This window comes from Rhizobium phaseoli (assembly GCF_010668805.1).
Taxonomy (GTDB): Bacteria; Pseudomonadota; Alphaproteobacteria; order Rhizobiales; family Rhizobiaceae; genus Rhizobium; species Rhizobium phaseoli_A.
On record NZ_WUFT01000028.1, the window covers coordinates 1 to 55,931 of the forward strand.

Annotated in this window: 54 protein-coding genes and 2 pseudogenes; 36 read left to right on the forward strand and 20 right to left on the reverse strand. The window is 60.2% G+C overall.

All coding sequences use genetic code 11. The features are described 5' to 3' along the window. The 7 genes from GR197_RS28785 to GR197_RS28815 all read right to left on the reverse strand — a co-directional run. A partial coding sequence (locus tag GR197_RS28785) for an ACT domain-containing protein (RefSeq protein WP_164015810.1) occupies positions 1–148 on the reverse strand: 148 nt, incomplete at its 3' end. A 97-nt stretch (positions 149–245) separates the two neighbouring features. Further along, positions 246–1,553 (reverse strand): type III glutamate--ammonia ligase, encoded by a 1,308-nt coding sequence (glnT, locus tag GR197_RS28790; RefSeq protein WP_012555031.1) that lies wholly within the window; start codon positions 1,551–1,553, stop codon positions 246–248. A gap of 80 nt (positions 1,554–1,633) precedes the next feature. After that, positions 1,634–2,962 carry an FMN-binding glutamate synthase family protein gene (locus GR197_RS28795; protein WP_164015812.1) on the reverse strand — a complete coding sequence of 443 codons (1,329 nt, stop codon included), beginning with the start codon at positions 2,960–2,962 and terminating at the stop codon, positions 1,634–1,636. A 14-nt stretch (positions 2,963–2,976) separates the two neighbouring features. Further along, the gene (locus GR197_RS28800) at positions 2,977–3,663 is read right to left on the reverse strand and encodes a GXGXG domain-containing protein (protein WP_003594875.1); all 687 of its coding nucleotides are present in this window, start codon (positions 3,661–3,663) and stop codon (positions 2,977–2,979) included. Between the two features lie 55 nt (positions 3,664–3,718). Further along, positions 3,719–4,624, reverse strand: coding sequence for a class II glutamine amidotransferase (locus GR197_RS28805; RefSeq protein ID WP_164015814.1), 906 nt, complete (start codon positions 4,622–4,624; stop codon positions 3,719–3,721). A gap of 89 nt (positions 4,625–4,713) precedes the next feature. Next, positions 4,714–5,397 carry a helix-turn-helix domain-containing protein gene (locus GR197_RS28810; protein ID WP_164015816.1) on the reverse strand — a complete coding sequence of 228 codons (684 nt, stop codon included), beginning with the start codon at positions 5,395–5,397 and terminating at the stop codon, positions 4,714–4,716. Positions 5,398–5,467: 70 nt separating this feature from the next. Then, positions 5,468–6,427, reverse strand: a complete 960-nt coding sequence (locus GR197_RS28815) for a GlxA family transcriptional regulator (RefSeq protein ID WP_164015818.1) — start codon at positions 6,425–6,427, stop codon at positions 5,468–5,470. An 87-nt stretch (positions 6,428–6,514) separates the two neighbouring features. On the opposite strand from GR197_RS28815, the gene GR197_RS28820 reads away from it, so the two are divergent. The 5 genes from GR197_RS28820 (at position 6,515) to GR197_RS28840 (ending at position 13,144) form a co-directional block, all read left to right on the forward strand. Continuing rightward, complete coding sequence (locus GR197_RS28820) at positions 6,515–7,765, forward strand: sarcosine oxidase subunit beta family protein (RefSeq protein WP_164015820.1); 1,251 nt, start codon at positions 6,515–6,517, stop codon at positions 7,763–7,765. A 12-nt stretch (positions 7,766–7,777) separates the two neighbouring features. After that, positions 7,778–8,059 carry a sarcosine oxidase subunit delta gene (locus GR197_RS28825; RefSeq protein ID WP_003594885.1) on the forward strand — a complete coding sequence of 94 codons (282 nt, stop codon included), beginning with the start codon at positions 7,778–7,780 and terminating at the stop codon, positions 8,057–8,059. After that, positions 8,056–11,010: a sarcosine oxidase subunit alpha family protein gene (locus tag GR197_RS28830; protein WP_164015822.1), complete on the forward strand. Its 2,955-nt coding sequence runs from the start codon at positions 8,056–8,058 to the stop codon at positions 11,008–11,010. The genes GR197_RS28825 and GR197_RS28830 overlap by 4 nt, the downstream gene beginning before the upstream one ends. After that, positions 11,003–11,548 carry a sarcosine oxidase subunit gamma family protein gene (locus GR197_RS28835; RefSeq protein WP_164015824.1) on the forward strand — a complete coding sequence of 182 codons (546 nt, stop codon included), beginning with the start codon at positions 11,003–11,005 and terminating at the stop codon, positions 11,546–11,548. The genes GR197_RS28830 and GR197_RS28835 overlap by 8 nt, the downstream gene beginning before the upstream one ends. A gap of 465 nt (positions 11,549–12,013) precedes the next feature. Next, positions 12,014–13,144 carry an RNA ligase gene (locus GR197_RS28840; protein ID WP_164015826.1) on the forward strand — a complete coding sequence of 377 codons (1,131 nt, stop codon included), beginning with the start codon at positions 12,014–12,016 and terminating at the stop codon, positions 13,142–13,144. A gap of 294 nt (positions 13,145–13,438) precedes the next feature. Here GR197_RS28840 and GR197_RS32815 read toward each other — a convergent pair. Continuing rightward, a pseudogene (locus tag GR197_RS32815) lies at positions 13,439–13,833 on the reverse strand (sigma 54-dependent transcriptional regulator); the annotation flags it as partial. A gap of 245 nt (positions 13,834–14,078) precedes the next feature. Then, complete coding sequence (locus tag GR197_RS28850) at positions 14,079–15,020, reverse strand: LysR family transcriptional regulator (RefSeq protein WP_164015888.1); 942 nt, start codon at positions 15,018–15,020, stop codon at positions 14,079–14,081. Between the two features lie 154 nt (positions 15,021–15,174). Between GR197_RS28850 and GR197_RS28855 the strand changes: the two genes are divergently transcribed. From GR197_RS28855 to GR197_RS28875, 5 genes and pseudogenes are all read left to right on the forward strand, one after another. After that, the gene (locus GR197_RS28855; protein ID WP_246724723.1) at positions 15,175–15,774 is read left to right on the forward strand and encodes a nuclear transport factor 2 family protein; all 600 of its coding nucleotides are present in this window, start codon (positions 15,175–15,177) and stop codon (positions 15,772–15,774) included. Positions 15,775–16,040: 266 nt separating this feature from the next. Beyond that, positions 16,041–16,901: an SDR family oxidoreductase gene (locus GR197_RS28860; protein ID WP_164015828.1), complete on the forward strand. Its 861-nt coding sequence runs from the start codon at positions 16,041–16,043 to the stop codon at positions 16,899–16,901. Positions 16,902–17,133: 232 nt separating this feature from the next. After that, positions 17,134–18,119 (forward strand): annotated as a pseudogene (locus GR197_RS28865) (aldo/keto reductase). A gap of 185 nt (positions 18,120–18,304) precedes the next feature. Next, positions 18,305–19,465, forward strand: coding sequence for an NADH-dependent flavin oxidoreductase (locus GR197_RS28870; protein WP_164015830.1), 1,161 nt, complete (start codon positions 18,305–18,307; stop codon positions 19,463–19,465). A gap of 74 nt (positions 19,466–19,539) precedes the next feature. Beyond that, positions 19,540–20,379, forward strand: a complete 840-nt coding sequence (locus tag GR197_RS28875) for an SDR family oxidoreductase (protein WP_204330452.1) — start codon at positions 19,540–19,542, stop codon at positions 20,377–20,379. Positions 20,380–20,709: 330 nt separating this feature from the next. Here the strand turns inward: GR197_RS28875 and GR197_RS28880 are convergent, their stop codons facing one another. Continuing rightward, entirely contained in the window at positions 20,710–20,892 is a 183-nt protein-coding gene (locus tag GR197_RS28880; RefSeq protein WP_164015831.1) for a hypothetical protein, read from the reverse strand. A 328-nt stretch (positions 20,893–21,220) separates the two neighbouring features. Continuing rightward, positions 21,221–21,844, reverse strand: coding sequence for a nucleotidyltransferase family protein (locus GR197_RS28885; protein WP_164015832.1), 624 nt, complete (start codon positions 21,842–21,844; stop codon positions 21,221–21,223). A 544-nt stretch (positions 21,845–22,388) separates the two neighbouring features. On the opposite strand from GR197_RS28885, the gene GR197_RS32555 reads away from it, so the two are divergent. The 7 genes from GR197_RS32555 to GR197_RS28920 all read left to right on the forward strand — a co-directional run bounded on the left by GR197_RS32555 (position 22,389) and on the right by GR197_RS28920 (position 29,552). Then, entirely contained in the window at positions 22,389–22,583 is a 195-nt protein-coding gene (locus GR197_RS32555; RefSeq protein WP_246724724.1) for a cytochrome P460 family protein, read from the forward strand. 20 nt (positions 22,584–22,603) lie between these two features. Further along, positions 22,604–23,278: a DUF4405 domain-containing protein gene (locus GR197_RS28895; RefSeq protein WP_246724725.1), complete on the forward strand. Its 675-nt coding sequence runs from the start codon at positions 22,604–22,606 to the stop codon at positions 23,276–23,278. A 259-nt stretch (positions 23,279–23,537) separates the two neighbouring features. Beyond that, positions 23,538–24,029, forward strand: a complete 492-nt coding sequence (locus GR197_RS28900) for a (2Fe-2S)-binding protein (RefSeq protein ID WP_164015836.1) — start codon at positions 23,538–23,540, stop codon at positions 24,027–24,029. Beyond that, positions 24,026–25,018 (forward strand): FAD binding domain-containing protein, encoded by a 993-nt coding sequence (locus GR197_RS28905; protein ID WP_164015838.1) that lies wholly within the window; start codon positions 24,026–24,028, stop codon positions 25,016–25,018. Before GR197_RS28900 ends, GR197_RS28905 begins: the two co-directional genes overlap by 4 nt. Beyond that, positions 25,015–27,396 (forward strand): xanthine dehydrogenase family protein molybdopterin-binding subunit, encoded by a 2,382-nt coding sequence (locus GR197_RS28910; RefSeq protein ID WP_164015840.1) that lies wholly within the window; start codon positions 25,015–25,017, stop codon positions 27,394–27,396. The genes GR197_RS28905 and GR197_RS28910 overlap by 4 nt, the downstream gene beginning before the upstream one ends. Before the next feature lie 57 nt (positions 27,397–27,453). Then, positions 27,454–28,392, forward strand: a complete 939-nt coding sequence (locus GR197_RS28915; RefSeq protein ID WP_164015841.1) for an XdhC family protein — start codon at positions 27,454–27,456, stop codon at positions 28,390–28,392. 266 nt (positions 28,393–28,658) lie between these two features. Further along, entirely contained in the window at positions 28,659–29,552 is an 894-nt protein-coding gene (locus GR197_RS28920) for a LysR family transcriptional regulator (protein WP_164015843.1), read from the forward strand. Between the two features lie 519 nt (positions 29,553–30,071). Here the strand turns inward: GR197_RS28920 and GR197_RS28925 are convergent. Continuing rightward, a complete protein-coding gene (locus GR197_RS28925) occupies positions 30,072–31,364 on the reverse strand; it encodes a CpaF family protein (protein WP_348643312.1) in 1,293 nt (430 codons plus the stop codon). A gap of 493 nt (positions 31,365–31,857) precedes the next feature. Between GR197_RS28925 and GR197_RS28930 the strand changes: the two genes are divergently transcribed. The 11 genes from GR197_RS28930 to GR197_RS28980 all read left to right on the forward strand — a co-directional run bounded on the left by GR197_RS28930 (position 31,858) and on the right by GR197_RS28980 (position 42,256). Further along, positions 31,858–32,061, forward strand: coding sequence for a hypothetical protein (locus GR197_RS28930; RefSeq protein WP_007628054.1), 204 nt, complete (start codon positions 31,858–31,860; stop codon positions 32,059–32,061). A gap of 13 nt (positions 32,062–32,074) precedes the next feature. Next, positions 32,075–32,638 carry an A24 family peptidase gene (locus GR197_RS28935; RefSeq protein ID WP_164015845.1) on the forward strand — a complete coding sequence of 188 codons (564 nt, stop codon included), beginning with the start codon at positions 32,075–32,077 and terminating at the stop codon, positions 32,636–32,638. Between the two features lie 5 nt (positions 32,639–32,643). After that, complete coding sequence (locus GR197_RS28940; protein ID WP_164015847.1) at positions 32,644–33,441, forward strand: TadE/TadG family type IV pilus assembly protein; 798 nt, start codon at positions 32,644–32,646, stop codon at positions 33,439–33,441. Then, entirely contained in the window at positions 33,438–35,078 is a 1,641-nt protein-coding gene (locus tag GR197_RS28945; protein ID WP_164015848.1) for a pilus assembly protein TadG-related protein, read from the forward strand. The genes GR197_RS28940 and GR197_RS28945 overlap by 4 nt, the downstream gene beginning before the upstream one ends. Next, on the forward strand, positions 35,050–35,730 hold the full coding sequence (locus tag GR197_RS28950; protein ID WP_164015850.1) for a TadE/TadG family type IV pilus assembly protein: 681 nt from the start codon (positions 35,050–35,052) through the stop codon (positions 35,728–35,730). Before GR197_RS28945 ends, GR197_RS28950 begins: the two co-directional genes overlap by 29 nt. 1 nt (position 35,731) lies before the next feature. Beyond that, positions 35,732–36,649 (forward strand): hypothetical protein, encoded by a 918-nt coding sequence (locus GR197_RS28955; protein ID WP_164015852.1) that lies wholly within the window; start codon positions 35,732–35,734, stop codon positions 36,647–36,649. Beyond that, positions 36,646–37,581, forward strand: a complete 936-nt coding sequence (gene cpaB, locus GR197_RS28960; RefSeq protein ID WP_164015854.1) for a Flp pilus assembly protein CpaB — start codon at positions 36,646–36,648, stop codon at positions 37,579–37,581. The genes GR197_RS28955 and cpaB overlap by 4 nt, the downstream gene beginning before the upstream one ends. A gap of 20 nt (positions 37,582–37,601) precedes the next feature. Further along, positions 37,602–39,500 carry an ATPase, T2SS/T4P/T4SS family gene (locus GR197_RS28965; RefSeq protein WP_164015856.1) on the forward strand — a complete coding sequence of 633 codons (1,899 nt, stop codon included), beginning with the start codon at positions 37,602–37,604 and terminating at the stop codon, positions 39,498–39,500. Positions 39,501–39,612: 112 nt separating this feature from the next. Further along, positions 39,613–40,476 carry a type II secretion system F family protein gene (locus GR197_RS28970; RefSeq protein WP_164015858.1) on the forward strand — a complete coding sequence of 288 codons (864 nt, stop codon included), beginning with the start codon at positions 39,613–39,615 and terminating at the stop codon, positions 40,474–40,476. After that, entirely contained in the window at positions 40,476–41,378 is a 903-nt protein-coding gene (locus GR197_RS28975) for a type II secretion system F family protein (protein ID WP_204330453.1), read from the forward strand. Before GR197_RS28970 ends, GR197_RS28975 begins: the two co-directional genes overlap by 1 nt. Positions 41,379–41,380: 2 nt before the next feature. Continuing rightward, entirely contained in the window at positions 41,381–42,256 is an 876-nt protein-coding gene (locus tag GR197_RS28980; RefSeq protein WP_164015860.1) for an FHA domain-containing protein, read from the forward strand. 125 nt (positions 42,257–42,381) lie between these two features. Here GR197_RS28980 and arsK read toward each other — a convergent pair whose 3' ends face one another. From arsK to GR197_RS29015, 7 genes are read right to left on the reverse strand one after another with little or no spacing between them, the layout of a single operon-like run. Next, positions 42,382–43,587, reverse strand: a complete 1,206-nt coding sequence (arsK, locus tag GR197_RS28985; protein WP_164015862.1) for an arsenite efflux MFS transporter ArsK — start codon at positions 43,585–43,587, stop codon at positions 42,382–42,384. After that, a complete protein-coding gene (gene arsH, locus GR197_RS28990; RefSeq protein ID WP_164015896.1) occupies positions 43,584–44,309 on the reverse strand; it encodes an arsenical resistance protein ArsH in 726 nt (241 codons plus the stop codon). Before arsH ends, arsK begins: the two co-directional genes overlap by 4 nt. After that, entirely contained in the window at positions 44,284–44,706 is a 423-nt protein-coding gene (arsC, locus tag GR197_RS28995; protein ID WP_164015864.1) for an arsenate reductase (glutaredoxin), read from the reverse strand. The genes arsH and arsC overlap by 26 nt, the downstream gene beginning before the upstream one ends. Before the next feature lie 2 nt (positions 44,707–44,708). After that, complete coding sequence (gene arsB, locus GR197_RS29000) at positions 44,709–45,749, reverse strand: ACR3 family arsenite efflux transporter (protein ID WP_164015866.1); 1,041 nt, start codon at positions 45,747–45,749, stop codon at positions 44,709–44,711. 3 nt (positions 45,750–45,752) lie between these two features. Continuing rightward, positions 45,753–46,196: an arsenic resistance N-acetyltransferase ArsN2 gene (gene arsN2 / locus GR197_RS29005; protein WP_164015868.1), complete on the reverse strand. Its 444-nt coding sequence runs from the start codon at positions 46,194–46,196 to the stop codon at positions 45,753–45,755. Further along, a complete protein-coding gene (locus GR197_RS29010) occupies positions 46,193–46,723 on the reverse strand; it encodes an arsenate reductase ArsC (RefSeq protein ID WP_164015870.1) in 531 nt (176 codons plus the stop codon). Before GR197_RS29010 ends, arsN2 begins: the two co-directional genes overlap by 4 nt. Further along, positions 46,720–47,076, reverse strand: a complete 357-nt coding sequence (locus GR197_RS29015; protein WP_164015872.1) for an ArsR/SmtB family transcription factor — start codon at positions 47,074–47,076, stop codon at positions 46,720–46,722. Before GR197_RS29015 ends, GR197_RS29010 begins: the two co-directional genes overlap by 4 nt. 41 nt (positions 47,077–47,117) lie before the next feature. Between GR197_RS29015 and GR197_RS29020 the strand changes: the two genes are divergently transcribed. Then, the gene (locus GR197_RS29020; RefSeq protein ID WP_164015874.1) at positions 47,118–47,639 is read left to right on the forward strand and encodes a DUF6428 family protein; all 522 of its coding nucleotides are present in this window, start codon (positions 47,118–47,120) and stop codon (positions 47,637–47,639) included. Between the two features lie 124 nt (positions 47,640–47,763). On the opposite strand, the gene GR197_RS29025 is transcribed toward GR197_RS29020, so the two are convergent. Continuing rightward, positions 47,764–49,653, reverse strand: a complete 1,890-nt coding sequence (locus tag GR197_RS29025) for an adenylate/guanylate cyclase domain-containing protein (RefSeq protein WP_164015876.1) — start codon at positions 49,651–49,653, stop codon at positions 47,764–47,766. Positions 49,654–49,838: 185 nt separating this feature from the next. Between GR197_RS29025 and GR197_RS29030 the strand changes: the two genes are divergently transcribed. The 7 genes from GR197_RS29030 (at position 49,839) to GR197_RS29060 (ending at position 55,864) form a co-directional block, all read left to right on the forward strand. Then, a complete protein-coding gene (locus tag GR197_RS29030) occupies positions 49,839–50,609 on the forward strand; it encodes an SDR family NAD(P)-dependent oxidoreductase (RefSeq protein WP_164015898.1) in 771 nt (256 codons plus the stop codon). A gap of 515 nt (positions 50,610–51,124) precedes the next feature. Further along, positions 51,125–51,313 carry a hypothetical protein gene (locus GR197_RS29035; protein ID WP_164015878.1) on the forward strand — a complete coding sequence of 63 codons (189 nt, stop codon included), beginning with the start codon at positions 51,125–51,127 and terminating at the stop codon, positions 51,311–51,313. 5 nt (positions 51,314–51,318) lie between these two features. Then, positions 51,319–51,885, forward strand: coding sequence for an ABC-three component system protein (locus GR197_RS29040; RefSeq protein WP_164015881.1), 567 nt, complete (start codon positions 51,319–51,321; stop codon positions 51,883–51,885). Next, the gene (locus GR197_RS29045) at positions 51,882–52,403 is read left to right on the forward strand and encodes an ABC-three component system middle component 5 (protein WP_164015883.1); all 522 of its coding nucleotides are present in this window, start codon (positions 51,882–51,884) and stop codon (positions 52,401–52,403) included. The genes GR197_RS29040 and GR197_RS29045 overlap by 4 nt, the downstream gene beginning before the upstream one ends. Then, on the forward strand, positions 52,390–54,312 hold the full coding sequence (locus tag GR197_RS29050) for an ATP-binding protein (RefSeq protein ID WP_164015885.1): 1,923 nt from the start codon (positions 52,390–52,392) through the stop codon (positions 54,310–54,312). Before GR197_RS29045 ends, GR197_RS29050 begins: the two co-directional genes overlap by 14 nt. Before the next feature lie 8 nt (positions 54,313–54,320). Beyond that, entirely contained in the window at positions 54,321–54,692 is a 372-nt protein-coding gene (locus GR197_RS29055; protein WP_246724727.1) for a DCL family protein, read from the forward strand. A 179-nt stretch (positions 54,693–54,871) separates the two neighbouring features. After that, positions 54,872–55,864: an HNH endonuclease gene (locus GR197_RS29060; protein ID WP_164015887.1), complete on the forward strand. Its 993-nt coding sequence runs from the start codon at positions 54,872–54,874 to the stop codon at positions 55,862–55,864. The last annotated feature ends 67 nt before the right edge of the window (positions 55,865–55,931 follow it).

The window sequence follows — 55,931 nt, forward strand, 5'->3', positions numbered from 1 at the left end:
TGACGCGCATGAAGAACTTGCCGGTATCGAGATCGTCGAACTGCGAGCTGTCGATGATGTTGCAGCCCTTGTCGGCCAGATAACTCGAAATCGCCGCCACGATGCCGCGCGTCGACTTGCAGGATACGGTGAGTACGACGTTTTTCATGCTGTCTTTTCCTTCACGAGATCAAGTGCCGAGGATGCGATCACGCCGAGCTTGTCAGCCCGGCGTGTCGGCGGTCTCGAAGACATCCGTCGGCCGCTCAGATGTCGAGCGTGCTGTCGCGTTCCCACTGGGTGAAATGCGAGCAGTAGGCATTCCATTCCCGATGCTTGAGCTTGAGATAGGCGGCGGAAAATTCCGCCCCCATCGCCTGCTTCAGGCCCTCGTCGGCATCATAGGCACGCAGCGCATCGAGGAGGTTGAGCGGCAGGCGCGGGGCGTCCTTCACCAGATGCCCCTCGGCATACATGTCGATATCATAGTGGCGGCCGGGGTCTGCCTGGCTGCGGATGCCGTTAAGGCCGGCGGCAATGATGATCGCCTGCAGCAGATAGGGATTGACCGCTCCATCAGGCAGGCGCAGTTCGAAACGTCCCGGTCCCGGCACGCGCACCATGTGAGTGCGGTTGTTGCCGGTCCAGGTCACGGTGTTCGGCGACCAGGTGGCGCCTGAGGTGGTGCGCGGCGCATTGATGCGCTTGTAGGAATTGACCGTCGGATTGGTGACCGCGGCAAGCGCCGAGGCATGTTTCATGATGCCGCCGAGGAAGGTCTTGCCCTGAGCCGAGAGCCCAAAGGCCATTTCCTTGTCGGCGAAAGCGTTGACCTTGCCATCGATGTCCCAAACCGAGATGTGGGCGTGGCAGCCGTTTCCGGTCAGGCCCATGAAGGGCTTCGGCATGAAGGTGGCGCGAAGGCCATGCTTTTCGGCGACCGACTTGACCATGAACTTGAAGAAGGAGTGCTTGTCTGCGGTCTGAAGCACGTCGTCATATTCCCAGTTCATCTCGAACTGGCCGTTCGCATCCTCGTGGTCGTTCTGATAGGGCTTCCAGCCGAGCTCGAGCATGTAGTCGCAGATCTCGGCGATGACATCATAGCGACGCATCACGGCCTGCTGATCGTAGCAGGGTTTTTCGGCGGTATCGAACTGGTCCGAAATCACCGAACCATCCGCAGAGATCAGAAAGAACTCGGGCTCCACGCCGGTCTTAACCCGCAGCCCTTCTTTCGCAGCCTCAGCAACCAGCTTTTTCAGCAGCACACGTGGCGCCTGTTCGACGGGCTGATCGTCCATGACGCAGTCGGCTGCGACCCATGCGACGTCTTTCTTCCATGGGAGCTGGATGACCGAGGACGCATCGGGAACCGCGAACAGGTCGGGATGGGCCGGCGTCAGATCGAGCCAGGTTGCAAAACCCGCAAAGCCCGCGCCGTCTTTCTGCATATCGGCAATGGCTTGCGCCGGGACCAGCTTGGCGCGTTGGGCGCCGAACAGGTCCGTGTAGCTGATCATGAAATATTTGATGCCTTTTTCGGAGGCGTATTGCGAGAGATCCAGTGTCACTTTTGTCCCCTTGTATTGATCTCAGACACTTGATGATGAAGCCGGCCGCATCCTCCCAAACGCGCCCGGCTGGTGTTTTCTTAAAAACCGGTCTTGCCGGGGATCCAGTTGGTGCCGGCGAGCGGCACTTGCGCCATGGCCGATGCCTCGATCGTCAATGCAACGAGGTCTTCCGGCTCGAGGTTATGGAGGTGGTTCTTGCCGCAGGCACGCGCGATCGTCTGCGCCTCGAGCGTCATGACCTTGAGGTAGTTGGCAAGGCGGCGACCGGCCGCAATCGGGTCGAGGCGCTTTGCGAGCTCCGGATCCTGGGTGGTGATGCCGGCCGGATCCTTGCCTTCATGCCAGTCGTCATAGGCGCCGGCGGTCGTGCCGAGCTTTTGATATTCTTCTTCCCAGTGCGGATCGTTATCGCCGATGGCGACGAGTGCCGCCGTGCCGATCGCGACCGCGTCGGCGCCGAGCGCCAGCGCCTTGGCGACGTCGGCGCCCGAGCGGATGCCGCCCGAAACGATCAGCTGCACCTTCCGATGCATGCCGAGATCCTGCAACGCCTGGACCGCCGGACGAATGCAGGCGAGTGTCGGCATGCCGACATTCTCGATGAAGACATCCTGCGTTGCCGCCGTGCCGCCCTGCATGCCGTCGAGCACGACGACGTCGGCGCCGGCCTTCACGGCAAGAGCGGTGTCGTAATAGGGACGCGCGCCACCGACCTTGACGTAGATCGGCTTTTCCCAATCGGTGATTTCGCGCAGCTCCATGATCTTGATTTCCAGATCATCGGGGCCGGTCCAGTCCGGATGGCGGCAGGCCGAGCGCTGGTCGATGCCCTTTGGCAGGTTGCGCATATTGGCAACGCGGTCGGAGATCTTCTGGCCGAGCAGCATGCCGCCGCCGCCGGGCTTGGCGCCTTGGCCAACCACGACTTCGATGGCATCGGCGCGGCGCAGGTCCTTCGGATTCATGCCGTAGCGGGAGGGCAGGTATTGGTAGACCAGCGTTTGCGAATGGCCGCGTTCCTCATCGGTCATGCCGCCGTCGCCTGTCGTGGTCGAGGTGCCGGCGATGGTCGCACCGCGGCCGAGCGCCTCCTTGGCGTTGCCGGACAGCGCGCCGAAGCTCATGCCGGCAATGGTGATCGGCGTCTTGAGCGTGATCGGCTTCTTGGCGAAACGTGAGCCGAGCACGACTGTCGTGTCGCACTTTTCCCGATAACCTTCGAGCGGGTAGCGCGAGATCGAGGCGCCGAGAAACAGCAGATCGTCGAAATGCGGAACCTTGCGCTTGGTGCCGGCGCCGCGGATGTCATAGATACCAGTCGCCGCCGCGCGGCGGATTTCGGCAAGCGTATAGTCATCGAAGGTCGCGGACTTGCGTGGCGGGGTATAAGGATTGTGATAGCTCATGGGGGTCCCTCGCCTCAGTACGCGTCGGCGTTGTCGATGTTGAAATTGTAGAGCTTGCGAGCCGAGCCGTAGCGCTTGAACTCTTCGGGCCTGACGTCCGTCACGCCTGCTTTGTCGAGCAGCTCGGCAAGCTTTTCCAGATGCTCCGGCCGCATCTCTTTCTCGATGCAGTCGGATCCCAGGCTCTTGACCTCGCCGCGGACAAAAAGCTTGGCTTCGTAGAGCGAATCCCCCAGCGCTTCGCCGGCGTCGCCGAGCACGACGAGATGGCCGGACTGGCCCATGAAGGCCGACATGTGGCCGATGCTGCCATGAACGACGATGTCGATGCCCTTCATCGAAATGCCGCAGCGCGACGCTGCATTGCCCTTGATGACGAGCAGGCCGCCGCGGCCGGTGGCGCCGGCATACTGGCTGGCGTCGCCCTCGATGACGACAGTGCCCGACATCATGTTTTCGGCAACGCCCGGACCGGCCGAACCGTGGACCGTGACCCTGCCGCCGTCATTCATGCCGGCGCAGTAATAACCGACCGATCCTTTGACAGCGACCGTGACGGGGCTGTCGATACCGACGGCAACGGAATGGCTGCCGCGCGGGTTGATGACCTCGAATTCAGTGTCGTTGGCACCTTTGGAAAGGGCGTGCAGCGCGCTGTTCAGTTCGCGAAGAGGGGTGTTGGAAAGATCGAATGTCGGCATTGCATCCTCGTTGGTCCGGGAGACGGTCTGACCCGCTCCTGCATTCAGGCGCCCCTCAGGCGGCCTTGTCGTGATCCCAGAAGTAAACGGTGGCCGGCTCCGGCTCCCAGACACGGGCGTTCTCGATGCCGGGAAGGTTGACCAGCGCGCGGTATTCCGAGCCGAAGGCGACATATTGGTCGGTCTCGGCCATGACGGCGGGCTTGCAGGCGATCGGGTCGCGCACCACCCCGAAGCCGGACTTGGTGCCGACGACGAAGGTGAAGAAACCGTCGAGATCGTCGAGCGCCCCGGTCAGGGCCTCACCGAGATCCTTGCCCTTGGCCATTTCGGCCGTCAGATAGGCGGCGGCGACTTCGGAATCGTTCTGCGTCTCGAAGGTCATGCCTTCGCGAACCAGTTCGCGGCGCAGGTTGTTGTGGTTGGACAGCGAGCCGTTGTGCACCAGGCACTGGTCGGCGCCGGTCGAGAACGGATGAGCGCCGAGCGTGGTGACCGCGGATTCCGTCGCCATGCGGGTATGGCCGATGCCGTGGCTGCCGCTCATGGCGCGGACATCGAACCGCTTCACGACGTCTTTCGGAAGACCGATTTCCTTGTAAATTTCGACGCTTTCGCCCGATCCCATCAGGCGGACCGTCGGACGGATCTCTTCGAGCGCCTTGCGCACGGTTCCAAGCTTGGAGGCATCCAGCTCGATGACCGCATGCGTGCTCTTGATCGACACCTCGGCTCTGATGCCGGCCTTCGCAAGATCACCGGCGAGGCCTTCGAAGTCCACGCTGGGGTTGGCGGACTGGATGGTAATCTTCGCTTTTCCCTCGGTGGAGCCGCCATAGATTGCGATTCCGGCTGAGTCCGGTCCGCGATCCGTCATGGTGATCAGCATATCCGAGAGCAGATTTCCCAGCTGAGGTTCAAGGCTCTTGTCCTTGAGGAACAATCCAACAATGCCGCACATAGCGTGTGCCTCCGTTCATGGTGAGAAAGGACTAGCAGGACTATTTCAGGACTTCAACTAGGAAGAATAAATTTTTCTTTTAAGGCAAGTCAGCTTCTGGAGTTCTGCTGGGGATAGCTGATGATCGAGAGGTATTTGCTCGGCAGTTCCACCAGCTGCTCCGGCCCATGCGGCGCATCGGCATCGAAGAACAGGCTGTCGCCCGGCTGCATCTGGAAAAGCTGATCGCCATGGCGGTAGATAACCTCGCCTTCGAGCATGTAGAGAAATTCCATGCCCTCGTGCTGAAAGGTCGGGAAGGTGTCGGAATCGGCGGTCAGCGTGATGAGATAGGGTTCGACGATGACGCCGCTGGTATTATTGTCGATATGGCCGAGCAGATTATATTGATGGCCGGCGCGCGTGCCGCGCCGTTCGAGTTCGATGCCCTGCCCCGCCTTGACGAAGACGGCATTACGCGGTTCCTCAAAGCGGCGGAAAAAGGCGGTCATCGGCACGCCGAGCGCCCGCGACAGCGATTGCAGCGTCGTCAGCGACGGGGAGATGTTGCCGTTCTCGATCTTCGACAGCATGCCGAGCGAAATGCCGGTCGCGGCCGCCAGATCGGTGACCGTGATGCCGAGTTTCTTGCGGTAGGCGCGCACCTCATGGCCGATCGCCATTTCGAGGTTGTTTTCCTTCGGCTCGCGAACAGCGTGCGGATCCTGGGAAAAGGCAGCGCGTTCGCTATGCGCCTGTTCCAGTTGCTTCGCCGCTTCAAGCTTGGGTTTCATGCTGCCGCCTTCGCGTTGTTCAGAGGCAACCCTATCGCCCTAGTGAAATTTTCTCAACCGTGAAGAAAACCTATTCCCGCCGCGCCTCGCGCGGAGCGATGCCGTAGACGGCGCGGAACATCCGGGAAAAGTGGCTGAGACTGGAAAAGCCGGTGGCAACGGCGATCTCCGAGACGGAAAGCGGGCTCTGCTTCAGCAGGCGATGGGCATGCTGCAGCCTGATCCTGTGGTACTGATCGAGGAAGCTGGTCTTAAGATGGGCGGAAAAGAGCCGGTCGAGATGGCGGACGGTGACGCCGGCGATGCGCGCCATGGCGGCGCGGTCGAGCGGCATTTCGATCGTCTCCTCCATCCGTTCGAGAACGCTGAGCAGCCCTGGATGGTGGACGCCATAGCGCTCGGCGAGCGAGGCGCGCTGGGGGGCGGCGGGCGCGTTGACCTCTGTGTGAAGATACCAGTCGCTGACGCGGCGGGCAAAATCCGGTCCCATGCGCTCGGCGATCAGCACATGCATCATGTCGAGCGGCGCGATGCCGCCGCCGCAGGTGATCCGGTTACCGTCGATCATGAAGCGCGCCTGGCGTGGCGACAGATCGGGAAAAGCCTCGAGAAGGGCGGCCGCATGTTCCCAGTGGATGGTAAAATCGCGGCCGGCCAGCAGTCCGGCCGCGGCCATCAGATAGGGGCCGCCCGAAATGCCGCCGATCCTCACACCCTCGCGCGCCAGCTGCCGCAGACAGGCAAGCACGCCGGGATAACGCCAGTCGCGCGGCAAGCCGCCGGCGCAGACGAAGGCCGTGCCGAGGCCGGAACCCCTGGCCGGAAGCGGTTCGGCGGGCACGCTTACGCCCGAAGAGGAGCGCGCCGGCTCCCCGTCCGGCGAAAAGATCGACAGGTGATAGATTTCGCGCCCGGCCAGGAGGTTTGCCGCCCTGAGCGGTTCGCTCGCCGAGGCATAGGACATCAGCGCAAATCCCGGGATCAGGATGAAGCCGATTTCCTGAACATTTCGGTTATCGGATGAGGACATGTCTCTTTTCTAACCATTCATGTCCTAATTGCGCAAGTCGTGCGTCACCTTTCTGGCATCATGCGGTCGTTCCATTCGGATTGACCCATGCGCTATTCCGCTCTTTCGATCTTCTTAAACGGCCTTCGCGGCAATAAAAGCTGGGCGCCCGCCTGGCGCGATCCGGCGCCGAAGCCGCATTACGACGTCATCATCGTCGGCGGCGGCGGTCACGGCCTTGCCACCGCCTATTATCTCGCCAAGGAATTCGGCATCACCAATGTCGCCGTCCTTGAAAAGGGCTATCTCGGCTCCGGTAACATCGGCAGGAACACGACGATCATTCGCTCGAACTACCTGCTGCCCGGCAACAATCCCTTCTACGAACTGTCGATGAAGCTTTGGGAAGGCTTGGAGCAGGACTTCAACTTCAACGCCATGGTCTCGCAGCGCGGCGTCCTCAACCTCTTCCATTCCGATGCGCAGCGCGACGCCTATACGCGCCGCGGCAACGCCATGCGGCTGCACGGCGTCGACGCCGAGCTTCTCGACCGGCAGGCGGTGCGCAAAAAACTGCCCTTCCTCGATTTCGACAATGCCCGTTTCCCGGTGATGGGTGCTTTGTACCAACCGCGCGGCGGCACGGTGCGCCACGATGCGGTCGCCTGGGGTTATGCGCGCGGCGCCGACAGCCGTGGCGTCGACATCATCACCCAGTGCGAAGTAACCGGCATCCGCAGCGAAAACGGTAAGGTGACCGGCGTCGAGACCAGCCGGGGTTTCATCGGCTGCGGCAAGCTGGCGCTGGCAGCGGCCGGCAATTCCACTGTCGTTGCCGACATGGCCGGCCTTCGCCTGCCGATCGAAAGCCATGTGCTGCAGGCCTTCGTCTCCGAAGGGCTGAAACCCTTCATCGACAACGTCGTCACCTTCGGCGCCGGCCATTTCTACGTCTCCCAGTCGGACAAGGGCGGCCTCGTCTTCGGCGGTGATATCGACGGTTATAATTCCTATGCCCAACGCGGCAATCTGGCCTCGGTCGAACATGTCGCCGAAGCCGGGCTGGCGATGATCCCGTCCCTGTCGCGGGTGCGTTACCTGCGCTCCTGGGGTGGGGTGATGGACATGAGCATGGACGGCTCGCCGATCATCGACCGCACCCATATAGACAATCTCTATCTCAATGCCGGCTGGTGTTACGGCGGCTTCAAGGCGACGCCCGCCTCCGGCTTCTGCTACGCCCATCTGATCGCCCGCAACTCGCCGCATCAGACGGCCAGCGCCTTCCGGCTCGACCGGTTCGCCCGCGGCTATCCGATCGACGAAAAGGGCGTCGGCGCCCAGCCCAATCTGCACTGAGGACATCTAACGATGGCAAGCCTGATTTCATGTCCCCATTGCGGCGCCCGGCCCAAGGAGGAATTTTCGATCCGCGGCGATGCGGGCTTGGCTCGACCGGCGCCGGATGCCGGTGCGGAGGCCTGGTTCGACTATGTCTATCTGCGCGACAATCCGCGTGGCAGCCACAGCGAATACTGGCACCATTCCTCCGGCTGCCGCCGCTGGTTGATCGTCGAACGTGATACCGTCACCCATGTGGTTCATGGCGTCAGGGATGCCGCGCTTTCGAAGCTTGGCGGGGATCTGGCATGACGAGCTTCCGTCTTACCTCCGGCGGCCGCATCGACCGCGCCACGACACTCGGCTTCACTTTCGACGGCAAACCGCTCGCAGGCCATCCGGGCGATACGCTCGCCTCGGCGCTGCTTGCCAACGGCGTCCAGCTCGTCGGCCGCAGTTTTAAATATCATCGCCCGCGCGGCATTCTGACGGCCGGGGCTGCCGAACCGAACGCGTTGGTGACGACTGGCAGCGGCGGGCGCACCGAACCGAATACGCGCGCGACGATGATCGAGCTTTACGAGGGGCTGGCGGCCAAGAGCCAGAACCGCTGGCCCTCGCTCGGTTTCGATGTCGGCGCCGTCAACGGGCTGCTCTCGCCTTTCCTCAGCGCCGGCTTCTACTACAAGACCTTCATGTGGCCGGCAGCACTCTGGGAAAAGCTTTACGAGCCGGTGATCCGCAAGGCGGCGGGCCTCGGCAGAGCCTCCTACGAGGCCGACCCCGATGCCTACGAGAAATGCTGGGCGCATTGCGATCTGCTGGTGATCGGCGCCGGTCCCGCCGGTCTTGCCGCAGCACTCACCGCCGGCCGCGCCGGCGCCCGCGTCATCCTCGCCGACGAAGGCCCCGAACTCGGCGGCAGCCTGCTTTCCCGCAGCAATGTTGAGGGCAAGCCGGCCGACGCGCTTCTCGGCGAGCTGCTGGCCGAACTCGAGGGGCTGGCGAACGTACGCCGCCTGCCGCGCATGACCGTGTTCGGCTGGTACGACGACAATGTCTTCGGCGCCGTCGAACGCGTGCAGAAGCATGTGGCGCTGCCCGATCCGGAACGCCCGGTCGAACGCTTGTGGCGCATCGTCGCCCGTCAGGCGATTCTGGCGACAGGCGCCGAGGAGCGGCCCCTGGTCTTCGGCGGCAACGATATTCCCGGCGTGATGATGGCAGGCGCCATGCGCAGCTATCTCAATCGGCAGGCAGTGGCGCCGGGCAAAAGCACGGTGATCTTCACCACCAACGATGCCGCTTACCGCACCGCCGCCGATCTCGAGGCGGCCGGCCTCGTCGTCGCGGCGATCGTCGACAGCCGCGCCGATGCCGGCAAAGGCTGGCAAGGCGGCGCCGAAGTGCTGAAGAGCGCCCGGGTGATCGATGCGTTCGGCGGCCAACGCCTCAACGGCGTCAGCGTCGAAACCGCAAACGGCACCCGCCGCATCGACGCCGATGCGCTTGCCATGTCGGGCGGCTGGAGCCCGATCATCCACCTTGCCTGCCATCGTGCTGGGAAGCCGCAATGGTCGGACGAAGCTTCGGCGTTTCTGGCGCCGGTCGCGCAGGATGGCCTTGCCGTTGCCGGCTCGGCTGCCGGCCTTTCTGAAACCGCTGCCTGCCTCGGCGATGGCGCCGCAAAGGCGGCGGCCGCCCTGAAGGCGATCGGCTTTGCAGCGGCGGAACCGGCTTTTGCTGCTGCGCCGGAAGCGGTTCGAGGCTCAAAGCCGCTCTGGTCGGTCAAGGGCTCGAAGGGCAAGGCTTTCGTCGACTATCAGAACGATGTGCATCTCAAGGACCTCGGCCTCGCCGTCCGCGAAGGCTATGGCCATGTCGAACTCGCCAAGCGGTATACGACATCAGGCATGGCGACCGACCAGGGCAAGCTGTCCAACATCAACGCCATCGGCATCCTGGCCGAGGCGCGCGGCGTGTCGCCGGCCGAGGTGGGAACGACGACCTTCCGGCCCTTCTATACGCCGGTCTCTTTCGGCGCCTTGACCGGAACATCGCGCGGCAAACATTTCCAGCCGGGCCGCAAATCGCCGCTGCACGGCTGGGCTAAGAAGAACGGCGCCGTCTTCGTCGAAACCGGCCTCTGGTACCGGTCCTCCTGGTTCCCGCGCGCAGGTGAGGCGACATGGCGCGACAGCGTCGATCGCGAAGTGCTGAACATCCGCAAAAATGCGGGCCTCTGCGACGTCTCGACCCTTGGCAAGATCGAAATCTTCGGCCGCGATGCCGCGGCCTTCCTCGACCGCATCTATTGCAACGGCTTCTCCAAGCTTGCCGTCGGCAAGGCGCGTTACGGCATCATGCTGCGCGAGGACGGCTTGATCTATGACGACGGCACCACCAGCCGCTTCAGCGACGAGCATTTCTTCATGACGACGACGACGGCGCTCGCCGCCGGCGTGCTCACCCATCTCGAATTCTGCGCCCAGACGCTCTGGCCGGAACTCGACGTCTGCTTCGCCTCCTCCACCGATCAATGGGCGCAGATGGCCGTTGCCGGACCGAAGTCGCGCGCCATCCTCTCCGAGATCGTCGACGAGGATTTGTCCGATGCGGCCTTCCCGTTCATGAGCGCCCGAAAGATCTCACTGTTCGGCGGCCGCCTCGAAGGCCGGCTCTTCCGGATCTCCTTCTCGGGCGAACTCGCCTACGAACTTGCCGTGCCGGCCGGCTATGGTGAGAGCGTTGCCGACGCCGTCATGGCATCCGGCGAGAAACACGGCATCTGCGCCTATGGCGCCGAAGCGCTCGGTGTTCTGCGCATCGAGAAAGGCCATGTCACCCATGCCGAAATCAACGGCACGGTCACACCAGGCGATCTCGGCTTCGGCCGTATGGTGTCATCGACCAAGCCGGATTTCATCGGCAAGGCGATGCTCGCCCGCGAAGGCCTGCAGGATCCCGAACGCCCGCGCCTCGTTGGCGTCAAGCCGCTCAATCCGGCAAGCGGCTTCCGCACCGGCTCGCATATCCTTGCCGAGGGTGATGCAGCGACGCTCGAAAACGACCAGGGCTATGTCACATCAAGCGCCTTTTCGCCGACGCTCGGCCATACGATCGGCCTGGCGCTGGTCAGGCGTGGGCCGGAACGTATCGGTGAAAAGGTGACAGTCTGGAACGGCCTGCGCAACGAATTCGCCGATGCGGTGCTCTGCCATCCCGTCTTTGTCGATCCCGAAAACGAGAAGCTCCATGCTTGATCTTCCTCAGCACAGACCGGTTCTCGCCGGGGCAGCATATGCCGGTATCTCAGAGGCAGGCATCCGGCTGGAAGCCTTGCCCGAGGGCCATCTGCTGCACGTACTCGGCACGATCGAGCCTGCGGCACTTGCCGCCGAACTGGTCAAAGCCGGCTTTGCAAACAGTTCGATCCGCAAGGCCGGCTTCCGCCAATGGTTCGTCGCCGGCGACGAGCCGCTTACTTCAGCAGGTCTCAATACTCTTATGGCCGCGCTTGCCGGAAAAGCCTTCGTCATGGACCAGAGCCACGGACGCGTCCGCATCGGCGTTTCCGGCCGGTCTTCGCGGCTGCTGCTGTCAAAAGGCACCGCCGTCGATCTCGATCCTGCGGTCTTCCCGGAAGGCAGTTCGGCGATGACGATGGTCGGTCACCTCTCCGTGCAGATCGTCCGCACCGGCGACGACAGCTTCGAACTCACGGTCCTGCGCAGCTTCGCCGAAAGCCTCTGGGACGAACTCAAGCATATGGCGGCGAGCGCCGAGAGGGACGGCGCGTAAGGGCCGTGCCGGCACAAAGATCGACGATTGAGCGAAATAGCTGGAAGGTTCAACTTTCCGGCGCGGTGGCACGCAACCGTTGACCGTCGAGCCAACACGAGAATTCGCTACAGCGGAGAGGATGGCGGCGAAATTTTTAGGGACTGACGATGGAGCAGATGGTAAGCGGTGCCCCAATCACACCTTGTGGCAGCCTAGATAATGCCGCGAGATAAATTCTTTGAGCATGATTGATCGAGCCGTTATCTCGAATCGGATTCACGCTTCGACGCGAGGATCGCGAACGCCAGTAGCGAAATCATTGGCAAAGGCTGTGTTGGGTCCGAACCCAATAGGCGTTGCATCCATCAGAGCGGACAATCAAATCTATTAGCAAATCGCGTTTGACGGCGTGGAACGGCTGAACAATTGATAAATTCAGCCAAAATTAATTCTGAAGGCGATAAAAGTGGGTGCCGTGAAAAGATGAACGACCCGATACACCCTGCACGCCAAATCCCGTTTCCCGACCTTATCGCTGGCTTGAAGCGAGCCCAAGGGCTCGGCCATGTCCATCGCCGTCAGAATTCAACCGGTACTTTACAGCTCTACATCTATACCCCCCGGTGCGTATATGAGGATGGTTGGGATCAGTTTTCGCTGATCGCTCGCGGTCTCATTGTGGACGAGGGCGCTGGTCGGGTCGTTGCCACGCCGTTTCCGAAGTTTTTCAATGCCGGCGAGCGGCATGGCGAAGTACCCGATCTGCCGTTTGAGGCGTTCGAAAAGCTCGATGGTAGTCTGATAATCGTGTTCAATGATGTTGGCCGTTGGCACGCAGCCACCAAAGGCGCGTTCGACTCCGAACAGGCCCTATGGGCTCAAGCACGCTTGGATGCCCATGATCTCTCCGGTCTGTCGCCGGATACGACATATCTGTTCGAGGCGGTATATCCGGAAAACAGAATTGTCGTGCGATATGCGAAGCCTGCCATGGTGATGTTGGCGGCCTACCACGCTTCAGGTCTTGAAGTAACCTACGACGAGGTTCGAACGACCAGCCAAGCGTTGGGATGGCGTGCGGCCGAACGCCATGAGTTCGGGAATATGGCGGACATGATGCTCCATACTGCAACGCTCCCACGCGACAACGAGGGATTTGTCGTTAGATTCACAAATGGCTTGCGCCTCAAACTCAAAGGCTCCGAGTACCGTCGTATCCATGCGTTGATCTCACGCTGCACGCCGTTGGCAATGTGGGAAGCAATGGCCGCTGGGGACGACATGGCCGCGATTCGTCGTGATTTGCCGGAAGAGTTTTGGAGCGATTTTGACAACATCGTACTCCTCCTGACGAAGGAATACGTGGCGATGGAAAGGAAGGTCGCTGAACTGGCAGCATCTGTCGCCCATCTTTCCGATAAAGAGTTGGGATTGTCGCTCAATTCACTGCCTGCTGACGTGGGTCCTTACGTTTTTGGCTTGCGAAAAGCAGGTGCAATCCTAGGCAAGTCCCGAGACGCGTTGATTCGTTCCATCAGACCCACTGGCAACGTGTTGCCAGGTTACCAGCCGTCATATGCCATGGGGCGTGTGATTGATGAGGCAACATCGTAGATTTGCAGCGTACAGTAGCTCTGGCGTGAATGCAGGATTGGAGAAGGCCTCGGCTGAGAGGTTCCTTCGGCTGTGACATTGAAGCAATAATGCGTTAAATAGCGGCATCAAGTGGAACGTGTGCTTTGCTCCAGAAGGCGTTCGATAGGTGAACCTCACGCCTAGACTTCCTGGTCGTGAAAACCTCCAATGTACTCTCCATGGAGAAACTCCCGTTGCTCGTCCATGGAAAGCCGATCATAGATTAGCCCAGACAGGGCAACGTGGGAGTGGAACACCGGTTACCACAAGCCTTTATCCGGTTTTCCTAATGTCCTCGAATCTGAGGCTGAAGCGTGCGAGATATTTACTCAGGCGATCGGCATCGTTGCTACTCTTTTTCTCCAGTCGCGACTTCGCAAACAGGGCTCTGCCCGCAGCACTTGCGGTGGCATGTTGACGGCAGGTGTGAAGAACGGTGGCAAGCTGGGCTGTGTCGAAGCGATCGAGGCGAGCGGCCGCCTCCGCACCCAGCACTTCTTCAATGATCAGATCCACCCTGCCGTCGTCACTCGAGCTGCGCCAAAACGCATTCAGCCGCCGGACTTCATCGTCAACGACGTCGTCGTGATGCGCCCATACGGCGCAAGGGTCGCCATGCGGGTAACCGAAGCTGACAGGTCGCGAAAGTTGGCACTCCAGACGGATTGGTATCGGGCCAGCGTTGTTGTCATGCGTTTGATCATTGCGGTCTGGAGGAAGGCAGTCAACCGCTAAGCCGAAACAACGTTACAACACCCAAATAACGTGTCGCCTGTTCACGGAATGACGTGCAGAGAGTTCGATGCCCTTCAAGGCGGCCAAGCTGAACATTCCGAAAGCGCGATCGCGCCGACCAAGCCAGCTGCGATCGGCATTGTCTTGATCGTGAAGTCTATGCCAGTATATCAACGGTTCATGCGAGGGCGAATGCGGTATCCCACGGCGTAGGATCTGGGAAAAGCTCGACGAGAAACGCAACGAACGCCTTTACGTTCGGATTGCCACGCCGACTTTCCGGCCACAGCGCCGTTATGTGGTGCCTGTCCATCCAGTAGGTCTTCAGCACTGGGACGAGTTCGCCGCGGGCGACGTACGGACCGGCAATGTACGTCGCCGAAATGCCGATCCCGCCGCCGTTCACGAGGATCGCCACGACCGCATCGCTGTTGTCTACGACGATGTTGGCGTTAGGCAAGATCTCCTGGATCCGCTCACCGGTCCGGAAGGGCCATCGCATTGACTGTCCCGAACTCTGATAACGGAAGTTGACGCAGTCGTGCCCATCGAGGTCCTCGGGGCGCGTCGGAATGCCACGCCGCTCGAGGTAGGCTGGCGACGCGAACGCGCAGACCCTGTTCGGCGCAAGTATCCTGGCGATAAGGCGTGAATCGACCGGCTGGCCCACGCGAATTGCCACGTCGATCCCTTCCTCGACAAGGTCTGTGAAGGTATCGCCTAAGCGCAGGTCGATAGAGACCTTGGGGTAATGCTCCCGGAACGCCGGGAGATGCGGACTGATGAGATGCACTCCAACCGGAAGAGGCGCGGTGATCTTCATCAATCCGGCAGGTTCGGCCCGTGTCGCGGCTGCGGCCTGTTCGATTTCCTCGGCCTGCTGCAACAGGCGTAACGCCCGTTCATGAAGTGCAAGCCCTTCAGAAGTCAGGGTCAAAGAGCGCGTAGTGCGGCTGAAGAGCCGGACTCCTAGCCGTTCCTCCAGGCGCTGCACGCTCTTGCTGATCGCCGAGGGAGAACTCGATAGGGAGCGAGCGGCAGCGGTGTAACTGCCAAGCGATGCGGCACGAGCAAACGCTATGATACCTGTCAGTCGGTCTATTCCGATTTGTTCCGCCATGGCACTATTAAAGCGAACATCGCCCAGATTATCAATCGATGAGTTTGGATCTATTCGTCCTACCACTGCATCACCGGATGCCGGAATGTGGTCCATTACACTTCAAGTGTCTTGGCGCCATCGATCTGACGATCGCAACGATATGGAGACATCGATGTCCAACTTTAAAAATCTCGGCTTTGGCCTTGTTCTGGCAGTTGCCACGGCCGGAGCAGTATCGACTGCTGCCATGATGGCTGCGCCAGCCGCGGTAGCCCAGGAAAACAAAGCCGACGTATCCGACAACGTCGGGACCGTCGCCGACTTCCTCAACAACACCGGTGCCGACAAGGTCGAGGCAGCTGCCAAGCGTCTGGTCGCTCCCGATGCTACGTACATTTCGTTGAACTTCGACAACCCGGAACTCAAGCAGATCATACCGTGGGTCGGAACCCAGAAGGGGCCAGAAGCCTACAGCAACGCGATTATGCGGGTTCAGCAATTTGGAACACTGGAGGACTTCAAGGTTCTCGACATATTTGGAGAAGGTGAGAATGTTGCCGTCTTCGGCCAGTTCACCTATCGCGCCAAAGCAACCGGGATTGTCGTTACGTCACCCCTAGCTATTCGCGCCAAGGTCCGCGACGGCAAGATCGTGTTTTTCCAGTTCATGGAAGATAGCTACGGGACGGCCTCCGCGTTCCGGGTGAGCGGCAAGTGGACAGTGAAGACCGATCCTGCCGGTTCGACTTTCGAAGTTGGCAAGGACAACTAAGCCAATAGGGGCTTCGAATTCGGACAGTCGATGCGCTCTCAAAGCTGTACCGCCGCGAAGATCGAGGGGCGGAAAAGACGTTCGGGCAAGAATCGCCGCTAGTCAGAAACCGGCCTTCTAACCTCATGCAAAGCCATTGCGCTTATTCCAGTCCAAGCCCCTCGTTCCCTTGCCTAGAGCGCTCGAAGCGGCGACCGCATCGCAGCGTTCTGCGATGTCAATCGCCAGATTCAAAAAACCTAAACACCCAGGAAAGTGAAAGCACCATGACCGATCAGAACCACGATCAACCTCAGGCATCCATGTCGCGTCGCGGCCTCCTGAGCGCCGTAGCGATCGCTCCGCTGGCGGCGGGCGTAGTTGTGGAAACGGCCTCTGCGCAGACCGCTCGCGGCGGCACCGGAAAAGCGGCCATCGTGACAGGATCGTCCCGTGGAATCGGCGCCGCTGTGGCCAAGCGTCTTGGGCGCGAGGGATACACGGTGACCGTGAACTTCGTTGTGAACCGCGATCTCGCCGATGCGGTCGTGCGCGACATCGAGAGTGCAGGCGGAAAAGCAATCGCGGTCCAGGCAGACATAAGCGACCCCGACGCGGTGCGCCGACTTTTTGACGAAAACGATAAGGCTTTCGGTGGCGTCGACGTTGTTGTCGCAAATGCGGGGATCATTCGTCAGACACCCATGAGCGACATGACGGATGAAAACTTCAATCGATTGGTTGACGTCAACATGAAAGGCGGCTTTTACACAATGCGCGAAGCTGCACGGCGCGTTCGTAACAACGGTCGCATCATCACGTTGTCTTCCACCGTCGCGCACGCGAGACTACCCGCCTCCGGGCCCTATGGAGCCACCAAGGCCGCGCAGGAGATCTATGCCAATGTCCTGGCCAAGGAACTGGCAGGGCGCATGATTTCCGTCAACGCGATAGCGCCGGGTCCGGTCAATACCACGCTGTTCACGGACTTGAATAACGCGCAGGCGATTGCCGGTTTTGTCCAACGCACGCCGCATCATCGACTCGGTGAACCGGAGGACATTGCGAATGTCGTCGCTGCCTTGTGCTCGTCAGACGGCATGTGGGTGAACGGCCAGACGATTCTCGCGAATGGTGGTCTGATCTGAATCTCACGGCTCAGGCAGAACCCGCGCATAGGCGGCTGCCTGATGCCATAGGACGGCCGGGCAAACCTTCTTTGCCAAGGAGTACTGCTTGTTTCAGAAATGGCATCGATAGCCCTATGCAGTTTTTGCGGTCTAATCCCCCCCGTTTCTAAGCATACATAGCGGGCATAGATCGCAGCCTTGGTTGCAGCGTTGCGGTCTCAAATCCTACGAGCAAAACAAGGAGCTCTCTATGAAGTATCGGAAACTCGGCAATTCGGGAGCGTCAGTATCCAACCTTATTCTGGGCACGATGGGGTTTGGGACTGAGACGCCCGAGAAGGAAGCCTTTGCGATCCTGGATGCCTACCTCGAAACATGATCGACACCGCCGACGTTTATGGCGGAGGGGCGTCGGAAGATTTGTTGGGCCGGTGGCGTACAGGCCGGAAGGACAAGACCGATCGGTTGTTGGTCGCTACCAAGGCCCGCTTCGGTACCGGACCGGACGTCAACGACGCGGGCACCTCGCGTCCTCACCTGCACCGTGCACTCAATACGTCGCTGCGACGTTTGGGTGTCGAGGCGATCGACCTCTACCAGATGCATGGATGGGATCCATTGACCCCGGTGGAGGAAACGCTTTCCTTCCTGGATGCAGCGGCACGCGCCGGCAAGATCCACTACGTCGGTCTCTCCAATTTCACGGGGTGGCAGCTGCAACTGGTGCTGTCTACCGCTCGGGCAATGGGCCTGCAAGTACCGATCACGCTGCAACAGCAGTACAACCTTGTCTATCGAGAGATCGAATACGAGGTGGTTCCGGCAGCACTCCACAATGGCATTGGTATACTCCCGTGGTCACCGTTGGCTGCAGGGTTCCTGAGCGGAAAATACCACCGCGAGGCTGAGCCTGCCGGGGAAACGCGCCTCGCCAAGGGCGGCTCGATGATCGCGCATATGGGCAAAGAACTCTATGCCGCCGATCGCAACTGGAACACCATCGAGACCGTTCGCCAGATCGCCGGCGATATCGGCTCAACTCCGAGCCAGGTCTCGCTTAGCTGGGTCACAAACCGGCCCGGCGTATCGTCCAGCATAATCGGTGCCCGGACAATGGAACAGCTGCAGGACAACCTCGGTGCGGCTGACCTTGACCTTGACGAGGCGGCGACGGCTAAACTCAATGCAGTGAGTGCGCCGCAGCCGAATGACTATCCCTATGGCCGCTCGTCTTAAGTCACCCGCCCATGTGGCAAGCCTGCCGTAGCTGATCCTGCGGCAGGATTTTTTTCTGGCTGCCCACGGTCGTATTCAGAAGCCCAGTTTCTAACTTCATGCAGATTAGATGGAATAATCAACACCCGTCTTCGTTGGTAAATGTCTGTTCAGAAACAGCCACACCGCAAGAAAGACTCCGTATCATGAACGCTCCACTCTTCGAAACGTTTACCTTTACGAATGGATTGACCCTCGGCAACCATGTCGTCATGGCGCCGATGACCACCTGGTCAGGAAACGACGATGGTACCGTTTCCGACGAGGAAATGGGCTACTATCGGCGTAGGGCACAAGGTGTTGGCCTGGTGCTGACAGGTTGCACGCACGTTACAGCGAATGGTATTGGTTTCACCGGCGAGTTCGCGTCCTATGACGACAAATTCACACCAAGTTTGCGCCGGCTGGCAGAAGCCGCCAAAAGCGGCGGAGCGCCAGCGGTGCTTCAGATTTTCCACGCCGGCAACAAGGCCGAGGCAAGTCTGGTACCTGCCGAGGATATTGTGAGCGCCAGCTCTGTCCCGGTTGCTGCAGGTCCTTTCAACGCCGCTGGAGTGATACCGCGCCCCTTGAGCCATGATGAAATCCTCGACGTGATTTCTGCCTTCGGCGCCGCCACGCGCCGCGCCATCGAAGCCGGCTTCGACGGTATTGAACTCCACGGCGCACACGGTTTCCTGCTTCAGAACTTCTTCTCGCCGCTTTCCAATCAGCGTGACGACGAGTGGGGTGGGTCGCCCGAAAACCGCATGCGCTTTCCGATCGCCGTTGTCATCGAGGTCAAGCGGGTCATTAGCGAATTTGCGAAGCGGCCCTTCCTTTTGGGATATCGAATTTCGCCCGAGGAACCCGAAGAGGGCGGTCTTCGTATCAATGACGCCTACGGTTTGATCGACCGTCTTATCGAAACCGGCGTGGATTACGTCCACGCGTCCCTGAGCAACGTGCTTGAAGCAAAGCCCGTAGACGGCGGCGACGATCGCACGATCGCGGAGCTTATCGCCACCCGCGTGGCAGGACGGGTCCCGGTCATCGCGGCCGGCCAGGTCAGGACACCTGACCAGGCAAAGAGCGCGCTTGACCTCGGTCTTTCGCTCGTGGCGGTCGGCCAGGGACTGGTCATCAATCCAAACTGGGTGGAGCTGTCGAAGAATGGTAGCGAAGATCAGATCGAGGTGGAGGTCAGAACTTCGAAAGTTCCTGAGATCGAGATTCCTGGCAAGCTGTGGGGCGTCATTCAGGCCGCCACAGGCTGGTTCAACGTCAGGGACGACCGCACGGAAGTATCAAAAAAAGCAACGGCCTAGTACCTCCTCCCAAACCCCGGCGGTGTTGGCGAACCAGTCAACCCGAACGGGATCTGATACCAAGGAAAAGATCTATGAGTAAAGTTTGGATGATCACCGGCGCCGGCCGCGGCATGGGCCTGGACTTCGCCAAAGCGGTTCTGGCGTCCGGCGACAAGCTGGTTGCCACCGGCCGCAAGCCAGAGCGCGTCGCCGAGGCAATCGGACCGTCGGAAAATCTGCTGGTGACCACGCTTGATGTGACGAAGCCGGTCGACGCGGTGTCGGCCGTCAACGCAGCGACCGAGCGTTTCGGGCGCCTCGATGTGCTGGTCAACAATGCCGCAAGCTTCTACGCCGGCTATTTCGAGGATCTGACACCGGAGCAGATGGATCTGCAACTGGCGAGTGGTCTCATCGGCCCCATGAATGTCACGCGCGCCGTGCTGCCAGTTATGCGGCGCCAGGGGGCCGGCAAGATCGTATCCATCTCATCAACGGCAAGCCTGGTCGGCTTTGAATTCTGCAGCGCCTACGCCGCCGCAAAGTTTGCGCTGGATGGCTGGATCGAGTCACTGCAGCCGGAAGTGGCGCCACTTGGTGTCGAGACCATGATCGTCAATCCCGGCTTCTTCCGCACGGAGCTTTTGAGCGAGGATTCAACCCAATATGCTGCGTCCGCCGTCAGCGACTACGCCGAACGGCGAGCCCAGAACATGGCTGGCTGGAAGTCCGCCAACGGCCAGCAGCCGGGTGATCCGGCCAAGCTCGCACAGGCCCTGATCACGCTGGTCAACCTGCCCGAGTTGCCCCGCCGCTTCATCGCCGGCGCCGACGCTGTCGGCATGGTCGAACAGAAGCTTGCCCTGGTGCAGCAGCAGATCGATGCCCACAAGGAACTGTCCAGCTCTCTTGCCTTCGACACACAGGCTTGAAAGCACTGTGAGCGGGTGCCACAAGCGACCCGCTCATGCTTCTGAATTCTACCATCGCCAAAGTCGACGAGCAGAGCTGGTCTTGAACAGCCGTCCACCGCGAGAGCATGTCACCAAGAGGACGATTAGGAGCACGACCGCGTAACCGATCTGGGTCATTGTTACCAGCAAGCCGACTTTTCGAGTCGATACCTGAAGCGCAGTGGCGATTTCGTTCCGGAGCGGCTGTGCCCAGTAGAGGTTTCCAACGGCGATCCCGCCTGCGATCACAAACTACACAGCGAGCCTGCTCGATACCATTGCCCTGCCGGTGCCTCGCATTTACGTTGCTTAGGTGCACTGCGTGACTTTCACTGAACCCATTTCACCAGCCATCGCGGACCAGCCTGCCTGCACCGTCCCATGCAGATCCAGACTTGCGAGCGCCATGCCGCGAAGAACGACGGCAACGAGCAGCACGCCGGAACCCAGGCTGAGCGCATCGACATGATAGTCTTTTGGATCGTATGACATCTTCATAAGTTCCTGATTGCGTCCTTGAGGACAGCTTTGGATCAATTCATACGAGCGTTATTGGCCAAATCCAGATTGTTGATAACCCACGCAATTCCGCATGAGTTTAGAAACCAGGTTTATGAATGAGCGGCAAGGCGACGTGCCTCGGCCTGTCGGCTACGTGAAGCATGCATTGGTATAGCCGTCACGATGATGTCTTAAAGTGCGCGGGAAACCGGATGCAAACATCTCTGTGATCTGGGCGGCGAATGCATCCGCGCGGGCAACGGAGAAACTAACCGACGGCGGACCAGGTGGAACCTGCCAAACGGTCTATTGACGCGGCTCAGCCACGCAACACGCCTCCATTTTCAATAATGGCCGTCGGCGTATCGACATCAAGCAAAGCGGCCGGACCGATATCGATCGTGATGACCGGGAGTTTGCTATCGGCAATCAACTCTCGTGCCCCGACATCGCCTGACAGTCTGATCAAGCGGTCGTAGAGCACTTGGGGGAACAAGACGGGATGTCCAGGCTTGTCGCAAAAGCTGGCCCGCACAATCGATTCCCCACCGGATTTCTGGAAGGCCTGTATCAAACTGTCGATATGCCCGGTCACGATGCCGGGCATATCTGCCAACATGACAAGCACACCATCGCACTCAGCAAGTTGAGGATGCGAGACCCCGCAAGCCACCGAACTCGCCATGCCGATCAGGTAAGACGGATTGAACAAGGTGGCGATATCGAGGCCCGTCAAGGCCTCTTCGATATCTCCTTGCCGATGGCCCGTCACGGCAACGACCGGCGTAGCATTGGAGGCTAGCAATACAATTGCGGAACGCCGCACCAGCGGCACGCCATCGAACTCAGCCAGCAGCTTGTGCTGGCCGTTTTCTCCCATGCGCTTTGCCTGTCCAGCCGCCAGCAAGATGGCTCCGACCGAAACGCCTTTGCGTTGTTCCATGCTTCCTCGACTACTCTCTTCGGTTCTACCATCGGATGGGTCCGTAGAACTGGGGGCCCCGCGCAATTTCGTTTGAAGCGGAAACGGACAAGCCAGTCGCTGGACCAACCGATTTAGAAGGCTGCTTTCTAACCCCATGCAAACGAAGGTGTCTAATGCGCCGGGGCGCGACAGGGTAATCTTACGATTGAATGTCTGTGTCCATTTACTCCCCAAACTCAACGTGAGGACCCTGAATGCCTTCATCGAGACAACGATCGGTCCGCGCAGGCATCGCTGGCATCATCTGCTTATTTGCCGCAATCGCCAGTACAGGCATGATGGGCGGCCAAGCGCTAGCGCAGGCAACCGGCAATCGTGCGACCTTCCCCAAAAATTTCAAAGAATACGTGGTGTACGGCACCTATGACCGCGGATCTTCTAAAGAAGAGGCCTTTGCTACTCGCGAAACCATAGCGATCGCTAAGTCCGGCCAGCCTTTGCCACCAGGCACCCAGTTGGTGCTCGGAATATGGACCGATTACAAGCTTGTGGTTATTTCGTCATGGAAAAAGGAGTCGATTGGGGCCTTGCCTCCTCCGAGGACGAGCGGACCGGCGACTGGCATTTCCAGCAGTTCGATACCAACGGACAGGTCAAGCGGGAAGCAATCGCCGATCGCTGTCAGTCGTGCCATGGCGGGCAGGTCGATAATGATTTCATGTTCACGACCGAAAAAATGCGGGCTTACCTTCCTTGACGCCGCTTTTTCTCTTTCGATTGATCCTGGACCTGCTCGCGGTCAGCCTGTTGCTGGCCGCTTTCGCATACAATTGGTTCGGCAACGCAGCCCACGAGATTATCGGCACCGCGATGTTCGTTCTGCTGATCAGCCACAACGTCTTTAACCGGCGCTGGTACGGCGTCGTGACGAAAGGCTGGCGGGAGCCGCGCAGCATTTTCAGCAAGACGATCACACTCTGTCTTTTGGTTATGATGGTGGGGCTGATCATCACCAGCGTCATCATTTCGCAGACCGTCTTCGACTTCCTGTCACTTCGCAGCAGCTTCATCGCGCGACAGATCCACGCGCTTATCGCCTATCTCGTACTCTTGATTGCAGCCCTTCATGTGGGGCTGCAATGGTCGATGATCATGCGGGCTGTGAGACAGGCCCTGCAAGTAGAGAAGAATACCCGAATTCAGACCGTTGCTATGCGCGGCATGGCATTTCTGATTGCGATCTACGGCATTCATAGCCTTTTCGTTATCGATATCGGACCCAAGCTTCGGATGGAGACGGCCTTCAGTTTCCGGGACTTCGAGGCCGCGCGAGCCGAATTTATTCTGCGGCATGCGGCGATCATCTCACTGTGCGCTATAATCTCGCATTACAGCCTCAAGCTGCTCGGCCTTTACAGGAGAGATCGCGGCGCTCCAGGGATCACGCGGTGAATTGTCAGGCATAGGTGATATCGCATTCTGAATCCTCGCCATGAACAGTCAGGTTGGAACCATGGCAAACGCCACGCCGATTTTGGCCAATGCGCGGCCGATAATGACCCCTTCTGTCTGCCGACCTCATCCTGATCCCGGCGACATCCCTCCGATTTAGCAATCCCCTTTCTAACCTCATGCAGTCAGGAACGACTAATCGCTCGTCATCAATGGCACTAGGTTCGATCGTCGATACCTGGGTTCGAGAGGAGACGAGATGTCAACTGCCCGACAATTATCGCTTGAGGTGAATGGCAAAAGCCATGACCTCCAACTCGACATACGAACGACGTTGCTTGACGCGCTTCGCGAGCATGCCGATCTGCCCGGAACGAAGAAGGGCTGCGATCACGGACAATGCGGCGCCTGTACCGTTCACGTCGATGGCCAGCGTGTCCTGAGCTGTCTCACCTTGGCGGCCCAGGCCGAAGGCCGTCCGGTCACGACGATCGAAGGCCTGCAGTCCTCCGACGGTGTGATGCATGCGGTTCAAACCGCCTTTATCGAACATGATGCCTTCCAATGTGGATACTGCACGCCTGGCCAGATCATGTCGGCCGTCGCTTGTATTCGCGAAGGCCATGCCGGCACGGATGAGGATATCCGTGAGTACATGAGCGGCAACATCTGTCGGTGCGGCGCCTACCCGCATATCGTGGCCGCGGTGCGCGATGCTGCAAGCCGCCTTAAGAAGGAGGCAGCACGATGAGAACCTTTGATTATCTCCGGGCTGAAGACACGTCCACAGCCATCGCCGAGGCCGCCAAGCCCGAAACAAGCTTCCTTGCGGGTGGCACCACGTTGCTCGATCTCATGAAACTGGATGTCGAGCGCCCGGCGCACCTGGTCGATATCACCCGACTGTCCGGTCTCGACGCGATCGAGGTATCGGCAGATGTCATCCGGATCGGCGCGCTTGCAAAGATGAGCAAGGTTGCCGATCACGCCGACATCAAGGATGCCGCGCCAGCGCTGTCCGAAAGTCTCTGGCGAGCCGCCTCGGCGCAGCTGCGCAACATGGCGTCCATCGGCGGCAACCTGATGCAGCGAACCCGTTGCACCTATTTCCGCGACCCGGGAGCCTATCCGAACTGCAACAAGCGCAATCCAGGTTCCGGCTGCGCAGCGCTGGAGGGTGTCAACCGCAACCATGCTGTGCTCGGCACCAGCGACGCCTGCATCGCCATCTATCCCGGCGATTTTGCGGTCTCGCTTGTGGCTTTCGACGCCACCGTGCTCGTTCGAGGATCGATTGAGCGCCGCATTCCCGTCGATGACTTTTACCTGCTACCGGGCCAGACCCCACATATCGAGCACCACCTTGCACCCGGTGAGATGATCGTCGGCATCGAGATCCCGCGTGTCGCCGCGTTGAAGCGCTCGCATTACCTCAAGGTCCGTGATCGCGCATCCTACGAGTTCGCCGCCGCCAGCGCCGCCGTCGGCATTGAACTCGAAGACGACGGCAAGACGATCCGCGATGTGCGCATTGCCGTCGGTGGCGTGGCAACCAAACCTTGGCGTCTGCGCACTGTAGAAGACACGCTGAAGGGCAAGCCTCTCGACGAGGCGACGCTTCGGACTGCTGCTGCAGCCGCCATCGATGGCGCAAAGTCGAGCGGACACAATGCGTTTAAGATCGAGCTGACACCGAAGGTCGTGGCCCGCGCCCTGATGACGGTAGGAGATATCGCATGACAGACAAGAACGATTTCGCACTCGACCGCCGCACCGTCATGAAACTCGGCGCCGGCGTCGCTGTTGTCGCCGGCGCTGGTGTTAACCTCGCGCCAGGCGCTTTTGCCGCCGAACCGGCCGCTGCAAAGATGCCAGCTCTTGGTTCCCGTCTTTCCCGCGCGGAAGGTCCATTGAAGGTCTCCGGCCAAGCCCGTTATGCCATTGAGCAGAAGCTTGAAAACATGGCCTATGGCGTGACCGTCCAGTCGACCCGTCCGGCAGGGCGCATCGTCAATATCGACACCTCGGCCGCCAAAGCTGTGCCTGACGTCATCGACGTCTACACCCACGAGAATACTTTGAAGATCAACAAGCCGACCGTCTACAGCAAGGGCGGCGGCGCCACGGAGGAATTTACGCCGATCCAGGACGGTGTCGTCCGGTTCAACGGCATGCATATCGCCCTCGTGGTTGCAGAAACCTTTGAAGCCGCGACGGAAGCGGCAGGCCTTCTCACGGTCGAGTACGAGGACGGCGATGCCATTCTCGACATCAACGATCCCAAGGCAAAGGCGCAGCTCATCGAACCGATGGGAGCGGCATGGGGCGATGCGGCGGCGGGGTTGGCCAGCGGCGATGTCAAGGTCGATGTCACCTATACGACCGCGCGGGAATACAACGTGCCGATGGAGCCGCATGCGACCATCGCCTCCTGGGATAATGGCAAGATCACCGTTTGGGAGCCCAGCCAGTGGGTTGGTGGCGCCAGAAGCGTCGTGGCGGAATTCCTGGGCATCGATATAGAAAACGTGCGGGTGATCTCGCCTTATGTCGGTGGTGGCTTCGGGTCTAAGATCGGCGCCCATCCCCATGTCGGACTGGCCTGCGCTGCTTCGCGCAAGCTTAACCGGCCCGTCAAAGTTTCGCTCACCCGCCCCCAGACATTTACGGGCCTCGGCGGCCGTCCGGCAACCCGGCAGACGCTTTCCATCGGCGCCTCGAAGGAGGGAAAGATCACATCGATCGTCCACGAGAGCTGGAATGAGACGGCGATCGACGAAGTCCATGTCGAGGCCTGCAACAACGTGACCAAGATCATGTATGCGACGCCGAACTTCTCGACGCGTCTGAATGTCGTGCCTGTCAATACCGTCCAGCCCGGCTGGAAGCGCGGTCCGGGCGAGAACCCTAGTGCATATGCGCTGGAAAGCGCGATCGATGAGCTGGCCTATGCGCTCAACATGGACCCGGTCACTCTGCGCCTTGCCAATTGGGCAGAGATCGACCCCAGCAACAGCATGCCTTGGACCACGCGGCAGTTGCAGGAAGCCTATGCCGCCGGCGCTGAAGGCATTGGCTGGTGGAAGCGCAACCCGGTTCCACGCTCGATGCGCGAAGGTCGCGAGCTCATTGGCTATGGAATGGCCGCTGGTTCCTATCCGATGATCCGCACTGCCAGCGAAGCCAAGCTTGTCTTCCATGCCAGCGGGCAAATCGAGGTCCTCAGCGCAGCCACCGACATGGGAACGGGTACCTATACCATCCTCGCCCAGACCGCCGCGGATGCCTTGGGCGTTCCCGTCGAGACTATCGTTGTGCGGCTGGGCGATACCAATCTCCCGAGATCGGCGCTCGCCGGAGGCTCCCAGCAGGCCAATAATCTTTCGGGTGCCGTGGACAAGGCTGCCAGGAACGCGCGCGATGCGTTGCTGAACCTTGCCGCATCCGATCCGAAGTCGCCGTTGCAGTCCTTGAAACTGGCCGAACTGACCTTCGAGGACGGCGCAATACGCCCGAGCCGTCGACCGGCGGGTGGCATCAGCATCGCGGAGTTGCTGAAGGCCGTGGGCAAGGACAAATTGGAGATAGAGGGAAATACCTTTGCTCCAGGCGCCACCGAGGACACGAAAAATGCCGCCGACCGCAGTTTTGCCCAACTGAAAGGCGCCGTCGAAGGGGGCGTTTCGGCCCATAGCTGGTGTGCCCATTTCGTCGAAGTTCGCGTCGACGAGGATTTTGGCACGATCCGTATCAAGCGCATGGTTTCGGCCTTCGACAGCGGCAGGATCTTCAATCCGAAGCTCGCCGAAAGCCAGTGGATCAGCGGCATAGTCATGGGGATTGGGCAGACGCTGCTGGAAGAAGGATATGTCGACCAGCGGGATGGACGGACAGTCAACGCAAACTTTGCCGACTATGCCGTGCCGGTCAATGCAGACGTCCCCGATATCCAGGTGATCTCCGTTGGTATTCCCGACATGCAGGCAACGGCGCTTGGCGGCAAGGGGGTTGGCGAAATCGGCGTTGTTGGAGTTGCCCCTGCCATCGGCAATGCCGTCTACCATGCGACGGGCAAGCGAATCCGCAGCCTGCCGATCACCCTCGAAAAGCTGGCTTGAAAAGACGACCGCTGTGGCAAAGCCTTGCCGTAGCGGTCTCATTCGTTAGGACCCTTCATGCTGACCTCGTTTTCCCTGCTCCACTCGCCCGCCTTACCCTTCTGCGCCTTCATGACCGATGACCCTGAGGCGATCGTCAACTATGCGGCCGATGGCGCCGGGACGAAATACGGAAGCGCATTGGTGACGCTTGTCGAGATCCGCGGCGGTGCTGCCCGCGCACTCGGCGCTCAGATGGCCGTTCGTGGCGATGGTGGTTATTGCGGCTATGTTTCCGGCGGCTGTACGGAAGCTGCGGTAGCTGCAGAGGCGATTGCAGCGATTAATAAAGGTATCGACAGATACCTCCGCCTCGGCGAAGGCTCACAGTTCTTCGACATCATACTCCCATGCGGCGGGGGCATCACACTGGCGGTTCATGTCGTCAAGGACGTGAAGCCGCTCCGTCAAATTCTGTCGGCGCTCCAAAGGCGCAAGAGGATCGCGCTGCGTTATGACCCTGGCACCCAAACGATAAGTGCCGTCAAGTCGCAGGAGAAAGTAGCGGGCGTTTGGAGTGGTCCATCGTTCTTGCGTTCCTATAGACCAAACCTCCGGCTGGTCCTCTGCGGACGCGGGATCGAACTCGCGACAACATCCAGGGTTGCTCTTGCCTCGGAATTCGAAGTCCTGTCCTTCGATCAGACATCCCGAGATTTCGACACCGGCGCCATCGACCAGGATACAGCTGTCGCTTTGCTATATCATGATCTCGACCAGGAACTGCCTTGGCTGAAGGCAGGCCTGCGCGCAAAGCCATTTTACATCGGTGCACTCGGCAGCCAACGAACCCATGAGCGCCGTTGCGCGGCGCTGTTGGCAATTGGCTTTACGCGCGCTCAGACAGACCGGATCAAGGCGCCGATTGGGATGTTCGGACCAACGCGCGATGCGAATGCTCTTGCACTTTCGGTGGTGGCAGACGTCGCTCAGGCATACTCTGTCCATCAGCCCTAACAATCCGCGGAATTTAGGATCGAGCCGCCCGACGCAGATCGTCAGATGGCATTTACTCTTGTCACCGATACTTTCGACCATCACAGCCCGAAATAGTGCACCCATGCGTTTCTGGCTTCGCGAAGGCTGGCGCATGGCTAGGCCGAGCCGACCGCCTTCGGCGACCAGTCGCTCACGACAATTCAATGTGTTGTGAGGCGAATACGACGGAGACGAACAGTCGCCATACGGTATAATCAGCCTGAAGCTAGAAACAGGATCGATGAATGAGAAACGGCGACTTTAGCGAACTTGCAGCCTTTATTGCCGTCGCCGAAGCCGGGACTTTCACGCGCGCGGCCGCCAAGCTCGGACTGTCTCAGTCCGCTGTCAGTTATTCGGTCAGGATGCTCGAACAGAAACTCGGAGTGCGGCTGATCTCTCGCACCACTCGAAGCCTGTCGCTGACGGATGCCGGTCAGCGGATGCTACGAAACCTTCGGCCCTCGTTCGAAAACATTGAGAATGAGATCGCGGCAATTACCGCACTTCGTGACAAACCCTCTGGCACGATCCGCATCACGACGTTTCGGTATGCTGCCACCAGCGTGCTCTGGCCGGTTGTGACGAAATTCCTGGCGGAATATCCAGACATCGAAATGGAGATAATTCTCGACGAGGGACTGACGGATATTGTCGCGGACCGCTTCGATGCCGGGATTCGCGTTGGAGAACAGGTTCAAAAAGATATGATTGCGGTCAGGATTGGGCCCGACCTTCGTATGGCAGTTGTGGGCTCACCAACCTATTTCAAGAACAGGAAAATCCCGCAAACACCTCGGGACCTCGGCGAGCATTTGGGCGTTAGCTATCGACAGACGACAGGCGGCGGGTTGTATGCCTGGGAATTCGAGCGCGACGGCGAGGAACTGCAAGTCCGAATGAACGGTCCGCTGATTATGAACGATGGTCTCATGCTGGAATCAGCTGCGTTGGATGGGCTGGCGCTTGCCTATACGTTCGAAAGCCAGGTTGCCCCATACGTCGCGGACGGCCGATTGATCAGGGTGCTTGATGACTGGTGCCAGCCTTTTTCGGGCTATCACCTGTATTATCCGAGTAGACGCCAACACACAGCTGCGTTTGCTCTGCTCGTCGAAGCGCTTCGTTTCAAAGGTTGACGTTAGCTCATCGCTCACAGCGTGGATGTCAACGCATCAACCGCATCGAAATCAAAGATGCACCAGCCCTTACTGAGGGTCGGTGGTTGGGTTCCCTTCAAGGCGAGGAATTGCACAGCCGCTGAGTCATCGTTACCTTCGGGGAGCAGTCACCGGGTCGAAAAAGGACACGTTCGGCATGCCGGTAGCGGGTCATGGCTTCTTCCTGTCCTGCACCTCGCGCACTTCGCTCCTAGTGGCGAAGAATCGGAGGCCTTAACATGACGCTTCATCACACGAACGGGCAGCGACGATCATGTACGAGCGATGCATTGCCTGCTTGGATGCCCGTGCCTGGAAAGTGGAAGCATTGGTCGCAGCTGGAGGTATCGTATGGTGATCCTCAGCAAAAGGAGAGAGACTGTTTGTCGCCGATCCCTCTGGCAAACCCGTAACATCTACGCAGTTATGCTCAGCTCGTTTGCTGGCAGCATTATGAGTGCGTCGCGTTGAAGCGAGCGTTCTCGTCTTCGAGACGCTTCAGCTTCTTACCAAGCTTGAAGAGGCCTTCATCCACTCCGAGGGATCTGCGCCTTGCAGCTCTTCCACCGCATCGGAAGCGAAACTCGGCACGACGCCGGTCCAGAGCAGGGCGCCGTCGGAGTTGGAATGGCCGTCGCCCTCAAGCTTATAGATGCTCTCGACGATATATTGGCCGTCCTCGTTGAGGCCCTTGATCTCGGAAATCTCGATCACCCGGCGTCGTCCGGTGCGCTTGAAGCGGGCGATCTGGACGACGACGTCGACCGCCGAGGCGATCTGAGCGCGCAGCGGCCGGAGCGGCATATCGATATCCGACATCAGAGCCAGCGTTTCCAGCCGGTGCAGGGCGTCGTAGGGCGTGTTGGCATGCACGGTCGATAGGCTGCCGCTATGGCCGGAGGTCATCGCCTGGATCATATCGAGCGCCTCGCCGCCGCGGCACTCGCCGACGATGATGCGGTCGGGCCGCATGCGCAGCGACGAGCGGAACAGCTCACGGATGCTGGCGCCGCCGCGGCCGAAACGGTCGGGCTTCGTCACTTCGAGATAGACGACGTGCTCCTTGCGGATCTGCAGTTCCGAGGTGTCCTCGATGACGATGATGCGTTCGTGGTCGGCAAAGGCTTCCGACAGTGCGTTCAGCATCGTCGTCTTGCCAGTGCCGGTGCCGCCGGAGATGATGACGTTCTTTTGCAGCCCCACGGCCGACTGCAGCAGCGACAGCGACGCCTCGGTCAGGCTGCCCTGGGTGACGAGGTCGCGGATGCTGCGATGTTCCTTCAAAAAGCGGCGAATGGAGATGCAGAGGCCGGTGCGGGCGGCGGGCGGCTGGATCATCTGGACGCGCGAACCGTCCGGCAAACGCGCCTCGACGCTCGGCTCTTCCGGCGTCAGCCGTTTGCCGGAGAATTGCGCGATGCTGCGCGCAGCCGATTCCAGGTCCTCGCGGCTGGCAAAACGTGTATCGGCGCGTTCGAGCTTGCCGCGTCTTTCGACGAAGATGTCGGATGTGCCGTTGATCAGGATTTCGGAAACACTCGGATCGTCGAGCAGGAAGCGGATCGGGCCCAAGAGCTTGTCCAGTGCCCGGGTCAGGACCTGGAAGGTCGCCTGTTCGGCGGCGTCGTCGGAAACGGCCTTCATCAGAGCGGCATCCCCACTAGAACCGTGCTCATGCCGAACAATGTCGCCATCATCTGAACCGCGGTCGGAAAGAACATCATCAGTGGAATGAGGACCAATGCAAGTATCAAGATGCTGCTCATCGTTTCCATCGTTTTCTCTCCGGATCGACTAGCGGATCATACCCGCCATTGCAGGAAAGCTTAATCCAGATCGTCAAGCAACGCCATGGCCGCGTCGCGCTGAGACAGCTCGCAGGACCCCCTGCAGGCGCATTGTTCTATCGCTTTGAAAGAATTGACCAATTATGGAGCAGTAGACAAAGGTGCATAACGTCGCCACAGACTTCGAATCTGCCTGAAAAACTGCAGCGTGTTCAATCGGTTAGTTGCGAAATCCTGGCGTCAACTCAATTTTCCAACGCCATGCCTCCAAGGCAATTGGAACCCTTCGTTTCGTTTGCTTGACGGAGGGCTGGCCTTGGGCGCACTCTTGGGTCTTAATGGTGTTGCTCAACAAGCGTTGGCCGCCGGGGAAGAAAAGCCGAAGCAGAACATATCATTGGAACGAGCAACGTGCTGGTTCGGATCGATACCGTATGCTTGGTAATCTTCTCTCAGGTCTTCGATCCGAAACAAACCTAGGAACGAGGAATACGCAGATGTTTGGAAAACTCAAGACTCTCGCAATTGCACTTCACCAGGACGAGCGCGGCGACATGGCCCAGATCGTCCTCGCCGTCGCCCTGATCGTCATTCCGCTGATGCTGATCCTTCTCGCATTCGGCAAACAGATCGGCGAATGGTTCAACGAAAAGAACACGGCGCTCTCGGATGCCGAGAGAATTCCCGAGCCGGGTCAATAAGCGGGCCGGGATCATGGATACGACCTATGATCTGACCCTGATGCCTGCGGCGGCGGCTCTTGCCGTCGCCTGCGCCACGACCGCGGCGGTGCTCGATCATCGCCAGGGTCACATCCCGAACGCCGTGACCTATCCCTGCCTGCTTGCCGGCTTCATGCTGGCGGCAGTCAGCGGCGGTCTGGCCGGGATCGGCCTTGCCTTTGCCGGCCTCATTGCCGCCGGCATGATCTTCATCATCGCCTTCGCAGCCGGAAGCTGCGGCGGCGGCGATGTCAAGCTGATGGCGGCGCTCGGCGCCATTCTCGGCCTCTGGCCCGCCATCGACGTGACGCTTGCATCGCTGATGGTCGGCGGTGTGATCGCCGTCTTCTCGATGGCGCGGCGTGTTCAGTGGACCGTGCTGGCCAGGAACGTCGGACTGTTCGCCCTGCTCCTGCCTGCCGGTTTCCGCGATGCCGCATCGGTGCTGAAGCCGCGCGAGACACATCATACCGTCCGCTTCGGCGTTGCTGCCGCTCTCGGACTTCTCTGGTGCCTTTTCATGCCTGATTTCACCCCTCTTTCACTCGTGAGGTAACGGCAATGCGCGCTGAACTCGAACGCCCCATCTTCGACGGTGCCTTCTGGAGTTCGATCCTGCACTCACGGACCTTCTGGATCCCTGAGGATCACGGCGCGCTCTTCGGCACCTTTGCGGTCGCCATGATTTTGTTTGCCTCGATGCTGCTGCTGCCGCGGCTTTCCGCTCGCCGGCGCCGGATATCGGAGCTGCATGGCGATATTTCCGGCAGCACGACGATGATGGATTTCGTGCTCGTCACCCCGGTCTTCGTCTTCTTCATGTTCGTGGTGTTCCAGTTCGCGATCCTGGCGAAAAACCACCTCTTCACCCATTATGCCGCCTATGCGGCGGCCCGCAGTGCCCGCGTCTATTTCTGCCCGGCCCTGCCGATCACCCTCCGGAGCTTCATCGACGCTAAGACCTGCGATGACGACGCCGCCCCCGGGAAGGCCGATCTTGCCGCCCGCCTGGCGCTGATCCCGGCCGCCCCCTACGACCAGCTGAAATGTGTCGGCGCCTGCCAGCCCCCGGAAGAGGCGCTGAAAAGCCTTGCCGATGCCTCCGGCCTTTCGAAGAACTGGCGGGCGATGCGCAACCAGGCTCGCTACATGTTCGACCCGCAGAACGTCACGGTGACCGTCGACCGCGCGCCGATGGCGCTCTATGCCGCCATCAACCGCTCGCCACATGTGCCGGTGACCGCCAAGGTCGAGGCGCGCTTCCTGCTGCTCGAATATGCCGGCTGGGTCTTTGCCCGCGGCCAGAGGAAAGACGGCCGCTACTACACGATCTCGACGGCGGAGGTGAACCTGCTATGACACCGACCCTGATCAAACGCCTGCACCGCGACGAACGCGGCTTCCTGTCGCCGATCATCCTCTACATGACGATCGCGCTCGCCCTGATGATCGTCTGGATCCTGAATACGGGACAGATGATCTACGACAAGCAACGCACGCAGGACACGGCTGACGCTGCCGCTATGGTCCATGCCGACTGGGAAGCACGCTATCTCAACATCATGGCGATGAACAATGTCGCCTCCTCGCAGGCAACCGTGGTCATGGCGACCTCGGTCGCCTTCCAGCTCACCTCGGCGGAACTGGCGCTGCGCTCGACGGCCATCCTGGCGAAACTCGCCGAATATTCCTTCACGGACGGCTTCGGACCGGCGTCGCTTCTGCCGCCGCTTCCGCCGATGCCCTATTGCCCCGGCTGGGAAAAGGTCCCGATCGTCGGCGGCATCATCTACGGCGCTTGCCTGGCTTTCCAGGGATTCCGGGCGACGGAAGCCAGTCTTGCGATTGCATACACGGTAAAAGCGCAGATCGATTATGATCCCTGGGGCCTGATCGTGAAGTCCAGCGACATCATCGACGCGATGAACGACCTCAACGACTATCTCGTCGAGAGCTTTCCGCAGCGGGTCGGCAATGAGGCCCTGCATCTGGTGCGCCTGAACAAGTCGGATCACGTCGTCTTCCATCCGCCGTGCCAATCCTGCGACCAGGCCGGAGAAGGTGCGGGCGGCAACCTGCCGGTCGATCGCGATGGCATCAATCCCGCCTCGGCCTATGCTGAAATGTGCCTTGCGATGAGCAGGGGTACGGAGGGACAGGACCCGTTTCTGATGCGTGGCGAATATGCCAATCGCGGCTTCCCCAACGGCAAGGGTCCGCTGACTGCGGGCGGAGTCGACGGCAGCCATATTCGCGACTTTGTCAACCACAAGAGTGGCATCGACAATGCGCTGGTGAACTTCTACATCTTTTACGAAGCCTTCGGTCCGGCCTATCTGAGCAAGGTGCCGTTCAAAGCGATTGTCGAACAATATGCCGGCGATCTGAGCTGGCTGGAAGAAGCAGCGCTCGATGTCAGTTTCTGGCTCGCCGACAAGGTCTTCGGTGTCGGCTTCGGCATCACCAACCCGTTCCAACTGCCGATCGATGTTCCGCCGCGTTATTCGGACTCACAGACGAAGGACGAGAACGATTTCACCCGCAAGTTCGATACGATCTGGGATGGGGTCTGCAGCCCGGCGGGCGCTGCGATTTCGATGGCAGGCGCACTGCCCGTCGTCTCCTTCCCCAAGCCCTACTGGCTGAAGGGACGCACACCTTTCAACTTCACACCGTTTGGCGGCGAGCAGCTCGACGACTACCAGACGCTGACGATCGTTTCACGCGCCCCGCGGGCCCGGCTGCAGATCCGCATCTTCAAGGACAAGACCCCATCCGCCTATGCTTTGGCGCAGAGCTGGGTCCACAACTATACGGCCTTCGATCTTTACACCCAGGATTGGCTGGCCTCGCTTGCGCCCGCCACGCTTGCCGACGATACCGGCGAGGTTTCGAACACCATCAAGCAGAGCCCGGCCGCCGATAGTTTCACCGGCCTGACCCGCGTCTTCGACAAGGGAGGAGCCAATGCCTGGGCTGCCGTCAACACCCACTGAACATGCCGGCGGTGCGCCGGCTGGCGGCCTGCTGATGCGGCTGCACCGCGACAGGCGCGGCCTGGCCTCGATCGAATTCGTGCTCGCAGCACCGGTCATCCTGCTGATCGTGATTTTCATGATCCATGCCAACCGGATTGCCACCAAGAAGGTGGACACCATGCTTGCCATGCGCAACGCCGCCTTCGCCGAGGCGAATGGGCTGGACTGCACGTCGGATTTCTCGAACGTCTTCCCGCTCCCCTCCCTGCCGGCGCTGCCCGGACGCGACGCCATGAGCTGCTCGCGCACGCCCTCGCATGAAGGCGACGGCGACCCTCAGCGAACTTTTATCTGGGATGACGTCCAGAACACCCTGAAGAGCGACGGTCGCGACTTCGGCGACATGGTCGGCGACCTCGCCAATGAAAAGCCGCAGCTCGTCACCGCGACGGCCGACCGCGTCTACAAGTTCAGGGATTCCGATGACCTCGATACGATCAGGAGCATCCGCTGGAAGGATGCGTTCACCGTCGACGATGCAACACTGTTTGCTTCGCACAACAACGACACGACCAGCCGTGGCTACGACCCGACGCTGCGCCGGGAAATCCGCGATGTGGCCGACGATTCCGGCGATCTGTTCGACGGCGTCTTTCCGGGAGCGAAATAAGATGACACAGGGCGCGCGCATCTCCTTTCATTTCCTGGGCATAGCATTAGTCATCGGGCTCGCAGTCGTCGTCCTGGCCACACCAGGCCGCGCCGAGGTCTACAAGGATTTCCGGGCGACGCTGAATTCGATGCTGGCCGGCATTCTCGGCGCGCCGGAACGTTCGCCGCGCGATCTCGTCATCAACGGCCAGCCGCTCGCGTTCACCCCCTACCAGAGCGATCATAGCATTTCCGATATCACCGAGGAATGGCTGCGGGTGCTGGCCGCCGATACCCGGCCTGCCCTGCCGAAAAGCAATGACAGCCAGGAACTGACAGCCGTCATCGCCGCCAACATGCTGATCGTCCCGAAGGTAAGCCGCATCCGCGAGGATCTTGCCGTGGTGGTTCGTTTCTTCGACGGCGATGGCGAGGCGGCGCTCGATTATCTCAAGAAGCAGGATCCGGCAAATCCCTCGGCGAAAGCGCCGATCCCCGGCGTCTCGATCATGATCCGCCGGCCCGCCGATGCCCCAACCACAGAGGTGCTGATGAGCCGCTTCGAGGACGTGGCGTCGTCGCTGCCGGCCTTTGCGGCGCCCGCCGATGTCAGCAAGCTGCCGCAGTCGCTGCGTCCGCCGGCCGGTGTCGAGGTGCTGAGCGATATCGGCGACCGCGACAAGGGCCACACCTCGCGCACGGTCGTATCGAAAGGCCGGCTATCGGCCGCACGCTGGTCCGATACGCGCGCCGATCTGCTGGCCCGTGACGGCTTCACCATCGAAGCGCCGCCGGCTGAGCGCGGCGGGGTCATTGCCTTTTATGGCCGGCGCGGCAGCGTCGAGGCCAATGTTCTCTATACCAGCAGCAGAACCGACGGCCGGACCGTCGAGGTCATTCAAATCAGGCAACCCTTCGTAGAGGGAATAACACCATGAACTGGAAGCTCATCGCGGCTGTCATCGTCGGGCTCATCACCGGCGTTCTGCTCTACTTCTGGACCGAGAGCGTCAAGAACGAGCAGGTGGCCTATGCCTTCATGCGGCTCCAGCCCGACAGAAAGGTGACGCGCGGTCAGGCGATCACGCCCGATATGCTCGCCGAACCGGTCATGCTGCCGGAAAGCTTCGGGGCGCTTGCCAAGCTCGCGGTTCCCGCTGCCAGCGCCTACCAGGAATGGCTGAAGGACCGGACGGCCGCCGCCGATATTCCGGCCGGCTCGGTGCTGCTCTTCCAGTATTTCGACGACAATGACGGCGGCCGGCTGACGACGATGATCGCGCCCGGCAAACGGGCGCTCACCCTTCCCGTCAATGCCGCCGCAGCCGTCGGCCACTTTGTCGAGCCGGGCAGTTATGTCGATATCCTCGGCACGGTCGATGAGCCGGTCGAGCCGGTGGCACCCGCCGCAGCCCAGCCGGGAGCCCCCGGCCAGGCACCCGCCGTTCCCGGACAAGCGCCTGTTGCAACCGGACAGCCGCAGGCTCCGGCTCAGCCGCCATCGCCGGTCGAGCAGATGCTGAAGAACTATCTCACCCAATATCCAGGCGCCGACGAGAATGATGTCAATGCCTACCGCAAACAGGCGCAAGACTATAAACTCGGCATCAGCTCGCGCACCCGCGTCGTCACCCGCACTTTCCTGCAGAACGTCAAAGTTCTGGCCGTCGGCGCGGCGACGACGGCGGAGGGTGCCATCACCAAGGCCAACAGCACCTACAATAACGTGACCGTCGAAGTGACGCCGGCGGAAGCCGAGATGCTGATTTTTGCCATGGGCCAGTCGAACGGCAGCCTGAACCTGGTGCTGCGCAATCCGGCCGACAATAGTGTCGAGGAACTGCCGAGCATCAACTGGACGCGCATGTGAGCGTTGCGGGGGAATAAGCCATGCTGTTGAAGATATCCTATGAGGACGGCAGCGGGCGGGAGGTTATCCCGCTTTCTTCGAATGAGACCTATTTCGTCGGCGAAAGCAGCACGCTGACGCTGCCGGCCGGTGCCGGGGTCGTGCGGCTGCGCGGCAGCCATGTTTCCTCGCCGCAATTCGTGCTGCGCAAATCCGGCCAGGGCTGGTCGGTGCAGCATCACGGCCGCAATCCGACGCGGGTCGACGATCAGCCGCTGCGGGCCGGCACGCCGGTGGCGGTCTCGGCCGGCATGTCGATCTGGGTGCCGAACGTCACGATCGAACTGGTTGAGCCGGCCGCGGCCGCCGAAGTGGTGACGCAGTTTCCGGACCAGGAGCGGGTGCTGGCGTTGCAGATGGAGGTCCATGAGCGACTGCTAAAAGACACGCAATATGACCGGCTGGTGAAATCCTCCGATTTCGGCCGCGAGGACACGCGAAACCGCATCCGCGAACGGCTCGATATGTTCATCAAGGAGGCGCTCGACGGCGCACCGCAGGATCTGGTTGTCCTGGTCATCAAGAACGCCGTCTATCGCTGGCTGGCAAAACGTATTGCCCGCACCGGGCGGCGCGATGCTTCGTCGAATGCCGCCAGCCTGTCGCGCGAGGAGCAGGACAATCGCCGCCTGTTCGACGTCGGCAAGGCGCTGATCTCGGCGCTGCAGCTCAAGCTGAATTTCGAATCCACCCGATCGGACTTCGCCCAGCTCGACACCCGCTTCAGCGCCGCCTTCCAGTCCCGCCAGGCCCTCTTCAATGCCGGCGACCGCTACGAGATCGCCCATATGCACCTGCGCTCCAATATCGAGGAGCTGATGTACCGCTGGGGCACGATCTCGGAGCTGATGGATCTCGACGTCATCTCGGAAATCATGGTGACGCGTTATGACGAGATCTATGTCGAAAAATTCGGCCTGCTGGAACGTTATCCCTTTGCCTTTGCCAATGAGCGGCAGCTGATGAAGGTGATCGAGCGCATCGCCGTCGATTCCAACCGCTCGATCAACGAGAGCGAGGCGATGGCCGACTTCCGCATGCCGGATGGATCGCGCGTCAACGCCGTCATTCCGCCTTTGGCGGTCAAGGGCGCCTGCCTGACCATCCGCAAATTCGGCGGCAAGTCGCGGCTCGACATCTCCAAGCTGGTGACGGCAGGCGCGCTCAGCGAGCCGATGCGCGCCTTCCTCGAGGCGGCCGTCCGCTCGCGCAAGAATATCGTCGTCTCCGGCGGCACCGGCTCCGGCAAGACGACGCTCTTAAACAGCCTGTCGCAGTTCATCCCGATCGGCGAGCGCGTCGTCGCCGTCGAGGACACGTCGGAACTGCAGCTCGACGGCATCCATGTCGTCTACCTGCAATCGCGGCCGAAGACGGCGGAGTCCGAAACCAGCGTCACCATCCGCGATCTGGTGCGCAACGCGCTGCGCATGCGCCCCGACCGCATCATCGTCGGCGAGTGCCGCGGCGCCGAGGCGATCGACATGTTGCAAGCGATGAACACCGGCCATGCCGGCTCGATGACGACGGCGCATGCCAATACGCCGCAGGACATGATGACCCGCCTGGAGGTGATGGTGCTGCAGGGCCAGAGCTCGCTGCCGGTGATGGCGATCCGCCAGCAGATCGTCGCCGCCGTCGAGCTCGTCGTCCAGCTCAACCGCCTGGCGAATGGCCGACGCGCGGTGACCGAAATATCCGAGGTGATCGGCATCGATCCGGATACCGGTCTCGTCATCGTCGAGCCGATCTTCCATCTGGTCGGCCGCGCCGGTGGCCAGGCAGTGCATGCCTTCACCGGCTACCTGCCGAGCTTCGTCGCCGAACTCGTCGAGTTCGGCGACGACGGTGAAATCGAAAAACTCGATATGTTCGTTTAGAGCGGTTCAGGTTTTTGCGGAAGCGCAGAACCGCTCTAAGCTTTTGTTTTTACGCAATTCCGGACGGAAAACCGCTTCGCACTTTTCCTGGAATTGCTCTGAGGAAAAAGCCATGGATATCAGCATTCTGCAGATTTTTACGGTCGCCCTCGGCGCGGTGACGGCGGGGCTGCTCGTCTGGGGCGCGCCGGTGCGCTGGCCGGCGCCGCTGCTGCGCGCCACCGAACGCGATATTGCGCTCGCCAGCGAGGCGGCACAGGTTTTCGGGCGCGATGCCGTTCCGCCCTATACGATGATCCTTGCCTACGGCATCACGGCGATCGTCGTCTTCTTGGTGATCTCGCTGATCTTCGGGCCGATCTTCGGCATCGTCGTTGCCATCCCGGTCGCCTTCTTCCTGCCCAAGGCGACCATCCGCCATTTCCTGCATCGGCGCTGGCTGCAGATCGAGTCGCAGCTTCCCTATGCCGTCGACCAGATCGTCTCGGCGGTGCGCACCGGCAAGCCGCTCGCCGTCGCCGTCAATGCGGTGGCCGATACCGGCCAGATGCCGGCCTCGCGCGAGTTCGAGCGCATCGCCCGCGAACAGAAGCTCGGCATCGGCCTGGTCGAGGCGCTCGACCGCCACGCCCGCACCGTGCCGAGCCTGCACTTCAAGATGGTCGATGCGGCGCTTGGTCTGTTTGCCCGCCAGGGCGGCGATATTTCCGAGCCGCTGACGGAAATGTCGAAATCCTTCAAGGAAATCTGGAAGCTCGATCAGAAGATCACCACCTCGTCGTCGCAGGCGCGCATGAACTTCCGCGTCGTCAACGGCGGCGCGCTGTTCATGATCCTGATGATCTTCTTCGGTCAGCCTGAATTGATCGACAAGGTGTTCGGCAACGCCATCGGCATCGTCATCGCCATCGTCGGCGCCATTCTCTATGCCACCGGCTTCTTCTGGATGCGCTCGATGATGAAGGTGTCGGTCTGATGTCTCAAATCCCCCTCGCCCCGATTGCGGTGGTTTTTGCCGGCATCACCGCGGCCCTCTTCGTCTGGTGGATCGGCGATCTGCTCGGCAGCATCCAGGTGGTGCGCCGGTCCCGCGGCGGCGATGGCCCGCCGCCGAATATCGTCGACAGCATCGGCATGCGCACGCCGGTGGAATTCGTGCTGCTGCACTTCGAGCCGTGGCTCGAAGATTACGGCGTCCAGCTCGAGCAGAAGCTGATCTATGGCGGCCGGCCGTTCGGCGGCGTCACGGGCCGCGAATATATCGCGCTTCTCGTTGTCCTCAGCCTCTTCGGCTTCATCCTGCTCGGCGTGCTGTTCGGCATTGCCAGCGGCAGCATCATCGGCGGCCTGGTGGCCGGTCTGATCCTCGGGCTGATCCCTGCCATCTATTTCTGGGTGGTCGCCGACGACAAGATGCAGGACCGCAAGGAGCGCATTTCGCGCGAATTTCCCTATTTCCTCGATCTCGTCGTCATGACCCAGCAGGCGCAGGCGACCCTTCCGGAAAGCCTGAGGCTTTATGCCGAGGCTGCACCCGGGACGGTGATGAGCGAAGAGATCGATCAGACGCTGAAGGATGTGGCGCTCGGCACCGGCATGGTAGAGGCGCTGCAGCGTTTGGAGCGGCGCATGACCGCCGAGGAGGTCATCCGCGTCATCCGTGCGGTGATCCAGGGCGAGGTCGAGGGCAGCAACCGCGTCGAGCTGTTGCGCGAACATGCGCGCGACCTGCGCTTCCGCCGCTGGGAGAAGGCCGACAGGGCCAGTGAAAAGCTGAAAGCCAAGATCGTCATGCCGGCGATGATGATCGTCGTGTCGATCCTGCTTCTGGTGCTGGCGCCGGCAATTGTCGAGATGATGTCGAGTGGGATGTTCTGATCATGGCCTTTTCCTTCTTTCGCGGAAACAAACCCAGCCTTCTGCAGACCGGTCCCGGCGGCCAGAGCCGCAGCCATGTGCTCGACCGGCCGGAGATGTCGATCGGCCGGGCGTCGAATGCCGATATCGTCGTCGACGATCCGTTTCTGGCGCCGATCCATGCGCGCATCGAAAAACAGAGCGACGGCGGCTTCATCATCCGCCGCATGGGGCTGAACCCGATCATGCTGCGCGGCGAAGCGCTGCTGCAGACGGCGTCGCTGAAGACAGGCGACAGCTTCCGCCTCGGCAAGGATGTCGAGTTCCAGTTTCTGGAAAAGGCGCCGGCCAAGGAGGCGCCGAAGAAGGAGGCATCCAAGACTGGTGACGACAAGCCGAAGAAGCCGCTGCTCAAGCAGCCGGCCTTCCTCGCCGGCATGGGCCTCGTCTATCTCGCCATCGTCGGCATCATCGGCTATGTCATCCTGTCCGATAGCGGCAGCACCGAGGGTGGACCGACGGCTGAGCGCATCAATGCCGAAGCTGCCCGCATCCCGACCTGCATCAAGAACGCCCGGCGCATGCGCCAGGTCTCCGAACCAAGCTTCAACGGCGCCGTCGGCGGCCGCGTCGGCCGCGATGGCGACGCAACCTATGCCGCGCTTTCGCTTAGCGCCGAACCGTCGGACGACGCGGCGCTGGCAAAGGCCGCCGAGCCGATCGTCGAGGCCTATAAACGCACCGCAATTGCCGCACTTGCCTCGGAAACCCGCGGCAACAAAACGCTGGCGCTGAGCCTCTACCAGCAGACCTACGATCTGGTGCCCGACATCAACTGCTCGGCGGCACGTTTCGCGCTGCAGCGGCGAGCGGCGGTGAAGCCGCCTGCCAAGCGGTGACCGCCGGCCAGCCTGCGTGGTGACATGCAAGCCATGGCGCAGGAGCGTGCCGACCTTGGCGCCGTGTTCGAGCAAGCCCGGATTTAGTTGCCGATGAGGGACAATCCGAGCGGGGCTGCGGGATTTCATTTTGCGATGACGGCAGTGCGGCCTGGCCGTTGCATGGCCAGGATCAAACCGAACATTACGATCGCGAGGCAGCTCAGCGTTGCGCAGATAGCCAGCGATGCCGGAATGCCGATCTGAGCCATCGCCAGCGCCAGGACGAACGGCGCAAGCGCGGACAGGATCAAGCGGGCCGCCATCATCTGCCCCTGCCGCTTGCCATAACCGTCACTGCCGAACAGATGCAATGGCAGCGTCCCGGTGACAATGCTCAGCAAGCCATTGCCCATGCCAAAGATCATTGCGAATATCATGGCGCCCGGCACGCAAGGCGCCAGAAGCAACAGGATCAGCAGGCCGCCGGGCATTAGAAGAGCCGCGATCAAGGCCAGATGCAGGGGCGCCAGGTTCTTGCCGAACATCATGTTGATAAGACGGCTGGCGACCTGAGACGGCCCGAACAGCGTCCCGACCAGGGCAGCCGTGGTGCCGAGGCCGAGGCCAGACAGCAGCGGCACCATATGCACCAGCACCGCCGAGCCGGAGAGCGACATCAGCGAGAACCCGGTTACCATCAGCAGGAACCCCAGGCGACGACGCTCAGGTGGCAGGAAACCCTCCACGCGCGGCGTGGCGGTTTTTGCTGTTTTCCGTTGTATTACGGCGCCGTGAGACAGCCATGCGTGGATCGGCAGGCAGATGAATAGGTTGAGGGCGGCAAATACCACATACACGTACTGCCACGACATCTGCGCATGCAGCGCTGTGGTGATCGGCCAGAACATCGTCGAGGCGAAGCCCGCGATCAGCGTGAGGTAGGTGATGCTGCGCGAGGCCACCTCCGGGCGGAGTTGAACGAGGAACGCGAACGCCGCGCCGTATTGCACCAAATTGGCCGCGACCTCGATCGCGATCAGGGCGGCGACATAGGACGTCCGGCCCGGCGCGTAGGCGCAGGCGAGCAAGGCTGCGGCGGCGACGGCCGAGCCTATGGTCATCACCCGCCCGGCGCCGATGCGATCAAAAAGGCCGCCAAGCCACGGCGCCGTCAGTCCGCCGATCAGCAGCGCGACCGAGAGGGCGCCGAAGATCCATTCGCTCGACCAGGCGAAATGGGCTGCCATATCAGGCGCCAGAATGCTGAAGCTGTAGTAGAGCGTGCCGTAGCCGATATTCTGAGTGATGCCGAGGGCAATGATGGCTGCTACCGGGACGCGTCCACTCATATGGATTCCAGTCTCGTGCGCTGCTCCAGCTTTTCCGCTTCTTCCTTCCTCTCGCTGTAGCGATCCGTGAGATAGCCAGAGGCGTCGCGGGTCAGCAGGGTGAATTTCACCAGCTCCTCGCAGACGTCGACGACGCGATCGTGATAGGACGAGGGCTTCATGCGGCCGTCCGCATCGAACTCCTGAAAGGCTTTCGCCACCGAGGACTGGTTGGGGATGGTGATCATGCGCATCCAACGGCCGAGGACACGAAGCTGGTTGATCGCATTGAACGACTGCGAGCCGCCCGACACCTGCATCACCGCCAGCGTCTTGCCCTGGGTCGGCCGCACCGATCCGACCGAAAGCGGGATCCAGTCGATCTGCGCCTTCATGATGCCCGTCATGGCACCGTGCCGCTCCGGACTGACCCAGACCTGGCCTTCGGACCAGGCAGAGAGATCACGCAGTTCCTGCACCTTGGGATGGTTGACCGGTTCCGCGTCTGGAAGCGGCAGGCCAGCGGGATCGAAAATCTTCACTTCGCAGCCGAAGTGCTCCAGCAGCCGGGCGGCTTCATGAGCCAGCAGGCGGCTGTATGATACAGCCCGCAACGAGCCGTAGAGGATCAGGATGCGTGGCTTGTGAGTAGAAAACGCCGGACGCAACGCGTCCAGATCCGGGTGACGCAGATGATCGAGGGATGCGGCAGGCAAGTCAGACAACGCGCTTGCCCTCCGCATCGAGAACTTGCTCGCCATCTTCCTTGGCGAACGCCCCCTTATGCGTGTCCGGCAGAATGTCGAGCACCAGTTCGGAAGGACGCGACAGCCGCGTGCCGATCGGCGTGATCACGAACGGCCGGTTGATCAGGATTGGGTTTTCAAGCATGGCGTCAAGCAGCTGATCGTCGCTCAGCGCCGGATCATCGAGGCCAAGTTCCGCATAAGGCGTGCCCTTTTCGCGGATCGCCTCACGAACGGTGAGGCCGGCCTCCGCGATCATTCTGACAAGCTGGTCGCGGCTGGGCGGTGTCTTCACGTACTCGATGACCGTGGGCTGAATGCCGGCATTGCGGATCATCTCCAGCGTGTTGCGCGACGTGCCGCAGTCGGGGTTGTGATAAATTGTGACGTCCAATGTTAGATCCTCTTGATGGTGGTGGCGCTGGTCTGGACGGCGGCGCCGCGCTCATACCAGCCCTTGCTGCGGTTGACGATCCAGACGACCGACAGCATCACCGGCACCTCGATGAGGACGCCGACAACGGTGGCCAGCGCCGCCCCGGAGTTGAAGCCGAACAGGCTGATGGCCGCAGCCACCGCCAGTTCGAAAAAGTTGGAGGCGCCGATCAGCGCCGAAGGCCCGGCAACACAGTGCTCCTCGCCGCTCATGCGGTTGAGCAGGTAGGCGAGGCCTGAATTGAAGTAGACCTGGATCAGGATCGGCACGGCCAGCAGCGCAATGACCGCCGGCTGGGCGATGATCTGTTCGCCCTGAAAGCCGAACAGCAGAACCAGGGTGGCCAGGAGTGCCAACAGGGACACCGGCTGCAGCTTGGCGCCGAGCCGGTTGACGTCAGTCACACGGCGCAGGATCTGCGCGACGATCACCGGCAGGACGATGTAGAGCACCACCGACAGGATCAGCGTGTCCCACGGCACCGTAATGGCCGAAAGGCCGAGCAACAGGCCAACGATCGGTGCGAAGGCAACGACCATGATAGTGTCGTTCAGCGCCACCTGGGAGAGCGTGAAGTGCGGCTCGCCTTTGGTCAGGTTCGACCACACGAAGACCATCGCCGTGCATGGCGCAGCCGCAAGGATGATCAGGCCGGCAATGTAGCTATCGATCTGGTCAGCCGGCAGGTACGGCCGAAACAGATAACCGACGAACAGCCAGCCGAGCAGCGCCATCGAGAACGGCTTGACGGCCCAGTTGATGAAGAGCGTGACACCGATCCCGCGCCAATGGCGCCCGACCTGGCTCAGTGACGCAAAGTCGATTTTCAGAAGCATCGGAATGATCATCAACCAGATCAGCATTGCGACCGGCAGATTGACCTTGGCGACTTCGGCTCCGCCGATCGTCTGGAAGACGTCGGGCATGACATGACCGAGAGCCACCCCGACAACGATGCAGAGGAAGACCCAGACTGTGAGGTAACGTTCAAAAGTGGACATGGATCAACCTTGGACTCTCTTGGCCAGCAGCGCCGCCGAGGCCGGGCACAGGCTTGCAGCCTGGCGGGTTTGCAGGATTGCGGCAGGAGCCGTCGCACGATCCACCTTGGCGAAACCGAGGCGTTCGAAAAAGGAAGTTGCAGAATCCGTCAGCAAATAAACGGTCTGGGCACCGCGACACGTAGCCTCGGCCAGCAACTGCCCGGTGATGGCTGCGCCGTAACCTTGCCCACGATGCTGCGGCAGGACCACCAACGAACGCAGGAGTGCGCAGTCCCGGTAATGTTCCAGGCCGCCATAGCCGACGGTCGCGTTCCGATCCGTAAACCGGAAGAAGCTGCGGCCGTCTTCGCTAAGATCGTCGGTTGGAAGTCGGGCAGCCTGCAAGGCCGCTCGCAGGTCCTCATCAGCGCTGCTGATCGGTTGCTGGTCCAGCTCCCCGCTCATGCGACGTCGCCCCGGCTATTGGTCGTACCCTCCATCGTGCCGATGGCGCGCAGCTGCGTTTCAAGCGCCAGCTTGTCAATTGATGTGAGCGGAAGGCTCACGAATGCGATGATGCGGTTCTTGAGGAAACGCGCGGCTTGTGAGAAAGCCTGGCCCTTCTCGATCAGCGTGCCTTCGACAGCCGCCGGATCCTCGACACCCCAGTGCGCCGTCATCGGATGGCCGATCCACACAGGGCAGGCCTCGCCCGCGGCGTTGTCGCAGACCGTGAAGATAAAATCCATTTGCGGCGCGCCGGCTTCGGCAAACTCGTCCCAGCTCTTCGAGCTGAACCCGGTGCTTTCGTAGCCAAGGGCACGCAGGGTATCCAGCGCTAGCGGGTGGACTTCACCCTTGGGCCTGGCTCCCGCCGAGTAGGCCTTGAAGCGATCCTTGCCTTCGCGGTTGAGGATGGATTCGGCCAGGATCGAGCGGGCGGAATTGCCCGTGCAGAGGAAGAGCACGTTATAAACGCGATCGGCGGTCATTGCAGGTTTTCCTTCGGGGCAGGAGCGCAGCAAGCGGCGACTTCGGCGGCCGGCGCGCAGATCTCGGGATGGCCGCCGCAGCAGTCTTCCATCAGGAAGCGGATGAGCGCGCCGAGGCCTTCGTAGTTGGCGGTGTAGATGATCGAGCGGGATTCCCGCTGTTGGTTGATAAGTCCGGCTCGCTCCAGTTCCTTCAGATGGAACGAGACGTTGGAGGCGGAAACCTCCGCCTTCTCGGCGACGGCGCCGGCAGCCATGCCATTCGGCCCGGCAACGACCAGCATGCGCACGATGTGCAGCCGGGTTTCCTGTGACAGTGCCGCAAACGACATGAGGGCTTGACGTTCTTCCATATTTCTACAATCCTTGAAGTGTTGAAACAGGAGTAGCCGAAATGAACGTGATCGACAAGCCCCTTCTCGAAACCGATATCAGCTTGGGTCGCCTCCTAGAGACGATCGACGGAGTCCGTGAACTGCCGCTGATCTTCTCCTACGACGGTCGACCGGTGAAACCCGGTTACCATGTCACTGAGGTCAAGGCCGGGCAGTTCGCCGCGCTTGACTGCGGTGCCAACCCCGAAGCCTGGTCGGAAATCTTCGTGCAGCTTTGGGATATCGACGAGGAAAATCGTACGCACATGGCGGCCGGCAAGTTCGCGGCGATCATTCGCAAGGTGTCGGAGCATGTGCAGCTCGACGGTTCTGCTAAGCTGACTTTTGAAGTCAGCGACGGCATCCGGCCGATGCAGCTCTATTGCGCCTCGATGCCGACCGTAAAGGACGGTGCTCTGCATGTCGAGCTGGCGCCGCGTCCGGCGAGCTGCAAGCCGCGCGACCGATGGCTGAAAGAAGAAAACCGCAAGTCATCTGCCTGCTGTGGTCCTTCAACGGCACAAAGCGCCTGTTGCGGCTGAACGCGCCGTTGTTGGGAATTCCGGCGATTGAGCCGGCAAGTTCACGGGGGAGAAATGCAGTCGCTACGGACTCAACATAGGGCTTCTCGCGGGCACCGGGGCGGCGCGCGTTGCAGGGAATGTTTTATGGCTGCGCGAGAGGCGTCGCCTGCCCCGCCTCGCATTCCGGCAGGCGCACGGGTTTGACAAGATTCGCCAGTGCCTCGGGCTTTGCGCATGCCGGGAAGCCGGCGAGCGGCATTGTTTCTATGAAGCGGTTGCGCTCGATTGGGCTGAGGCCGGGTTCATTGATCATGCTCTCGACGGTCACCTCCGGGTGCTGCTTGAGGGCTTCCACGGCTGAAGCATTCGCCTCATCGGTTCGGCCGAGTGCCGCAAGCGCGCTGCTGCGGACCACCCAGGTCCATCTTTGGTAATTGTTGGGGGCCATCCGCTCCAGCATCGTCACCGCATCCTGATAGCGCCCCGCCATGAAATAGGCGGGTGCGAAGAAGTTGGACGCCCACATCGGATAGTTCGGGTCGAGCCGCATGACCTTGTCGACCATCTGGGCGCCGCGTTCAGGCTCACCGAAGCGGGCGGCATAGCCGCTGTAAAACGTCAGTATTTCGGACGAGGCGCGGCCCATATCGCCCTTATTGGCAAGGCTCATGCCGAACACCGCATGGGCTTCGGCGTCGCTCGGATCAAGCCGCACCGCGCGTTCGGCGACATCGGCGGCCAGCTTGCGGTTGCCTTCGGGATCGACGCCGAACACGCCCATCAGATCATGAGCGTGGTAAAGTTCGACCCAGGCCCGCGCCAGCCCCGGGTCCAGTGCGACGGCGCGGTTGAGAAAGGTGATGGCCTCCTCGTCATCGGCTTTGGTGAGCTTTTCGATCTTCTCGGAGCCGAGCAGATAATAATCATAGGCATTCAGGTTTTCAGGCCGCTTGCGTTTGGCCGCGGCCCGCCCGGCCTGTTGAATCAGTCCCACGCCGCCGCCGAGGCGGTTGGCGACCTGCTCGGCGATTTCGGTCTGAACGGCGAACACGTCCTCGGCCGGCCGGTCCCAATTCTCCGACCAGAGATGGTGGCCGGTTTTTGCATCGATCAACTGGGCTGTGATCCGCACCCGGCCGCTCTGCCGCTGGATCGAGCCTTCCAGGACAAAGCCGACATGCAGCGCAGTTGCGACCTGGCGGGCATCCACCGGCGTGCCTTTAAAAACTTCCGTCGAATTGCGCGCCACCACCTCGAATTCGGGAAACCGCGCGAGGTCGGTGATGATGTCCTGGGTCAGGCCATCGGCCAGACGCCCGCTCGCCTCGTCGCCGCCGAAATTGTCGAAGGGCAGCACCGCCACCGACGGCTTGCCGATCAGCGGTTCTGGCTGGAGAAACCACCAGGTCGCGCCGCCTGCCAGGGCCAGCGCGACGATCACTGCTGCAGGCGTTTTGGCCCAGCGCGGGATCATTGCCAGAAGCGGGCGGCGCGGCCGTTTGCCGTCGAGCCTCAGCCGATACATCCGCACCGGGCGGCTGATATTCTTGACTTGCTGCTCGCCGGCGAAATCGAGCTGCCAGTCGAGTTTGCCCTGGAGATGGTCGTAGGCGGTGCCCGACACCACCACGCCGCCCGGCTCGGCCAAATGCTCCAGCCGCGCGGCGACATTCACCCCATCCCCATAGACATCGCCATCCACCAGGGCGACATCGCCGAGATTGATCCCGACGCGGAAGATGATTCTCTCAGCCTCCGGCAGGCCGGCATTGCGCGCCGCCACGGCATTTTGAAACGCCGCGGCGCAGGCAACCGCATCCACCACGCTGTCGAAAGCGACGAGCGCGCCGTCGCCCATCAGCTTGATAGTCGTGCCATGGCGCAGGGAGATGGCGGGATTGATCAGCTCGGCGCGGATGGCCTTCAGCCGCTTGATGGTGCCGGCCTCATCGGCCTCCATCGCTTTGGAGTAACCGACCATATCCGCCGCGAGGATGGCGAGCAGCTTTCGGTCGAGCGCGGGGGTGCCCATCGTCATTGCCTTGCATGACCATGCAATCGTGCCGGCAGTCTACACCCATCGACGCGCCGCAACCAGCACACCACTGAGACGGCAAGTCTGCTTGTGGGCTGTCCGGCCCAAGCAAAGCAGATCTGACATCTGGCATCGGCCCGCCGACCCTGCCATAAATAGGGTTCATCGAGGGAGGCACCATGATGCAGAAAAATGCGCCGGACTTCAGCCTTGAGGGTAAGGTGACTTTGGTGACGGGAGCCAGCCGTGGCATCGGTCGAGCTTGCGCGCTTGCCTGTGCCGCAGCAGGCTCCGATATTGTTTTGGGGGTCCGCGATGTCGCAGCGTCGGCGGGACTGGTTGCCGAACTCGAGGGGACGGGACGAAAAGTCCTCACCGTTGAACTGGATATTCCCAACAATGCCCATATCGCCCAAGCCGTCGATGCAGCGCTTGCGACATTCGGCCGGATCGACGTCCTTATCAACAACGTCGGGGTGGCGCCTGGCAATCTCGCCGAACTCGTTGAGGAGAAGGACCTTGACGAGATCCTTGATGTCAACATCAAGGGCACCTTTTTGATGACGCAGGCAGTCGGGCGTCACATGATCAAGCGCAATGGCGGCCGGATTATCAACATCAGCTCACAGGCCGGCACCGTGGCACTGCGCGGCGAGGCCATCTATTGCATGAGCAAGGCGGCGATCAATCACCTCACGCGCTGCCTGGCAGCCGAATGGGCAGCCTATAATATCACCGTCAACACCGTATCGCCGACCTTCATCCACACGGATGGGACAGCCCCTTTCCTATCCGATGCCGACAATAGCAAAGCGACGCTCGATCACATTCCCCTCGGCCGGATCGGTGAAACCGACGATGTGGTGGGTGCCGTGGTCTTCCTGGCATCGCCGGCTGCAAGCCTGATCACCGGCGCGAACCTGCTGGTGGACGGTGGATGGTCCGTCGCCTGAGGCGGAGGCTGCTGCACGGTATGGCAAGTTAAGACGAAAACAACAATCTCCACGGATAAAGATCACCTTCCATCACCGGCAAATTTGATGGCGATGGCTATTTGACATAGACGTGGCTCGTCGCGTCCCGCTGGCGATTGCTGACTAGGCTCCGGTTGGTACAAGAATCGTCGATCGAACTTTTTCGAGTGGATGAAAAGCCGTTCGTCCGCCCCATGAGACGAAGACGCCAGTCCTGCCCTGAAGAGCCGGAAGGCCCATCCGACCGAGAGCCCTTATTCGGAAAACGCACAGTTTGCAGGGCACGACGATGGAGCTGAGAACTTGGCACGGCCACCTCCCTCACCGGCTCAAGTCAAGCAAACGCGACGCTCAGACCGGATAAGTACTGGTCGTTGCCGCGGTATCGCGAAGCTGTTAGTCGATGGACCATCACAAATCCGCTCGGAAGCGATCGCGAATATTGACAAAACTCCTCGAAGCACGGCTAATCTACTCTACTTAGGGGGGAAATTATGAACTTCACTTTCGATTTTTCGAATTTTGTCGCTGGTTTGATTGCCGGTGGCGCAGCAAGTGCACTCATCACATTTCAACTGACGAAAAACTTGCGGTCTGGCGCGAACGGAAACTCCGTCGATCAAAGTGGATCGAGCGCCGGCGGCGATATCGTCGGTCGCGACAAGAATACAACTGCTAAGTAGCATAAATGAACACTGTAGATCAGCGCAGCGCTCGCGCCGAGCGGGACGTTATCGGTCGCGACAAGATTGTTACGATCCAGTCTCCGAAAACTATGGTCGAGAAGCTGCTTCATCGGCTGAAGGAGCAATACGAGTCGAGCGACGAAACAAAAATCACGATCGATGAGCTCGCTCGTTACCATGTCCGTCGGTCTCACGATGGGATCGAAGGGCTTGAGAACAAGCTGGTTGCGGCCAACATGTCTCATTATTACGACGAGGCGATCGAGAAGAAGGAGATGTTCGCGAAGTTGCTGGAACGATGGTCGCTGTATTCGTCGGCTCAGTCGATCTTTGTTCATATCCTCGCCAAAACGGAGGCCGAATTCTCGCACGTAATCTATCCGCAGATTCCAAAGCTGTCGGAATACGAGATGAACGTGATGATCATGGACCGAATAGTCAATCCAATCGTCGAGGAGTGCAACAGCGAGTTGATGATTATCAGCCACAACATTGTGCTTGGAATGGTTTATTGGTTGGCTGAGCAATGCTTCATTCGGTGGCATCATAGCCCGAGGGTCGTGGCATGACGCAGCTCTCTTACAACGAGGCATTTGACCCATACCATGCGATCTTCCGGTATTTCAGACTCTACTTCGGCTGCGGTCTTCGGGAACCGGTTCCGTTTGACAAGTTCAGGATACTGGATTTCTATCTGCTCTATCCGTTCAGGTTGCAAAATCTACAATTTTTCTCAGATGACACGACCTGGCGATCCGTCAGTAAAGGTTATGCAAGACTCAGGCCCTACGGCGAACTGCCCGATGACCACTCCCTGTTCGATCGTATGGCGCCGTTTCAAAAGACCGCTGCTGAAAGCATGGCAAGGGCAGGCGTCATTCATAATGAGGCTTGGGAGAAAAACCAGGTCTCTTTCGCCGGCGAGAAACTTGGGACCGAAATCGAAAGCCGGTGTGCTGAGCTGAATGCTTCGATGGCTGATTTCATTTCGATCCTGTGTCAGATCAACCGCCGATATGATCTTTATGGCAGAGACGGCTTGAAAGCCCGTAGCAAACTTTTGGAATACAGATATGATCCGATTTGAACCATGCCTGATTGTTCGGCGCTTGGTTGTTAAGCGCGGGGTGCATATTGCTTATGATGAGCGGTACCACTCGGGGGTCAATATCGTTCGGGGCGACAATTCATCTGGCAAGTCTACCATTCTCAATTTCATATTCTTCGGGCTGGGCGGAGATCTAAGCAAACTCGACTGGAGCGAGCATGCTCTGCTGTGCGATCACGTTTGGACCGAGGTCGAGTTGAACGGCAATCCGGCTGTCCTGCGCCGGAAAATTGATACCTCGGCACAGTCGGACATGGAAATATTCGGCGGGCGCTACGAAGCCGCTGAGACCGCGCCGATCGAATCGTGGCTGCGGTACCCCTATGCGCGCTCCCAAAACAAGGAGAGCTTTTCTCAAGCGATCTTTCGATTGCTCGGGATGCCTGATGTTGCCGTCGAAGGGACGTCCAGTATCACGATGCATCAAGTTCTTCGGTTGCTTTATGCCGACCAACTCTCGCCCACCGACAGTCTATTTCGCTTTGAAGGTTACGACCCGGAGAACTTGCGCGAGGCTGTGGGAAATCTTCTGTGCGGGGCTTTCGACACTGCAATTTATGAATCCCAGCAGAAGCTCAGAGCGAAAGAGAAGGAGTTTCAGGAAGTGTCCGCTGAGCTGCGGAGTATCTTCCGTGTCGTCGGTGGAGAGGAAAGTCTCGGACTGCAGTGGATCACGCAGAAACGTACCGGTCTCATTGCGGACAAGGATCGGCTATTGCATCTGATCGCGCAGAAAGAGGAAGAGTTTTTTTCCTCCTCAACGCTACAGAGGTTGAGCCTCACGCAGCAAAAGGAACTCTACAGCACCGTTCAGAGGCTGCAGCAGGAGCTTGTTGAAGCTCAAGAGGTCCGGGGTGGCCTTGAATTTGAGATTTCCGATTCCCAGTCGTTTATTGAGAGCCTCAAACGGAAATCCGAAGCGCTCAGAGATGCTCGACTTGCGGCCACGGTCGTTACTGACGTCCGTTTCGCAACCTGCCCAGCCTGTTACGGCGAGGTGCTTGAGGCGGATGAGCATTCGTTTGCATGCCACCTTTGTAAGACGCCGATTGACCTAGAACGAGCGAGAGAACAGGTTACCGGGATCATCAACAACCTCTCTATCCAGATCAAGCAATCCGAGCGGCTTCAAGTAATTCGCGGTCAACGCCTCAAGGCGCAGGTCGCAAAGGTCGAGGAAATCAAATTTCGCTGGTCTGCAAAGTCTCGAGAGTTATCGGCGGTAGCGTCGCGACCAACATCGAAGGTTCGAGAAGAAATTAGGGATCTCCATCGACAAGTTGGGTACCTTGATCGGTCTATCGAGGATGTCGATTCGCAGTTCAAGCTCGCAAACAAGATCGGGGACCTTTCGGAAAGGAGGGCGAACCTCGACGTGGAAATCAAGGATTTGGAAAGCCGGATCGGTGCACTTAAAAGAGGTCAGACCGACAGGATACGAGTGGCTCGCAGCGAAATAGAGCGCGAGACGATCAAAATGCTGAAGGGCGATCTCAAGCGCCAGGATTCGTTCGTGGATCCACAGCGAGTAGAGTTTTCCTTTGGAAAGAATACGATCACAGTCGACGATCACACATACTTTTCAGCCAGCTCGCGGGTGGTTTTGAAGACTGCGTTCCTAGTCGGTTTCCTAGCCGCAGCCCTACGCGACAAGGACTTTCGGCATCCTCGTTTTCTCATGATCGATATCACAGAAGACAAGGGCATGGAGCAGGCGAGAAGCCATAATTTTCAGAAGCAGGTCATTGAGATATCAAACTCCACAGACGTGGAACACCAGGTAATCTTGGCGACCGCGATGCCGTGGAACGAAATTCCTGAGCGTCTCTTCGTTGGGAAATTCTCCACCCTCGAAAGGGGTACCTTGAATTTTGCTCGGGTTGAGTAGGACGTGCGATGGGCAGACGGCAGTTGGTCGAAATCGGCGATAAGACGTTCAATAGTCAAGCTGAGGCGCGTGAACACTTTCGTGCAATACTTTATAAATATGCACTAAATCAATCGGTTGATAAGGCGGACGAGTGCTTTCTCATCCTTGCACTCCAGCGGCATCCGGAATCTGCAACAAAGATCGGACCCAGAGTCAAACGCTTCGAAGTCCGCTCGGCGGACTATGGTACGCGCTGTTTCTGGGTTGTCCGCGTAGACGACACGTCGAACGGTTCTCATTCAAGGAGTGCTATCGACCTCTTCGACAATCTGCAGTTACCGAACCGCAAAGTTCACGCTAACGAAAATAACATTCCAGGCAATAGCGCGAATCCGTAAACAACAGCGTTTTAATGTAAGTCATTTTGAATTTCTCGGGAAAGCAAGGGGAGAGTCTTTGGGAACCACGGAGCGGCCACGAGGAAAGACTTCGATTAGATGCGCGACAGAGGACGACCGGCCGAGGTTTTGCATTGGCGTACGAGCGGAAGCGGACGTATGAGATCACGGAGGGAGCGATGAGGGAAGCAAAGAGACGGGCCGCTGCCCCGAAGTGCCGCGGCTGTGGGACCACCCTGACGGCTCAAAACGACTCGGCCGCTCACGTTTTTCCTAATGCTCTTGGCGGTCGCCTAAAGCCAAAAGGTATCATCTGCCGGAGCTGCAACACAGCTCTCGACCGCGCTGCCGACAACGCGCTGGTGAAAGCGTTCGGCGACTGGCCAACTCTGCTAAACCTACCGCGGGACGAAGGAGAGCATCCGCCGAAGCTCGTTGAGACGCGCGATGGTCGGCGGGTGCGAATCGAGGCAGACGGTAAGATCACCTCGGCCCAGGTGACTTACGACGTCGCGGAGATCGAGGACGGCCACCAGGTTATCATAGCCGCCGGCAATATGAAGACATTTCGGGAACTGCTGAAACGGACAAAGAAGCAGTTTTCGCAGCTCGACATCGACGCGGCAGAACAGGCAGCACAGGTCGTAGGAGTCGCCGATGACGACATGCTGAAGCTCGGCTTCGACTTTAGCCCGCAAGCGGTGTTCGGTGGCGTTATCACTGCAATCTGGCTCTACCTGATCCGCACCACCGGCCGTGCATTCATGGACTGGGATCGTTTGCTGAAATGTGTCGGCGAGATGCAGAAGCACGGCGGCACCTTCCGGTACCTCGTCGATGGGCTTCCGGGTCTTACAGGCCCTGACATCCCGCTCGGCCATAAGATTATCATCCGTACCGTTCCCCGCACGGGTGAGATGATCGCCTTTGTCGAGGTCATGGGCATCCTGCGGGTCGGCGGTCTCTTCGCCAGCGCTGGGGGGCCTAGGAGCCTCATCGAGCATGTCTACGCCTACGACCTGATCCAGCAGCGCGAGCGCGGCGCAGAGTTCTCGATTGATCCGGGCGAGTTTGAGCGGCAGGACTGGAAGTTAGCCGGGCTCGGACCGACTGTGAGCGTCCGGCGAGCGGATTTTGCTGATCGGGCAAATCGGGCGATGTTCTGGCATTAGAACCAGCATTAGTGCTGACATTAATACCAGATCGAAGAGGTTGCATGGCTCGCATGGAGATCATGTC

Bases quoted from the DNA above. Each gene is read 5' to 3' on its own strand.
- GR197_RS29055 (WP_246724727.1), top strand. From the start codon at position 54,321: ATGGGCAGACGGCAGTTGGTCGAAATCGGCGATAAGACGTTCAATAGT.
- GR197_RS28905 (WP_164015838.1), top strand. From the start codon at position 24,026: ATGAGAACCTTTGATTATCTCCGGGCTGAAGACACGTCCACAGCCATC.
- arsN2 (WP_164015868.1), bottom strand. From the start codon at position 46,196: ATGAGCGGGGAGCTGGACCAGCAACCGATCAGCAGCGCTGATGAGGAC.
- GR197_RS29030 (WP_164015898.1), top strand. From the start codon at position 49,839: ATGCAGAAAAATGCGCCGGACTTCAGCCTTGAGGGTAAGGTGACTTTG.
- GR197_RS28815 (WP_164015818.1), bottom strand. From the start codon at position 6,427: ATGTCCTCATCCGATAACCGAAATGTTCAGGAAATCGGCTTCATCCTG.
- GR197_RS28830 (WP_164015822.1), top strand. From the start codon at position 8,056: ATGACGAGCTTCCGTCTTACCTCCGGCGGCCGCATCGACCGCGCCACG.
- GR197_RS28885 (WP_164015832.1), bottom strand. From the start codon at position 21,844: ATGGAACAACGCAAAGGCGTTTCGGTCGGAGCCATCTTGCTGGCGGCT.
- GR197_RS28920 (WP_164015843.1), top strand. From the start codon at position 28,659: ATGAGAAACGGCGACTTTAGCGAACTTGCAGCCTTTATTGCCGTCGCC.
- GR197_RS29015 (WP_164015872.1), bottom strand. From the start codon at position 47,076: ATGGAAGAACGTCAAGCCCTCATGTCGTTTGCGGCACTGTCACAGGAA.
- cpaB (WP_164015854.1), top strand. From the start codon at position 36,646: ATGAACTGGAAGCTCATCGCGGCTGTCATCGTCGGGCTCATCACCGGC.
- GR197_RS28825 (WP_003594885.1), top strand. From the start codon at position 7,778: ATGGCAAGCCTGATTTCATGTCCCCATTGCGGCGCCCGGCCCAAGGAG.
- GR197_RS28915 (WP_164015841.1), top strand. From the start codon at position 27,454: ATGCTGACCTCGTTTTCCCTGCTCCACTCGCCCGCCTTACCCTTCTGC.
- GR197_RS28910 (WP_164015840.1), top strand. From the start codon at position 25,015: ATGACAGACAAGAACGATTTCGCACTCGACCGCCGCACCGTCATGAAA.
- GR197_RS28880 (WP_164015831.1), bottom strand. From the start codon at position 20,892: ATGTCATACGATCCAAAAGACTATCATGTCGATGCGCTCAGCCTGGGT.
- GR197_RS28850 (WP_164015888.1), bottom strand. From the start codon at position 15,020: ATGGCGGAACAAATCGGAATAGACCGACTGACAGGTATCATAGCGTTT.
- GR197_RS28975 (WP_204330453.1), top strand. From the start codon at position 40,476: ATGTCTCAAATCCCCCTCGCCCCGATTGCGGTGGTTTTTGCCGGCATC.
- GR197_RS28945 (WP_164015848.1), top strand. From the start codon at position 33,438: ATGACACCGACCCTGATCAAACGCCTGCACCGCGACGAACGCGGCTTC.
- GR197_RS29020 (WP_164015874.1), top strand. From the start codon at position 47,118: ATGAACGTGATCGACAAGCCCCTTCTCGAAACCGATATCAGCTTGGGT.
- arsK (WP_164015862.1), bottom strand. From the start codon at position 43,587: ATGAGTGGACGCGTCCCGGTAGCAGCCATCATTGCCCTCGGCATCACT.
- GR197_RS28805 (WP_164015814.1), bottom strand. From the start codon at position 4,624: ATGTGCGGCATTGTTGGATTGTTCCTCAAGGACAAGAGCCTTGAACCT.
- GR197_RS28800 (WP_003594875.1), bottom strand. From the start codon at position 3,663: ATGCCGACATTCGATCTTTCCAACACCCCTCTTCGCGAACTGAACAGC.
- GR197_RS28900 (WP_164015836.1), top strand. From the start codon at position 23,538: ATGTCAACTGCCCGACAATTATCGCTTGAGGTGAATGGCAAAAGCCAT.
- GR197_RS28820 (WP_164015820.1), top strand. From the start codon at position 6,515: ATGCGCTATTCCGCTCTTTCGATCTTCTTAAACGGCCTTCGCGGCAAT.
- GR197_RS28970 (WP_164015858.1), top strand. From the start codon at position 39,613: ATGGATATCAGCATTCTGCAGATTTTTACGGTCGCCCTCGGCGCGGTG.
- arsB (WP_164015866.1), bottom strand. From the start codon at position 45,749: ATGTCCACTTTTGAACGTTACCTCACAGTCTGGGTCTTCCTCTGCATC.
- GR197_RS28955 (WP_164015852.1), top strand. From the start codon at position 35,732: ATGACACAGGGCGCGCGCATCTCCTTTCATTTCCTGGGCATAGCATTA.
- GR197_RS29045 (WP_164015883.1), top strand. From the start codon at position 51,882: ATGACGCAGCTCTCTTACAACGAGGCATTTGACCCATACCATGCGATC.
- GR197_RS29035 (WP_164015878.1), top strand. From the start codon at position 51,125: ATGAACTTCACTTTCGATTTTTCGAATTTTGTCGCTGGTTTGATTGCC.
- GR197_RS28930 (WP_007628054.1), top strand. From the start codon at position 31,858: ATGTTTGGAAAACTCAAGACTCTCGCAATTGCACTTCACCAGGACGAG.
- GR197_RS28840 (WP_164015826.1), top strand. From the start codon at position 12,014: ATGAACGACCCGATACACCCTGCACGCCAAATCCCGTTTCCCGACCTT.
- GR197_RS32555 (WP_246724724.1), top strand. From the start codon at position 22,389: ATGGAAAAAGGAGTCGATTGGGGCCTTGCCTCCTCCGAGGACGAGCGG.
- GR197_RS28965 (WP_164015856.1), top strand. From the start codon at position 37,602: ATGCTGTTGAAGATATCCTATGAGGACGGCAGCGGGCGGGAGGTTATC.
- GR197_RS28795 (WP_164015812.1), bottom strand. From the start codon at position 2,962: ATGAGCTATCACAATCCTTATACCCCGCCACGCAAGTCCGCGACCTTC.
- GR197_RS29010 (WP_164015870.1), bottom strand. From the start codon at position 46,723: ATGACCGCCGATCGCGTTTATAACGTGCTCTTCCTCTGCACGGGCAAT.
- GR197_RS28870 (WP_164015830.1), top strand. From the start codon at position 18,305: ATGAACGCTCCACTCTTCGAAACGTTTACCTTTACGAATGGATTGACC.
- GR197_RS28940 (WP_164015847.1), top strand. From the start codon at position 32,644: ATGCGCGCTGAACTCGAACGCCCCATCTTCGACGGTGCCTTCTGGAGT.
- GR197_RS28935 (WP_164015845.1), top strand. From the start codon at position 32,075: ATGGATACGACCTATGATCTGACCCTGATGCCTGCGGCGGCGGCTCTT.
- GR197_RS28980 (WP_164015860.1), top strand. From the start codon at position 41,381: ATGGCCTTTTCCTTCTTTCGCGGAAACAAACCCAGCCTTCTGCAGACC.
- GR197_RS28950 (WP_164015850.1), top strand. From the start codon at position 35,050: ATGCCTGGGCTGCCGTCAACACCCACTGAACATGCCGGCGGTGCGCCG.
- GR197_RS29025 (WP_164015876.1), bottom strand. From the start codon at position 49,653: ATGGGCACCCCCGCGCTCGACCGAAAGCTGCTCGCCATCCTCGCGGCG.
- arsH (WP_164015896.1), bottom strand. From the start codon at position 44,309: ATGCGGAGGGCAAGCGCGTTGTCTGACTTGCCTGCCGCATCCCTCGAT.
- GR197_RS28835 (WP_164015824.1), top strand. From the start codon at position 11,003: ATGCTTGATCTTCCTCAGCACAGACCGGTTCTCGCCGGGGCAGCATAT.
- GR197_RS28810 (WP_164015816.1), bottom strand. From the start codon at position 5,397: ATGAAACCCAAGCTTGAAGCGGCGAAGCAACTGGAACAGGCGCATAGC.
- GR197_RS28855 (WP_246724723.1), top strand. From the start codon at position 15,175: ATGTCCAACTTTAAAAATCTCGGCTTTGGCCTTGTTCTGGCAGTTGCC.
- GR197_RS29050 (WP_164015885.1), top strand. From the start codon at position 52,390: ATGATCCGATTTGAACCATGCCTGATTGTTCGGCGCTTGGTTGTTAAG.
- GR197_RS29060 (WP_164015887.1), top strand. From the start codon at position 54,872: ATGAGGGAAGCAAAGAGACGGGCCGCTGCCCCGAAGTGCCGCGGCTGT.
- GR197_RS28875 (WP_204330452.1), top strand. From the start codon at position 19,540: ATGAGTAAAGTTTGGATGATCACCGGCGCCGGCCGCGGCATGGGCCTG.
- GR197_RS29040 (WP_164015881.1), top strand. From the start codon at position 51,319: ATGAACACTGTAGATCAGCGCAGCGCTCGCGCCGAGCGGGACGTTATC.
- GR197_RS28860 (WP_164015828.1), top strand. From the start codon at position 16,041: ATGACCGATCAGAACCACGATCAACCTCAGGCATCCATGTCGCGTCGC.